Source organism: Umezakia ovalisporum Ak1311 (assembly GCF_029891685.1).
Lineage (GTDB): Bacteria > Cyanobacteriota > Cyanobacteriia > Cyanobacteriales > Nostocaceae > Umezakia > Umezakia ovalisporum.
Genome location: NZ_JANQDJ010000068.1, coordinates 1 through 57,671 on the forward strand (window position 1 = coordinate 1; position 57,671 = coordinate 57,671).

Consider the following 57,671-nt stretch of genomic DNA (forward strand, 5'->3'; position numbering starts at 1 on the left):
GTTGACTGTTGACTGTTAACTGTCCAAGTTGTGCGTCGGTGATACAAAATTTGAGCAATTAATGACTCTATTCTTAATAGACAATGAACTTTATCTGGGTAAAACGCAAAAATTGTAAATTTTTATTGCAGGATTCAACACTTCTGTTGAGAGGTTATCTGACCACTAATGCTTGTGTGCTGTGAGCTTTTGTTGTTATGTCTCTTCCCTTAGAGGAAGTGGAATTAATAGAAACAAGGTGCTGCAATTTTGGAACTTGTAGATTTTACAATTGGTTTACCAACTGTCTCTTTAGCAAAACAGTCCCATTTTTGTACAATCAATTAAATTTGGTTTGCAAGCTTTTCCCACAACTGCTTAACTTGCAAACTTTGAAAATTTTCCATAGGTGGTCACAGTTGACAGTTCACTGTTGACAATTAAAATTCATCAGTCACCAGTTGGGGATTCCCCCATACTCAACATTAAGTTGTTCCTTGCAGGGAACAACTTAATATATTCCTTTAGATCAATTACTAAATATTTGCTTGCTGGCGTTGATATAATGACCAGTACAAACCCTTTTGCTGCAATAAATCCAAATGAGTACCCCGTTCAGCAATCATCCCCTTTTCTAAAACTAAAATCAAATCAGCACCCTTGAGAGGAGCGAATCGGTGAGCAATTAAGAACACAGTGCGGTTAGCAGAAACTTTTTGTAAATTTTGTAAAACTTGCTGCTCAGTTTCACTATCTAAAGCACTGGTAGCTTCATCTAAAATTAAAATTGGGGCTTGAGACAGAAATAATCTTGCTAAAGCTATCCGTTGTCTTTGTCCACCAGATAAAGCTGTTCCTCTTTCTCCCACATTAGTTTCGTAACCGTAGGGTAATTGACTAATAAAATCATGTGCCACAGCTAACCTAGCAGCTTCTACCACCTCCTCAGCACTAATATCGGAATTCCCAAAGCTGATATTCTCTAAAATCGAACCGTTAAACAAAAAATCCTCTTGCAAAACCACACTAATTTGTTGGCGCAGTGAAGCTAAATCCGCACTTTTAATATCAAAACCATCAATCAAAATACGCCCTGATTCAATTTGATAAAGGCGTTGTAACAGCTTAGAAAGAGTACTTTTACCAGAACCACTGCGGCCGACAATACCGACAAATTGCCCTGGTTCTACCTTAAAAGAAATACCTTTTAGAACCGGCTCAATATGTGGTTGATACCGGAAGAAAATTTGCTCAAAACTAATTTGACCCTTCAAAGGTGGTAAAACCAAACCCGTACCAACTTCCGCCTCTGGAGCAACGTTGAGAATATCACCAATTCGGTCCACAGAAAGTAAAACTTGTTGCAGATTTTGCCATAGTTGCACCAAACGTAACAGGGGGCCCGTAACTCTTCCTGATAGCATTTGAAAAGCCACAAGTTGACCAATGGTTAAGTTTTGCTCAATAACTAATTTGGCTCCAAACCAAAGAATGAGCAACGAAGAAAAACTAGTCAGAAAATTACCAATATTACTGCTAATATTAGAAGTGGTGGAAGCCTTAAAACCCGTACGCACAAAACGAGCAAATAAGCCTTCCCAACGCTCCCGGGCCACTGGTTCTGCTCCATGAGCCTTAACCGAGTGGATTCCCGTGACGGTCTCAACTAAAAATGATTGACTATCAGCACTGCGATTAAAAGTTTCGTTCAGCCAGTTACGGAGAATTGGCGTAGAAATCATCGTCAAAGCTGCAAATAAAGGCAGCACCGCCAAAGCCACAAAAGTCAGTTGGATGTTATAATAAAACATCAATACTAAGTACACCACAGCAAAAATACTGTCTAAAATTACAGTTAATGCTGTACCCGTAAGAAACTGGCGAATTTGTTCTAGTTCTTGAACTCTGGCTATTGTATCTCCCACCCTTCGAGACTCGAAATAAGCTAAAGGCAAACGCATCAAATGGCGAAATAATTGTGCCGATAAGCTCAAATCTAAACGGCGGGCAGTATGAGTAAAAATAAATAGCCGCAGAACCCCCAACATAGCTTCAAATAAAGCTATTAACAACAAAGCCATCGCCATAACATCAAGGGTGGGCAAACTCTGCTGCACCATCACCTTGTCAATAATCACTTGGGTAACCAGTGGTGTCCCCAACCCTAAAAGCTGCAAGGTAAAAGACCCCAGTAACACTTCTCCTAGTAGTTTCCGGTACTTCCAAACAGCCGGAGTAAACCAACCCAAATTAAATTTTTCTTGATGGGATATCAGTTCAACCTGCCACACCCTCCCATCCCAGGCAGACTCAACCACCGACCGAGGTAAATTATCACAAGCATAATCATCATTTAAAGGATTCGCAACAATCAAGTGCGATTTCTTCATCCCATAGGCTACTACCCAACAAGGAGGCACTGATGAATCAGGCTGCCATCGCAGTATAACTGGAAACGACAACTGCCGCAAGTCATCCCAACCAACTCGCAATTTTCGCAATACTAACCCTAACTTTTCACCTGCTTCCACTAGATTTTTAGGGCTTTGTCCCCTCAGTTGGCGTTGCACCCATTCCAGGTTGACAGGATGTTCTAAATATTGCGCCACCATGGTTAAGCAAGCAGCACCCGTATTCAAATCAGAAATAAACGGATAACTTGATGTGACAACCTTCGCACATGGAATGAATTTCTCTGATTCTCCCCTCTCCTGAATCTTTTCTGTTTTCTTCGTTTCTTTGTCTGATTTTGCCCTTAGCCAAAGCTCCGCCATTTCAGAAGCGGAAACTTCCGCCCACAGTGACGTATCCCAACATAGTAATATTACTTCTTTGCTAGCAGCTACAGCTTTGTAATCTATAGCCAGCTCACATAAATCCCCAAACCAATCTCCGGTTTGTAGAGTTTCTAAAACCTGACCTTGTTTTTCTTCCCGCAAACGCACCTTACCAGTAAAAATAAAAAACTGATAACTCCCCGCTCCTGTTGACCAAATTTTTTCTCCTAGACCATAGAAACACACCTGCGCCTGATTTTGTAATTGAGATTTTTGTTCAGAAGTCAGAGAAGACAACGGCGGTTGATTCCAAGGTATGGAAGCTAAAGCATTTACTTGCAAAGATTGATTATCCAGAAATTTTAGCTCATTTGTACTTTGACTGTCAGCTTTTGAATTTTTTCCACTAGCCATTTCTCAAATAATTCATTTTCTAGTGCTTGTTTAATTTGTATATCCTCTAAAGACGCCGGTAAAAATTGTTCAACTCGAAATAAACCATAGCGTCCTTCCATTTCTATCGGCCCAACAACTTGTCCAGGATTTGCCATATCAATAACTGCTCTTAATTGATGTGGCATTGTTCCTCGGCTTACTAGCCCCATCATTCCGTTGAGAATTCTATCTTCTGTCAGTGAATATTCTCTTGCTAATTGCTCAAAACTACCTCCTTCTTCAATTTGAGTTTGTAGTTCTTCAGCTATTTCTCGATTTTCAACAACAATCCGGGAAACTATCAACCTATCTAAAAATATTTTACGTTCAATAAAGTATTCTGTAATTTTTGTTTCTGTAATTAAAACTTTCAGCTTTTCTAATTTAAATCCAAAAGCAATTGATTCATAAAAACTTGTGTAATCCGTACCATTTTTTTGTAACCATTCCTGAAAAATTTGGTGGTCATTTAGATGATTATTGATGCGGAAATCAATAATAGTTTGTTCCGTCAAACCAGGGCTGATTTCTATGTCGTCTCGCCTTTGTATTTCTTGTTCAATAACATACTGGCGGAGAATATCGCCAATGAAATGAGCTAATTTTCCAGAGGCTTGCAGATATTTTACCGCTTGATTTATAAAAATTGGCTGGTCATTTACTAGCAAAAATGATGAAGATTCCATGAACTAAACCCATAAACAACAGCTAAAGTTTTATATATTACAAAATAAATATTACTAATGTCACAATTGAACACCGTGTAAAATAAAAAAACAAAAAAAATCAACCACCGTCAACTCAAGATAAACCGAGTTACGTTAACACCAGAAATGTTGACTGTTGACTGTTGAGTTTCCAATTTGTGCATCGGTGATACAAAATTTGAGCAATTAATGACTCTATTCTTAATAGACAATGAACTTTATCTGGGTAAAACGCAAAAATTGTAAATTTTTATTGCAGGATTCCACACTTCTGCGTTAACACAAATAAAAATATTGGTTTTTTGACTAGTTTTTTTGTTAGTTTTTTGATTTGTTTGATTTTCATCTTATTTACTTTTAACTAAACTGTGTCGCAAAACCCGGACAATTAGCAATTTTAACTGTTGTATAGGTACAAGAAACCCACAGCACTAAACTCCCATGGAAAAGTACTTACAGCACCTTCTGGGAATGTCAGGTACAGATAATCATAAAACTTTTGTAGAAATAGTCACGGTCCAAATTAAGGCAAATACCATTGCGGCCACCGCCCCTATTAACGTGTTGAGAATATTTACTACTTCATTAGTGAGCCAGTCATATTTAGACTGCAATGTTGCGCCAATCACACTTTCTAAATTAGTAGCGATAAATGCTGCCAATACACACCAAAGTACTCCCAATAAATCCATCAAACCAACAGCCCAACCTACCCAAGCCATGGCCATCGCAGCCACCACACCAGCTAAAGTTCCTTCTAAACTTACTGCTCCCTCTGTACCCCGTGGTACTGGTTTTAGTGTGGTAATCAAAAAAGTCCGCTTACCGTAAGCTTTACCAACTTCGCTAGCAGTGGTATCAGCAAGTTTAGTGCTAAAACTAGCCACATAACCTAGCAACAGTAGCAACTTCAAACTGGAAACCAGGGATTGGTTGGTAGTTATCGTAGTTATTAATAATCCCCCATTGAGAATCCCCACTCCCAATGCACACAAAGCCCCAGTCAGGGCTGAACCCCAAACATTCTCCGGGCCTCTTGCTCCAGAACGCTTTTCAGCTATTCCTAGTGCTTCTTTTTTTGCCATCCCAATACGTGTTACACCAGAACCAACTAAAAAATAGAATCCTACCACCACATATCCTTGCCAACCGAGGGTTACCCAAATTAGTACTCCCAGTAACCAAGCGTGAAATATGCCGGCGGGAGTAAGTAGTTGTTTCGGTGCAATCCATACCAAACCCAATAAGACAGTATTTAGTCCTATTGCTACCAACCAGACCTTTGCAAAGTCAATAAAAAATAACATCAATTTAAAGTCTAAAATCTAAAATTATTTAAACATAACCAGCTCTTACAATTATCATGAGCCAAACTTTATTTCACCTAGCTTTTCCTGTTACTGACATTGCTAAAACTAAAGCATACTATGTTGATGCTCTAGGGTGCATTCCTGGCCGTGAAAATCCCCAAGCCTTGATTCTTAATCTCTACGGTCATCAATTAGTAGCCCACGTTACAAAAGAAACCCCATCACCCCAAAAAAGTATATATCCCAGACACTTTGGACTAATTTTTATTCACGAACACCACTGGGAGGAACTACTACAAAAAGCCTGTAACCAACAACTCATTTTTCGAGAATTACCCAAAAGTCGCTTTGTTGGTTCCACCTTAGAGCATAGTACTTTCTTTCTAGAAGATCCTTTTTACAACTTGATAGAATTTAAATATTACCGCCACCCAGAGGGGATTTTTGGTGGTCATCAGTATAACGAAATTGGTGATGGGGCTTAACTGAGTCCGCTAGAGCAGATGCTACAGCTGCACAAATCCTCCCATCGGTTAACATCCAAGGATGCAGTGCAACCGGCAATACCACTTCCTTTCCCATTGGCATTTGTGAACTATTTGCCGGAACAATCATCAAATCATAGGGTGTCCATATTGAAGTAAAATTGATTTGCCCTAACATTACAGCATCAGCATTTAAATCTTGGATAAATGGACTGTTAGGGCGCATTTGTAAGCAGCCGTAACGTTGAGAACCATAGGCAATCATGGTTCCATGATGAGGTGAAGAAATAGTGATAAATCTTTGTACTCGGTTAATTCCTCCTAGGCGTTGAACATAGTAACGGCCGACAATTCCCCCCATGCTGAAGCCGACTAAATCCATTGGTTCTTCCGCCCCAAAGGTATTGACGACATAATCGGCTACCTGCTGTGCCAAAATATCAAGACCGACACTTCCATTATTAGGGACTAGATCCAGGGTATACACACACCAACCCGATTGTCTGAGATAACTTCCCATTTTATTAAACACTGCTCCGGTGTCTTCAATGCCATGTATCAACAACACAGAGTTACGCCGTTGGTTTTTGCTGTTCATCTTTCAAGTTGGTCTGCATCAACAATTCTGGAGAAAATTTAACTGTGTAGCTTTCTTACGGTACTTTAGTTTAGAATCCCCTTGCCTTTAAGCAGGGTAGAGGTTAGGTACAGGTGAGGTGTATAATTATAAAGCTTGCAATCCCAATGACATAGCTGGCGCAAGCAAATGTAACCTTGTGTTTTGGTTTTTTTTGAACACCACGGTCAAGTATACAGATACATCAAGAGAGGGGAAATTCTCATGTTCGGTTTTATCAAAAAGTTAATCACCGGTATTCTGAGTTTCATCACTGGGTTGTTACCTGGGATTAAAGGTAATGGCTACTACTTAGAGTTAGACGAATCCACTGATGACAAAGTAACAAATAGTACATCTAATAGTACAAAAACTACAGCATCAGTAGCAGTAGATTCGCCGACAACTGCACCTATTCCTACACCAGTGACAAAGGTAGAATCATCACAAAAAAGTCAAGCAAATCAAGCTAAACCCGCCACAGCCCCAGCAGCAATCTCCAATGGTACAAAAACACCACCTGGGGAAACCACATTTGCACCTAAATATCTTGTTCCTTCAGCCTCTAGCTCTAATTTTCGTCGTCGTCCAGGTGCGAATATGAATTCTTACCTAGATATGGCTCGTAAAATGAAAACCTCCAACTAACTTCCTAGCAGAATCCACGGGTGGGAGACCTATTGACAGTCCCCACAGCTAAAAGCCGAGGGATTCTTGCTTCAAAAAAATTCCAATGAATTTACCCCCGCTAACGCGCCGCTCCGCTAACAGCAAGTATCTTCACCCTTTGCCCGAGGGCTGCAACATCGCGGTGGGTCTTGTATCCCCAACCTCTGTAACCATGAACACCCTCTCGACAACTGTTTTTTAACCCTTTCTATTGAAACAACACTACTCCAGAATGTGAAACAATTGTCCCTATTCAGCATCTAGACAATGCTTTTCAAGTAATCCTCTGGACAAACCAACTAAATTCAAATCCCCTACAAAGATAGTTTGAGCAGTATCACGCAGTATCACAAAGTTGATGTGCTACTTTCCAATGAAAGTCCTTTGTGGTACTAGAAATATGAATCATAATACCTTTGTGACCTGGGCATCTTGTCGCCTTGTATATACTCAGATGAAATGTGCTGTAAATGCTACAGCGAATATACTTCAGAGTTTGCGGAAATTAAGGTTAATGCCACTATTGGTGCTGTAACTGCTCGCAAGATACGACGACCAAGGGAAACCGGTTGAAATCCATTAGCTATGGCTTGCTCCATTTCCTTTTCCGTCCATCCCCCCTCTGGTCCCGTGGCAATGACGACTTCTGATGTATTTGATTTAACTACATTGTTTAAATGCTGATAATTGCCACGGGCTTCACAAATATAACGGTGTGTTGCTTTAGTGGCCGTAATCGCAGCGCTAAAAGCTACAGGTTCTAAAATTGTTGGTACAAATGAACGTTCTGATTGTTCAGCCGCTTCTGTGGCTATACGTCGCCAACGTTCCAGCTTTTGAGAACTGGGATTTAGTAAAGTGCGATCGCTTAATAAGGGAGCAATACAACTTACTCCTAATTCCGTACAATACCGGACTATTTCATCAAATCCGCTACCTTTGGGCAAGGATACCATCAGGGTAATTGCCAGGGGTAGTTCTGTTTCTACCGTTAGAGTTTCTAAAACCTGGGCTTGTTCTCCTTGTAACTGAGCTAACCACCATTTCCCTCCACCGTCCATGGCAATAAACCGATGGCCTTCACGTAATCTTAACACTCGTGCTAGATAATGCTGTTGCTCTTTACCCAAAATAATCATACTGCCTTGAATTTGAGAAGGTGCGATCGCAATTCTTTGTAGTTGCGCCATGCTAAATTTAATTACCTGAAGTCAAAGGTATAAAATAAAACCCACTCTCCATTAACCCTTATCGAGAGTAGGTAAACATCGAAGTACAAAGTTATGATTTATATGATTTACGCCAGATTCCTAAAATAAGCTTCTAAAGCTTCGTTCACCAATTCAGTCATTGGCCTGTTTTGGCCATTAGCTAGTTGTTTTAGCTGACCATATACCTCATCCCGAATACTAACTCGATGTCGTGATTTACTTACACTATTAGTTGGAGGTTCGTAAGTAGCCGCAAATTCCCGCAGTGCATCAAAACCCAGGCGATGGCAAAAATCACCAAAGCTTTCCTCATACTCCCGAAAATTCTTAAAGTAAACAAATATCGGCTCTAAAAAACCTTCTAGGTCATTATGATGTAGCTTATTTATGTAAGGTTGCGCCAATCTTGTTTGATCTGGGGAACCTCCTAGCCAAACCTGGTAACATTCCGGAGCGCTCCCCACAAAACCTAATTCTGCTATGTAGGGACGAGCGCAGCCATTGGGACAACCCGTCATCCTTATCACAAAATGTTCATTTTGTAAACCAAGCTTATTCAAAAGCGCGCGAATTCGTTCCAAAATACCAGGTATTGCCCGTTCTGATTCCGTGATAGCCAAGCCGCAAGTAGGCAAAGCTGGACAAGCCATTGCATAACGCACCAAAGGCTCAATAATATTGGGGTCATCAGCAACACCACAACCGTGCAAAATTTCCTGAATGGCTAATTTATTTTCCGGCTCAATATCGTAAAAGATAATATTTTGGTGAGGTGTCAAGCACATAGGTAAATTAAATTGCTCGACAATTTTCCGCAAGGCAGTTTTCAGTTCAAATGAACCTTCATCTTTAACACGACCATTTTCAATAGAAATCCCCACAAATAACTTACCATCACCCTGTTCATTCCAACCGAGGAAATCGTAATATTTAAACTCTGGCAGTGGTTTAAAGGGTGCCACAGGTTTACCAAAATAATCCTCCACTTGCGCGCGGAAGGTATCTACACCCCACTCATGAATTAAATATTTTAATCTCGCATGACGACGGTCAGTGCGATCGCCATAATCTCTTTGGGTAGCAACAATCGCTTTAATCAAATCATAAACATCATCTTTGTCTACATAGCAAATTTCATCTGCTACCCTAGCAAAAGTTTCTTCTTTATTATGTGTTCTGCCAAAACCGCCACCGGCGAAAACATTAAATCCTTCCAATTCTCCCTGTTCATTAGTAATCACCACTAAACTCAGGTCTTGGGAATATAAATCAACTGAATTATCACCAGGTACGGTCACGCAAATCTTGAACTTGCGGGGCATATAGTAAGTGCCATAAATCGGTTCTGGACTGTTGTGAATAATAGTACCAGTACCATTACGCTGTCGTGCCGCTTTCACCTCCGGGCTTTCTTCGCCACTAATTATCTTTTCGCCATCCAACCAAATTTCGTAGTATGCACCAGTTTGGGGTGTCAGCAAATCAGCGATATTATTGGCATATTCCCAAGCATACTTATAATCCGAGCGATGCTTGAAAGGCGCCGGTGGAGCCATCACGTTACGGTTCAAGTCACCGCAAGCACCCAAAGTTGAACCCATATTTTTTACTATACTGGCGATGGCCGCCTTGAGATTCTTTTTTAAAATCCCATGCAACTGAAAGCCTTGACGTGTAGTAACCCTTAACGTGTGGTTCCCGTACTCATCAGACAAATTATCTAAAGCCAGATATAACTGGGGTGGTATAAACCCAGCTGGATTTCTAGTGCGCAGCATAAACTGATAATCTTTCTCCTGTCCCTTGACGCGATTATCGCGGTTATCCTGCTGATAGGAACCATGAAACTTCAGAATTTGTACTGCTTCTTCACTAAAATGAGTTGTATCTTCAAGGATTTGGGTAGCTACAGGTTCGCGTAAAAAATTACTTCTTTCCTTGAGGCCTTCTACCTTAGAAGGCTGATCACGATTAGCAATGGGGGCAGGAGCAGATTTAACCATCAGAATTGTTCTAGTATTCTCAATAAGGCATCGGTAAAAGCCGAAGCATTTTTCCGGCTGGGTAATTCCCGGTAATTTGGTCGGCAATAAAAGTAATAATCTTATTTTAACACGGCAAAAAGCCGACTTTATCAGTGATTCAGCACTTCACAAAACAAAACCGACCTTTTGAACAAGTTTTACTTAACCCAAACCAAGGATTTTTGCAGCAAACTCATGAAACTTAAACATAAAACACCTATAGGTGTGTCTATAAGTGTAGAAGTTTATCTATTTATCTATCAATTAGGAATTACCTAAAGCGATAACCTAAACCGCCATTGATACTAACAGCAGCAGCCGAGCTATTTTCATAAGCCCTGATTCCGAGTTTGGCATTAGTATAAACCAGGAAATTATTAGCAACTTCCCTTTCCACACCCGCACCCACTACTACACCATCCTTATTACCCAAAGGAGTAGACAAGCCATTTTTTTCTACAAAAGAATAACCGCCAGTGATAAAGGCGTTAGTACCATTGGCAATTGCCAAATCTAAGGAAACTTCTGGAATAACAGCAGTGGTCTCATCATTCCAAAGAACATTCCCCCGGGCGGACAACGGTGTATTTCCCAATTTCACACGGCCTGTCAGATTACCACCAAAATTGGCAGCATCACTGTTTTGCCCACCATTAGTAACACCAGCTGCAACCCCAGCACCAACATAACTGGCATCCGTACCCCTTTTTACTTGAGCAGAAGCTTCACCTCCATTAATAATAAAAGGAGCAACTATTAAAGAAGACAATGCAGATATTGCCACAAAAGACTTGAGTATATTCTTCATAATCTGGAAAAACTTTGTATGTTTCACTTATATATTCAAAGTCGAAAATACTTTGAAAATGTTCCGGTTAATTTTGAATCTTTTTTGGCATTCTTCTCGGCATTGATGCACAGATTTTACAACCTGATAAAATTTTGCATAAATATGGCAAATAAAATAGTTAATTAATACCTGCTATCTGACTTTTTACATAGAATAGAATCGGAGGCTGTAGCAGATATGGCAACAACATTAAGAAGTAATCTATAAAGTTAAATTTTGGTAATGCTCATGGAGAGTAAATAATGCTAACCGCTACAAAAACATTGTCTGGTTTGATGGGTTTATGTGTCGGTGATGCCTTGGGTGTGCCAGTTGAGTTTACTAGCCGCGCTGAAAGAATGAAATCTCCAGTGACAACAATGCTAGGTTATGGCACATGGAATCAACCCCCAGGAACTTGGTCAGATGACAGTTCCTTGACATTTTGCTTGGCAGAAAGCCTCTGTAGAGGATATTCATTAGATGCCATAGCCAATTCCTTCTGGCGTTGGTACAAGGAAGCTTATTGGACTCCCCGTGGCAGCCTGTTTGATATTGGTCAAACCACCCATGAAGCAATTATGCGCCTTAAACAGGGAATATTACCTCAACACGCAGGAGGTAAAGTAGAAAATAGCAATGGCAATGGGTCTTTAATGAGAATTTTACCTATGGCTTATTGTTATCAAAACCTAACCCTACCAGAATTGATAGTGCGGGTGCATGATGTTTCTGCCATTACCCACGCTCATATGCGATCGCAAATGGCCTGCGGCATTTACATTACCATTGCCCTAGCCCTACTCAAAGGGGCGAACCTAGAGACAGCCTATTTAGAAGCATTAGAAAAAATCCAATCACTTTATTGTCAGCGGGAACATATTTTAGAAAAGCCCCATTTTCGCCGAATATTCAGCGGTGAAATAGCCAATATCCCCATAGAGGAAATTAACTCTGGCGGATATGTGATTGATACCTTGGAATCATCACTGTGGTGTTTGTTAAACACTTCATCTTACCCCGAGGCAGTACTAAAAGCCGTCAACTTGGGAGGAGATACAGATACCACTGCTGCCGTAACTGGGGGGTTAGCAGGAATTTACTATGGAGTAGAAAATATTCCCCCACAATGGATCAAAAAAATTCCTCGCAAAAGAGACATTATTAACTTGGCAGAGCGTTTTGCAAAAGCCATTGACGCTCAGATTGTTTAAATCGCCCCACCCCCTCCCGGCCAAGGGAGGAGGGAAAAAGGCGTTCTCAGACAACTGCTAAGGTTTAACCTGCCCAGAAATCCATTGCAAGTAGGCTTGGGAACCGGCAACAATAGGTAAGGCGATAATTTCTGAAACCTCGTAGGAATGGAGTTCACGAATTTTAGCTTCCAGAGACGAAAATATCGCCAAATCAGTCTTGATTAGTAACTGCCACTCATACTCTTTGTATATTTCTCCTTGCCAAGCGTAAATTGAATGGATAGGCAACAAACTCACACAAGCAGCTAACTTAGCTTCCACAAGGGCATTTGCAATTTTCTCTGCCTCCTGCCTGTTGGCAGTTGTCACCAGTACTACACCATAATCAGCAGGTATCTCCATAACTTTTAAACCATAGACAGAGAATAAACCTGACCATCAATCAACAGTCGCGTAATACCCTTGGCTTGCAGATGAGTACTAGCTTTTTGCAAAACTTTACTGTCAGGAACTTTAATCACGCGATCCCGCTTAGTAGAAAAGCGCTTTGCAACCCGATGGTTATCAAACACTGGCAAAGTTTTTTGCAGGGTTTCTAAATTAGGGATTTGACCCAAATCACCAAAATCCTTAAGTGGTCGGGTAATTAACTCAGAAGACCTATCGATAACTAAATAACAACTTTTCGGCAACTGTGCTGCGGAAAATGGCAAGACTTGAACTGGCGCTTCACTTAACCTTCGTCTTGCAACTAAAGGCATTACCTCCTCTGAGTCTTCCTCTTCGTCCTCGTAATCTTCGTCGTAATCTTCCTCCAACTCATCTTCCAAATCAGACAACTCTTCTGATTCGTCTAGCAACTCCTCTCCCAGCATTTGAGCAATAACACTTGCTTCCGTATGTTCCACCTTAAAACTAGGACGAGCAACACTGGTCATCTCCCGTTGCTTAGGCTCCAATATTTCCAATCGCTTTACCGGACGCAGCTTTGGTTTTTCTTCCGCCGAAGAGCGTCGTCGAATTCTTCTGATTGAAGAAGTGAATTCCTCCTCCTTCTCCTCCTCAGGTAGCTGTTCTTCAACCACTTGCTTCGGCGGCAAAATATCTGGTAACCTCAACCGAGGAGCCACTGTTTCCTGCACCGGCACTTCTTTCTCCGGCTCTTTTTCTGCTTGCCTTAACAAAGGCAATTGTTCATAACTTACCTGAGCCCTACCTTCAGGAGTTCTGGCAGCACGTTTAAGAGAAACGAGATATTCGTATTCATCTTCTGGTAACGTACTTTTGAGTAAACGACTAATTGTCGAGTTACTCACACCATAGCGTTCTGCCAAAGTTGACGTTGTTTCGGCAGTTTCTCGATATAACTTCAGGATTTCTTGTTTGTCAGGATCTGTTAGTTTTCTCACGGTAGACACCAAATTTCCTAAGCTCGTTTACCCCCGCACTCTCGTCGAATTCGGCTCAATAATGCTTCATCTCCGAGAACAGCGCCCATACCAAATAAAACTCCACTAAATACCCAAAACACTTCTAGTATCTCCCCACTTTAATAGTTTTGCCCTTGAGCATATTTAAACTCCATATCTGCAATGTAGAGCTAAAACGCCTCCGGTGCAATCATTCTTTATGACTGGGAAACTCCACCCCCCAAAAAGCCAGTGGCAAAGTTATAGCAATAATTAACACAAACACATCGTTAACTACGTAAAACCAACTCAACATAGCAACCAGGGCCCCTGAGGGTGTTGTTTGTTCTCTGCAAATCCACCATGCCAACACACTAGCAAATAATGCAATTGCCGAACCTATCAGCAATTGCCATTTTTCTAAATTAAGTCCTCTGGAACCTACATATGAAATCATGCCTATACCAAAAGAAATATAAGTCAGTACAAAAAAGATATCGCCAATAGATACATCTGGTTCTTCATTTAAGATTATTTCTATGCAACCGAAAAATGTCCCTCCCAACAAATAAGAAGACATACCAACAGCAATTGCGAGCCAAACATTTCGGCTACTAACAATTTCCAGGCCACGCCAATTCTTCAAGCATAAAACATCGGCACCCAACTAAGCCAAACCTTTAAAAATATTTGTACCAATCACGTACCAATCAGCACGTTTTTCCATAGCATCTACTTCTGGAACCTTGGCACTAAATAATAACAAGTATAGCAGTACCAGCAACACCCACCCCATGGACATCCAGATGATATTGCCACTAAAAAAGCAGGAGATTGAGAAAGATGTGCCCTTTTCTAAGAGCTACTCATAACAATGGACTAAGTAAATGCACTCAGGACTATTTTGCCGTTGTAGACCAGGCATCTTGCCCGCCTAAATCCAATGTAAATGTGAACATAAAAATCAAACCTTCTGGAATTTTTATTTGCATCTTGGCACAATATCAGGATATAATTCGGAAAGTAACTCCTCCAAGAGTTGCCAATTTCGATTGGGCGCGTAGCTCAGTGGATAGAGCCACGGATTTCTAATCCGTTGGTCGCAGGTTCGAACCCTGCCGCGCTCGTCTTTACCCAATGCAAACCTGTCAAAGGTAGTTTACACCACAAAATTACGTTCAAAGTTCCCCCCTTCCAGGGATATAGATGTACCCAAGGAGGGATCACTGGGCAAAACACCCGAAACCGTTAACTACCTAATCTTGACAGCACAGTGCAAAAAGCCCGTGACGAGGATTGAACTCGTGACCTCACCCTTACCAAGGGTGTGCTCTACCACTGAGCCACACGGGCAAAACCAAACCTGACATTTTTGAGTAACGAGCTACAAAGGCGCGAAAAAACCAATCACTTAGCCGTTATAGCTCACTACCTTAAAAGTGGTGGGCCGGGCTGGATTTGAACCAGCGTAGGCGCTAGCCAACGGATTTACAGTCCGTCTCCATTAACCACTCGGACACCGACCCATTTCTCTCACGATTACTAATCTTATCACCATATTTTAGAAAATGCAAGTGTTTTGCAAAAAAAAATTTTTGCCCCCGTGGAACAAATCTGTACAATACCCAAAAACATAGACCTTAATTAACTGGGTAATGGGTAGTTGATAGTACAGGGCGTGAAAATTCCAACCGATAGCGATAAAGAGCCACTGGACGAGAACCTGCGGTAAAGTAATCTGGATCTTGGGGTGAAAGATAAACAGCAGTTATTTGATCTGCCACAACTGCCGGCTCAGAAGTGGAAAGTTTCTGGTATGCCGTAGTCGATTCCACCACATTGAAGTAGGGAAAAGAACCACCTTTAAATAGTTGTTGAAATACTTCCGAACTGATAAACTTATCCTCCGAGGGTTTTTCAGTAGCCCTGGCTGTAATAATAGAAACTAATTGACGGTCACCACCTAAAAATGTAATTTGCCTATTGGGGGAGTCGGGGTCTACCTTCACTGATAACACACCTTCCTCACCTAAATAAGCTCTTGCCAAATTTAAGCTATTAAATGTTCTATCTGCCACTAAATTAGCTGATGGACTCAGTATTTTCGGCAGCAATGGCAACAATTTTAACCCAGGAATCCAAGGCTTGACTTTGATAAAACGAACCAGAAAACTTACAGGCTGATTGAGTTGTTGGCGATTAGATTCAAATCCAGGAGTGACAACATCCGGAGCTAAAGGTGCAACCAAATCTACCAATGTACTTGTAACTTGCCACGAACCTGCCATCCAATCAGGATAAACCAAATCCCCCTCAGCAGGTCGCACCGAAGTGAGTTGTTCCCATTCAGGAAAATTTGCTAATCGTTGAGATAATTCTCCCGCCATTGCTGTCCCAGCCCATCCTACTAGACAGCAAACAACTAAGCCAAAACTCCAAATTGCCCTCATCGTTAGTATAAATTTTACTTGCATTAACCAAAAGTATAAAATTAATTATAGTGATGCGAGGTTGAAAGCAGATAAACCAATCACACCTAATTGTCTATAAGTTAGGGTTTTGCTCTTAAATCACTGCATCTAATGATTGAGCCAGTAATTTTTCTACTTTGGCATTTTGCTTAAGGTCACTCCACACTTGACATTGCTTAAAGCGCCGAAAGATATCATCTACACGGCTTTTTAATAATGCAGTTGTTACTGACTGAGATTCCTGGTGAATTTAAGGAAAGATTATAGGCGACTGAGCATCCCTATGAGGCCAAAGTCTCACCCAGGGTTTTAAAAACGAGTCGGTTGAGTGACTGACCAGCTTAGTTTAATCTTTCGTAAGCAGCAACAATACGCTGAACCAATGGATGGCGTACAACATCCTGCTGAGTAAATTCGCAAAAACTAATACCTTCAACATTCTTGAGAATTTGTAAAGCTACTGCTAGTCCTGATTTTTGGTTCACGGGTAAATCTGTTTGTGTTGTGTCACCCGTAATCACCATCCGAGAACGGAAACCCAAACGAGTTAATACCATTTTCATCTGAGCAGGTGTAGTATTTTGGGCTTCATCTACAATGACAAAAGCATGATTGAGAGTGCGTCCTCGCATATAGGCAAGTGGGGCAACTTCAATTACACCACGTTCCATTAAACTGGGGACTTTTTCTTGATCAATGAATTCATAAATAGCATCGTAAAGTGGACGGAGATAGGGATTAATTTTCTGCTGTAAATCTCCGGGAAGAAAGCCTAGTTTTTCCCCCGCTTCCACCGCAGGACGAGTTAAAATCAGCTTTTCCACTTGGTTACTCAGAAGTGCTTGCACAGCAACCACAACCGCGAGATAAGTTTTACCTGTTCCCGCCGGGCCAATGCAAAATGTCAAGTCGTGCTTACGTATATCATTAATGTATTGTTTCTGCCGAAAGGTTTTGGCACGGATTTCTTCACCGCGACGAGTTTTAGCCAAAACATCTCGCTGCAATTCCTGAAGTTCATCTTGTCGATGGCTATCCAGAGCTTGACGCGCTGTTAAAATGTCCGCACTAGAAATACCATTGCCCTTCATCCAGATTGCTTCAAGCGATCGCACTAATTGAGCAGCGAGACGCTTTTGTGCTTCCGTACCACCAATGTGTAGTTCTTGCCCACGCAAAACCAAGCTAGCTCCTGTTTGTCGGGATAAGAATTTGAGATTTTCTTCTCTATCACCAGCCAAAGCAATGGCACTCGGAATATTAGGCAGCTGAATAATCAAGGCATCTGCCATAAGTATTTATTCTTGAATTTCTTTCACTAGAGTTTTTGACAACAACGGCTATGGGATTTTTAATTGAGAATTTTCCACTAAACTTTTGAGAACCAACCAAAATATCTGAGCGGAATTGACCACAGCCGCTCAGATATTCTCTTGGTTAACTAACGAGTTCGGGGTTTGACAACTGGTTTAGGTATGTTTACAGTTTTGTCTGGCGTTTTGGGTTCTGGCGATCGCTCTTGGTGATCGTCCTCAGAAGACATTCCCTCTCGTCCCAAATTACTGCCGTACATATCCACGTACACTGATTGTCCAGCAAGTCCTGCTGCCGCCGCAATGACCGTTCTGATAGCCTGAATATTGCGTCCCCCTCGACCAAACACTTTCCCCTTATCTTTACTGTCGAAGGCAATGCGAATCCAAACCCGTTTAAGCGTGTGAGAAACTTCACAATCAACACTTAAACTTTCTGGAGATTCTAAAAACGGCTGCATCAAAAACTTAACCAGCCCCACATAGTCAGGACTAGTTTTTGGGGATCTCATACCAGCATTAAGATGCAGTTTGGTTTGTGGCACTGACCTGTTCAAAAACATTGGCTTTTACTAAAATGCTACGGACGGTATCAGTGGGTTGAGCACCTTGTTGTAATCGCTTGACGATACCGGGAACATCTAGTCGCACTTCATCAGTTCTGGGATTGTAGAATCCCAGCTCTTCTAGGGGACGGCCATCGCGGCGAGCAAGGCTGTTAATAGCGATAATGCGGTAACTTGGTTCCCGCTTTTTGCCGTATCGCTTCAGGCGCAATTTAATCATGGTTGAGAACTAATTCTCCTATTAGTTGATACTGAAATGCTAATTCTAGCACTTGCCCAGCATTTCCCGCTATGAATAATTGACCTGCCCCATCAACCCTATACAAGTCCAGAGGGACTATTATCCCGCAACTAAATTTTGTAGCTTCCTAATCTAATTGGCATTTAAACTCATGAAAACCACAATCAGCAATAACTCAAGCTAATTTGTGATTTGATAGCATCCCAAAAACCCTTAAACTTTCTACTAAAGGTAGTTTTTTATACACATCATCTTTCTGGAGATTCTTCATTTTCTAAAGATTGCCAAAGCCCTTTCTCTTTTTATCTTTGCTCTTTTTCTTTTTGGCACCAGCGCCATTGTTATAACCCCGCCATCCAGGGGCAGCCGGACGATTAGCAGCACCAGCAAAAGCATCACCCATACCGCCGAACATTCCCGGCATTCCAGGCATTTGACCTTGGCCCATTTGCTGCATAAGATTCCGCATTTTTTGGAAATCAGCCACCAGCTTACTCACATCTGGCTCTTTGTAACCAGATCCCTTAGCAATTCGCCGCCGCCGACCGGGAGAACTTGCCAATAAATCAGGGTCTTGGCGTTCTTGGCGAGTCATAGAATTAATCATTGACTCGCACCGCTTCAGCTGAGTTTCTCCCTGCTTCAATTGCTCATCTGAAATTTTGTTCATTCCGGGAATCAACTTCATAATTCCTCCCAGTGAACCCATATTTTTCAACAAACGTAACTGTTTGAGAAAGTCATTAAAATCAAACTTGGCTGACAGGATTTTATCCTGCATTTTCTCAGCATCTGCCAAATCAAATTCTTCCTGGGCTTTTTCCACCAGGGTCAGAACATCACCCATCCCCAAAATCCGCGAAGCCATGCGGTCAGGATAAAAAGGTTGCAGAGCTTCAACCTTCTCCCCTACCCCCACAAACTTAATGGGCGCTCCCGAAATCTTTCGTACTGACAGCGCAGCACCACCACGGCTATCACCATCTAATTTAGTCAGAATCGCCCCAGTAATACCGATTTGTTCATGGAAAGTACGGGTGAGATTTGCCGCCTCTTGACCAGTCATGGAATCCACCACCAGCAAAGTTTCATCAGGTTGCACAGTAACTTTAATGCGGGCTAGTTCCGCCATCATGTCTTCATCAATTTGCAGACGACCCGCCGTATCAATAATGACTGTATTAATACCTTCTGCCCTAGCACGTTCCACACCCTGACGGGCAATTTCCACAGGGTCGGCATCGCCACCCAACTCAAAAACCGGAACCTCAATTTGTTTACCTAAGGTTATCAGCTGGTCAATAGCAGCTGGGCGATATACATCCGTAGCTACCAACAAACAGCTACGCTCTAATTTGCGTAAATGTAAAGCTAATTTAGCGGTGGCCGTAGTTTTACCAGTCCCTTGCAACCCAGCCATTAACACAATTGTGGGTTTTTCTTCAGCTTCCGCCAAAGGAACATTTTCTGCCCCCATTACCTGCACCAACTCATCGTAAACAATTTTGATGAACTGTTGGTCAGGTCGCACACCAGTAAGGACATCAGCACCTTGTGCTCTGGTTTCGACTTCGCTAATAAAATCCTTAACTACCTGGAGATTCACATCGGCTTCCAACAAGGCGCGACGCACTTCCCGCAAAGCGTCTTGAATATTGGATGTCGAAATTTTGTCTTGTCCCCGCAGTTTCTTCCAAGCACTTTCTAAACGTTGAGATAAAGCATCAAACATAATGTAATTACAGGTAATTCGCCAATGATTCACCCTGAACCGCCCAGCCTAAAACCTTCTGGGTCGATCCAGAAACTTCGCTAAAGTTTTAACGTGCTATTTACAGCTTAGTAGTTTTCATCCCCCTTGAGCAAACACATACCCTTCGTTATCGAGGCGGTAAACCGTCCTTTCTTGTTGGCGGGGAAATTGCGGAAATTGCCGCTTCCCCACCACAGAATTCACCCAAAATTAATTAGGCTAGCTGGTTTTTATCTGCGGTGGTATACCGATTCAGTGAGAAAATTGGAAATGTCTAGCATGGTTAAACCCAGAGAGTCCCCGAGGTAAACCCAAAGATACGCCGAGTCATTAGTTTATTTTACGTTGAGGTCGAAGTAATGGGACAGGTTATTACTCAGGTTGATGCTTTTACTAATATGTGTTTTGCAGGTAATCCCGCAGCAGTCTGCGTTTTATCTGAATCTCAGGATGATACCTGGATGCAGAGTGTAGCCCAGGAAATGAATTTATCTGAGACCGCTTTTTTGATCAAACAGGATGATGGTTTTAGTCTGCGTTGGTTTACACCGACAGTAGAAGTACCTCTTTGTGGTCACGCAACCTTGGCTAGCGCCCATGTACTTTGGTCTCAGGGGTATTTGTTACTGGATGAAGTTGCTCGTTTTTATACTAAAAGCGGTGTTTTAATTGCTCAACGTCAGGGCGAGTGGATTTTGTTAGATTTTCCAGTGAATTTCTCTGAAGTTACAGTCCCCCCTGGTGAGTTAAGCACAGCTTTAGGTGTACCCTGTAAATCTGTACTCCAGAATTCCTTAGGGTATTTAGTAGAACTGGAGTCTGAACAATTAGTACGACAAATGCAGCCTAATTTTCAACACTTGAAAAAATTACCTCTAGCTAACGTGCTTGTTACTAGTCAAACTGATCCTCATTCTGAATATGATTTTGTTTCTCGCTTTTTTGCCCCACAATTAGGTATAGATGAAGACCCAGTAACTGGCGCAGCCCATTGTTGTCTAGCTCCTTTCTGGCGCCATCGCCTCGGTAAAGATCAGTTTGTGGCCTTTCAAGCATCCCGTCGCGGTGGAGTTGTCAAGGTGTACTATCCAGGAGGCCATCGCGTATTTCTCTCTGGACAAGCAGTAACCGTTATGCGTGGCGAATTATTTACTTAAAAAACTCAGCTTCCCTCAAGGTTTATCTGAATTTAATAAAAACGTTAAGATTAAATTCAAGCCAAGCCATCATCAACCGTTGCAATGCCTGCTAAATATCCCAGTAAAAAAAACTCTCATATAAGACCTTGTAACTGGCCAATTGAGCAATTACCAGGATTAAATCATGAAGAACAAGCCCGACTGCAAAATTCTGGGATTGCAACTACAAAAGAACTGATCCAACAAGGTAAAACACCGGAAACTAGGGTAAATTTAGCAAACAAATTACAGGTTAATCTTCAATACGTGAATAAATGGATTGCCTTGGCCGATTTGGCGCGTATTCCTGCCATAGGACCGGAATATTGCGGTTTATTGCTGCATTCAGGTATCGCTTCTGTAGCACAACTAGCTCAAACCCCCACCCACAGATTACACCAACAAATTATGCGCCTACAAGTATCAACAATGCAACGACGAGACTTGTGTCCAGCCATGGACGTAATTCAACAATGGATTCAACAGGCAACAATATTACAAAGTTTTGACTCCTAATCAGTCTTAATATATTAATCTTTAACCAACACACCATTGAGAAAAATATCAGCTAATCCTTCTGCCATTTGCTGCATTTCTTGGGGGGAAGCATCTGGCGACATCACAGTACTGTCAGAAAAACCTGCGATCGCAAACATTCCTAAAAAAACCTTAGCCACCAATTTAGCATCAGTTTGACGATAAATGCCCTTATCCATTGCCGTTTGAAAAAAAGCTTCAGCCACATCAGTCATTTTATTAATCACCTCTACTTGAATCCGATCGCGTAAATCTGGATGAAACTGCACCTCCATAAAACAAACCCGCATCAAATCTACATTTTTGTGTAAATTCCACATCCTGCGGCGCATTACTTGGGCAACAGCCTTATAACTACCCATTTCGCTCAGTTCAGTCAGCAAATCTGTGAGAACATCCACCCAGCCACTCGTAGCTACTTCCACTAAAATCGATTTTTTGTTGGCGAAATGACGAAACAAAGTACCTTCAGCAACACCTGCGGCTTGGGCTAAGTCCCTGGTGGTGGTACCATCAAATCCCCTAGAGGCAAACAACTTCTGTGCCGCCTGTAAAATCCGCGTACGTGTTTGTGCTTCTGAAGGGTATGGTGAATTAAAAACTCGCATAGCAATAACTGTGTAATCTTCCGAACCCGATTTGTGTCATTATTGTCTAACGTCAAAGACCAAAAGCATACAAAGCTTAATACAAGATTAACCCTCTGTTCGTTACTTAGCATATTTCTTAGGTTGTGTAACTTGAATTTTGTGCTCCCTTATGAATCAGCCTAGTCGTTCAATTTTAAATTGGTCACATCAATTCACCATCACATTCCGTCGGCTCTTCATCATCTTTATGGTAGTCGTAGTTTTCTGGTGGGGATCACTTCCAGACACAGCTTTAGCCCAAACTCAAACTGCAAATCCTCCCCAAACCACACCAGAGCCAAATTCCATTCAACCCTACTTAGATCGGGTAATTCAGCAATTGACCGAATTTCGCCTGGACAATGGTTTAAAGTTCATAGTTTTAGAACGCCATCAAGCACCTGTAGTGTCCTTTGTTACTTATGCTGATGTAGGTGGAGTAGATGAACCAGATGGTCAAACAGGTGTAGCACACTTTTTAGAACACTTTGCATTTAAAGGCACAACGCGCATCGGTACAAAAGACTACGAAGCAGAAAAAATTTTACTAGCTCGCTTAGAACAACTAGATACCCAAATCAAAACAGCCAAAGCTAACAGCAAACAAGATGATCTAGCTCAATTGCAAAAAGAATTTGAGCAAGTAGAATCTCAAGCAAACAATCTCATTCAACAAAACCAACTGGGGCAAATTGTCACCCAAGCAGGTGGTGTAAACTTGAATGCTACCACATCATCCGAAGCAACTAAGTACTTTTACAGCTTTCCCGCTAATAAATTGGAACTGTGGATGTCACTGGAGTCAGAACGATTTTTAGAACCTATCATTCGCCGTGAATTTTACAAAGAAAAGGAAGTAATTTTAGAAGAGCGTCGGATGCGGGTAGATAATTCGCCTATCGGTATGATGGTAGAGCAATTTGTGGATAATGCTTTCACAGTCCATCCCTACAAACGGCCAGTAATCGGTTACGAAGAAGATATCCGTAATCTCACCCCAGAAAATGTGCAAAAATTTTTTGAAAATTACTATGTACCCAGTAATTTAACCATTGCTATTGTCGGAGATGTCAATGCCGATGAAGTCAAAAAACTGGCAAAAATTTATTTTGGGCGCTATCAAGCCAAACCCAAAGCAATAACAAACATTCCCGTTGAACCACCCCAAACACAAACAAAAGAATTTACTTTAGAACTACCTTCTCAACCTTGGTATTTACAAGGCTATCACCGCCCATCAGTTAGCCATCCCGATGATGCAGTTTATGACATTATTAGCAGTTTATTAAGTAATGGACGCACATCACGTTTGTATAAATATTTAGTAGAACAGCAGCACTTGGCATTAGATGCTCAGGGTTTTAGTGGTTTTCCTGGCAATAAGTACCCAAATTTAATCTTGTTTTATGCTCTAACCGCCCCCGGTCACACAGTAGACCAAGTAGCAATAGCCCTAGAAGCAGAAATTGACAAATTGAAAACCGAACCTGTAACAGCAGCTGAGTTACAACGAGTCAAAACCCAAGCACGAAGGAGTTTATTACGTAGCCTTAATTCAAACATGGGTATGGCACAGCAGTTATTAGAAGCAGAAGTAAAAACAGGTTCCTGGCGAAATTTGTTCAAGCAATTAGATCAAATCGCGTCGGTAACAACTGCTGATATTCAACGAGTGGCTAAGGCGACCTTTGTACCAGAAAACCGCACAATTGGCAAGTTGTTGTCAAAACAAGGATAAAAAGTTCAACACCAGAAACCCTGACGATACGGAGACTAAAAAGCCCATGCCATTAAAAATTTTCAATCTTCAATTCCGGTTTGCCAAGGGTCAGGCAATATTTTATGGTTTGATTTTTGTTGTTGCTTGTTTATTGGTCAGTTTTAACTTTTCCTTGGCAGCAACAGCAGCAGCCAAGCATTACACTGATTTAGAACTGCCACCCCTACCTGAAATTAAGTTACCCAAATACGAGCGATTTGTGCTAGAAAACGGCTTAGTTGTCTATTTGATGGAAGATCACCACCTCCCGTTGGTAAGTGGTATCGCTTTAGTCCGGACAGGCCATCGCTTTGAACCCAATGAGCAAATCGGCTTGGCCAGTTTGACTGGAGAGGTAATGCGGACAGGGGGAACTCAAAAACATTCTGCTCATCAGCTCAATGACATATTAGAACAACGGGCTGCTATTGTCGAAACCAGTATTGGCACAACTTCAGGTAATGCTAGCTTTGAATCACTCAGCGAAGATTTAGAAACCGTGTTTGATTTGTTCGCTGAAGTGCTAAGAGAGCCTGTATTTGACCAAAAACAATTAGATTTAGCGAAAACTCAAGGAAAGGGTACTGTTGCCAGACGTAATGATGATCCAGATAATATTGCCAATCGGGAATTTCAAAAGCTAATTTATGGCCAAGACAGCCCCTATGCCCGCACAATGGAGTATGCAACGTTAGATAACATTTCTCGTCAAGATTTAGTACAGTTCTACCAACAATATTTCCATCCTAACAATATGATTTTGGGGATAGTAGGCGATTTTAAACCCCAGAAAATGCGATCGCTCATCCAAGCTAAATTTGGCAATTGGCAATCCCATACCCAAATTACTCACCCCCAGCTATCAGAAATAAAACCAGCTCATACAGGGGGTGTATTTTTTGTCCATCAACCACAACTAACCCAGAGTAGCATACTCATGGGCCACCTCGGCGGTAAATTTGACAGTCCTGACTATGCAGCCTTAGATGTATTGAACGGAGTATTAAATGGCTTTGGTGGACGCTTATTAAATGAAGTGCGATCGCGCCAAGGTTTAGCTTACTCTGTCTATGCCTACTGGAGTGCCCGCTTCGACTATCCAGGAATGTTCATTGCTGGTGGACAAACGCGATCAGATGCTACTGTGCAGTTTGTCCAAGCCTTACAAGCTCAAATCAAACGCATCCAAACTCAACCCATCACACCACAAGAACTAGCTTTTGCCAAAGAATCTACCCTTAACTCCTTTGTATTCAAATTTCAAGACCCCAGCCAAACTCTATCACGATTAGTGCGATACGAATATTACGGCTATCCAGCTGATTTCTTATTTCGCTATCAAAAAGCCGTAGCAGCCACAACAGAAACCGATGTGCAACGAGTAGCACGACAATACCTCAACCCAGACAAACTAATAACTTTGGTAGTGGGGAATCAAAACGCTATCAAACCCCCACTGACACAGCTAGCTGCATCAGTAACCCCAATAGATGTGACAATTCCCAGCCCCCAAGCACAAGCCCAAAATTAAAACTCACCCAGGGACGCGATGTATTACGTCTCTATGCGTCTCTAAAAACTCAACATTAGCAACTCCTACTATTATAAAAACCTTGCTTTTTAAGACATAAGTACTATATTTTTGTCTAGAAATTTATTAAAATTTATTGACTTTTTTAATACAATTGCCAAATATTAGAAATAGATTATAATTCGCAACGCTATCGTTTCCAAAGTCATAGTGAATTTCACTATAACTATTTAAGGAGTAAATTACATGGCAACGACAAAAATTTATGACTTGTACCCAACTAATACCCAACAACTTTTTCATGAAATAACAGAAAGAGAAATGCGGCAAGTCAAAGCACGCGAAAGAAGTATAATAACTCCAATTGTCACCGATGTAAACGAACAATCTTTAGCAAATGTCTTAGATCAAAATTTAAATAATCTTCTTTTTAACTTGAGGGGACAAATGAATGCAGCACTTTCTAATGCCAGAATGACAGTAAACGAAGAATTCAACTTTCTGTAATTTTTTTATATTAATCATCATCGTGCTTTTGAGTATAATTCACTTAAATTTGCACGATTTTTTCTGTAAATTAATATTTATAAGAAAATTAAACTTCCCTTGCTATAAGTCAACATAATTAAAAATAAAATCACCAAGATATAGCTCCCAGAGTTATTTGATAACTCTGGGAGCCCCTTGTTACTTTTTTTTCAGTTGAACTACTTATCAAGTCTGGCAAATTACCCCTTTTTTGCCTCTCCTACTCATCATCCCCCAAAAGTCACAAAACAGCGTTACTCATAATACACCATTGCCAACAATTACAAAAGTTATTTCATATCTTGCACATTCAGCAAGAAAGCAAGGGCAATGGAAAAATAACCAATTAAAACTAATGAAGACCTATAAATATACAAAATGGCATTTGATATCCCCATAAAAATATTTGAACTCTCAAATAAACTTCCCATATCTGCATTTGGTATGTTGCAATTATTTAAACAACTATTATTGTCAACTAAAAAGCAGATTAATCAAATAAAACTGATTTTTTTAAAAAGACACAACTCTTGAATATATGTCTTTTTCACCATAGTTTTAGCCTTGACTTTCTGATTTTCAATCAATAAAAATAGCAGTAACAGTTAAGCAGACACAGCTTCATTGATTACCAATTTAAAGTTTGTGTGCAACTGCTTAATTGCCACAAGACTGTTAGGAGTAAATCATGGCAAATATTACACTGTCTGAACTACACGCTGTTGGTTCTGAGTTGTTCCAAGATTCCGAAAGTTTTATTAATGAATTCAGCGCTGTAGATTCCATCTCCGGTGGACAAGCCACTGGCGCAGGTGTTAGCAACCCTATCACATTAACTAAACTGGCTGAAGCCTATGTTTATACATATGGCATTGGTCACGTGACAGTGTTAGCCAAATCATTCAGTGTAACTGGAATTTAATCCTTCCGAGTCACTACTGAGCTTGATGGTTTGCCAGGGATTAAAGGTAAAAAGTTAAGTCATTTATAAAATGAACATCAACTTTTGCCATCACCAATAATCCCTGAGGTCTAGCTAATCGAAGCAATCTTCAGTTTCATAAGAACAAGTCTTTTAGGAGTACATCATGGCAAATATTACACTGTCTGAATTACACGCTAATGGTTCTGAACTATTCCAAGATGCGGAAAGTTTTCTCAATGAACTCAGCAATGTAGACTCCATCTCTGGTGGACAAATGGGCTTTCTTGGTGGCGCCACTGCCGCTCAAGCTGCTGTCAGTGATCCTAAGACACTGACTAAATTAGCTGAGGCTTTTGTTTTTACCTACGGCATTGACCACGTTACCGCGTTAGCCAAGTCATTCAGTTTCCCTGCTATTTAATGACTCCGGATAGCTACTGAGATTGATGGCTCTTGAGGGATTAAAAGTAATAAATTCCCTAATTACCAATAATCCCTAAGAGCCAGCTAGAAACCATCTTGATCTTCACTGAAACTAACAAGTCTTCACAAGTTCACAAGTCTTTTAGGAGTACATCATGGCAAATATCACACTTTCTCAACTACACCCTGCTGGTTCTGAACTCTTCCACGATGCGGAAAGTTTTCTCAACGAACTCAGCAATATAGACTCCATCTCTGGAGGTCAAATTGTAGGTACCGCCGCTACAGGTACCATCGCCACCCAAGCTGCTGTTAGCAATCCCTTTACATTAACCAAGCTGGCTGAAGCTTATGTCTATACATATGGCATTGGTCATGTTACCTACTTAGCCAAGTCATTCAGTCTAGTCTTGTAATTTCCTTGGGTAACTGCTGACATAAATGGCTCTCCAGGGATTAAAAGTAAAAAATCATCTTTGCAAATCACATCAGATGTTTTGATTACCAATAATTCCTGGGAGCCAGCCAGATTTAACTCTTTTGATTTTTAGTCAAACAAGTTTTCACAAGTTTTTAGAACTGTATCATGGCTAATATCATACTTTCTCAACTACACCATGCTGGTTCTGAACTCTTCCACGATTCCGAAGGTTTTCTCCATCAACTCAGCGATGTAGATCCCATCTCTGGTGGTCAAGCTACTGTAGCCACAGCTACCACAAACGCCCTCAGCAATCTCGCCATACTCTTTCAAATACTTGATGCATATACACTAGTAGATGCCATGGATCAGGTTACGCTGTTGGCTAAATCTTTTAGTATAAATATCTACTAAAGTACCGTAATTTATTCATGGAACAGCTCTCAAGGATTAAAGCCATAAACTAATTTATTTCATCGATACTAAATTTGTTGATTACCAAAAATCCCTAAGAGCGGAATAAATTCAATATTCATACCGTCTAATTACCATAATTCTTTTAGGAGTAATTTATGGCAAATATCACACTCTCCCAATTATACAGTATTGGCTCTGAACTCTTCCACGATTCCGAAACCTTTTTCCATGAACTCAGCCATACAGATTCTATATTTAGGGATGAATACGCTGTTGTAGGTGGTATTATATTTACCGCATTAACTGGAGCGTTTGTCAGTATATACGGCATTGGTCATGCTACTTATGTAGCTAAATCATACAGTGGGACTTATCCATATCCTCTGTAATAGTTAATGACTCTTCTTAATATAAAAGTAAGAAGTAATAGCAATTTTCTTAGAATTAGGAAAATTACTTTTTTAAACTTAGATGAGCAGTAATGAAACAGGGACTTGAGTAGCCAAGAGGGGTTATTCATCTTAGTTAAGGCCAAAGAGCGAGAAGTAGTTTTACAAATTTTTAATGTCAATGATTTAATTCATCTGACATTCACTAACTCCTCAATAATTTCTGTACAGAGCAAATGGCAAAAATTATCATTTCTCAACTGCACCCCATTGACTTAGAAAGTTTTCTGCTCGAAATAACTGATATGTATTCTCTCTCTGTATACGGTAGTGAAGACTATGCCTACCACTATGGGTATTATCAACTTCTTAACTTTACTTATCACCTCGTTGATTTTGTTTTATCGACATTTGCAATTTATAGCATTGTCTCACTAGCAAAGTCATTCGTTGCTACCGAGTGTGGCTATTCATCTCATCTGTTTGTCCCTGTCTCATTGTTTACTCAGCAATTGACATGATCACTAAGAAAATGTTGTGTGCAATCAATGCTTGGATAGGAATCCTGTGGTTCTACAGTTTCTTAATTAACCAGCAACAAATTTTTACATTACTGAGGAGTATTTAACGCCATGCCATTTTTATTAAGCTATCAAAATGTTTTTGACTACCTAATTCCCCTGGGACTATGTACTGAAGAACAACGTTTATCAACTCATATTGAACTCAAACCTGCCAAAAATTTTAACTTATTACTCACCCTGCCAGAAAACAAAAAACTTCTAGTTAAGCAAGAGCGCCACAACCGAGAAGGAAAAACCGCCGGCGAGTTTGTGCAAGAATGGCGAATTCATGAGTTCTTAGGGGAAAACCCAGAACTTAGCTACATATACCCCCTGCTTTCAGAAGCAATACATTTTGATCGTGAAAATTCCATCATTATCTTCAATTATCTCAGTAACTATCGTGATTTAGCCGATTTCTACGCCAAAGAGAATATTTTTCCCACCCAAGTTGCTACAAGAGTTGGAACCGTTCTCGCATTAATTCATCGCATCAGTACCCAACGTTCAGAATATCGGGAATTCTTTGAAAATTCCCAAAAAGCAGTTAATCAAGAAACACCAAAACTAAATCATAGAATTGATAGAATTACACCAGAAATCTTTGGCAGTGTCCCGGCTGACGGATTGAAATTCTTTGCCCTTTATCAACGTTACGATAGTTTGGGTCAAGCGATCGCAGAGTTGGGTAGTTGTTTCACCCCCTACTGTCTAACTCATAACGACATAAAGCTGAACAACATTCTCATTTCCTTAAATTGGCAAGATGTCAATTTAAACAAATCCGCCCCAGACCAAAGCATGATTCGATTAATTGACTGGGAGCGCTGCTCTTGGGGAGATCCAGCCAACGACTTAGGCTGCATAATTGCTAGTTACCTGCAATTATGGCTATACAGCGTAGTCGTCGGTAAAGGGATGGAAATTGAAGAGTCTTTACGTTTAGCCACCACACCTTTACAATCACTCCGTCCTTCACTATCTGCACTAGTTAAAGCTTATTTAGCTGAATTCCCCAAAGTACTAGAGCATCGTGCTGATTTCTTACAGCGAGTAGTGCAATTTTGCGGTTTAGCTTTGATTCAATCTATTCAAGCGACACTCCAACACGAAAAAACCTTTGGTAATTCAGGCATCAGTATGCTCCAAGTTGCCAAGAGTTTATTATGTCGTCCAGAAGCATCCATACCAACTATTTTTGGTATGGATGCCTCAGACCTCACCCCCGCAAAATATTCATCAGCATCTTAAAGCCTGTCAAGTAGAAAACTTACCTCAAATACCAGCCAATCTTGCCTTATCGACGTTATTTAATTCCCCTTCACCCCTTTCTCATCACACCCTCTTATTCACAGGCAATCCCTTATGCAACTATTAGATTCGCTACAAACTCAACTAGCAACCATTCCAGAGCCATTGCAGACATCAATACAAGACATTATTCATAAAATTGAAATTGTTTCCTACCATTGTATCAAGCACCCAAACTATAAAACAGTAGAACTAACTGAGCAAGCAATTTCCCGCTTTCAAAAATTACCCTCAGACCTCCAGAAAAAGTATTTAGGTGTGCAACTGCGTAGTTTTCTTTATGGTGTCTACTATAACCATTCATTAAAAGAAAATCTCTCATCAGATCAAGAGTCAACAAATGTAGCATTGAACCCAAATTTAGAAAATAATAGCTTTTTGGGCGTAGATATAGGTTTTTATGATCGCCTGCATCAGAACAACCGAGGAGAAGGCTACTGGAGCAACGACTGGCTAGTAGTGAAGGAAGAAACGGATGGCGCTTTGGCAGTGCATAAGGGTGGTTTAACCGTCCACATTGACCGTCATATTCACTTACCACCACAAGATAACGCTGTAAATGTTGGTAATGTAGTTGCCATCAAATTACCCAAAAATGTAGTGCAAAACGGATTTTACATGGCAGTTGGTAACGCAGCTGCTCATGGTGATCAACAAATAGTGCGAATTTACTTTAATTTATCTCCAGACGGTGCAGTTGCCGTAATGGATGGTTTAACCACCCAACTCAATGCTGTACCAATTGCCTTCACATTTAAAGCACTATATAATCCCTCAGATTATGGACGTTGTGACTCAGCAGTCCTTTACTTTGACAAACATAACTATGAAGCTGTTCGTCCAGTAATAGAAAGAGTATATACAGAAAACAAATCTCATTTTGGCCAATCAGTGCCTTTGTTTACTAAATTACTAGCCCCAGGGTTAGCTCTTGCTGAAGAACCAAACAGCAAATTTACAGAGCGTGAAAGTTTTGGCATGAATCGCTGCCAAATTATTGCTAATGCATTGCTTGACGCTTGGCAACAACATAATGATACCCCAGCAGGTAGGTTAGAATCTATTTTGAAACATTTCTCTATGCTGGAAATTGAATTGCAACGTCCTTACCTAAATCCCCAGTCTGAAGATATCTTCACTCCTTTGCACCTGGCAAATTTGGACTAGTTGATCACTATTCTCCTATAGCCATTTAAATCATTCTTCAAACCAGATAAACCCGATTTCTAGCCTATATCACATCACTTAAAAGGCATATGTCAAGAAATCGGGTTTTATCATCAATTTACTCACCTCTTGACTACCAGGCAATTTAAATGACTTCATCCTATTACTTTTTGTTAATTCATAATTGTTCAGAATATAATTTAGCCGATTAAACAAGAAGAATATTAAGACAGCAGCATCTAAGAGGTTGTGTAATGACTGAAGAAGATTTTGATATTAATCAACCAGCCGAAACCATAATTGATATTGATGCCCCAAACTACCGACAGATCATCACAGCCATTTTCGCGGGTAATTATTCTTGGGCTTGTATTTTATTCCTGCATTTACTAGACTGTATCCCCACAAAATATATACCTCCTCAAATTTATTTAAAACTACTGGAAGATAATTTTATCCCGCATATATCAAAACAAAATCAAGCCGATAAATTCAATAAATAGACTCATAAAAACTCTCCCTTTTCTTAGTAAGAAGAGGGAGTTTCAGCTAAATTAATTGTTTTGAGAATGTGTCTCCATAAAAAGGCTTTCATTACATATCCCTTTTTATGGGAAATATCTAAAGATATCTATTGTCTACACTTCAACTTGTTTAAGCAAATTGTTTGATGTTTGAGAGTGAGTATTTTCTTCAAGATTAGCCACAATTTCTACAGCAGCTATTTGTTGCTGTAACCAATTGTTAAAAAATTCTCCCATAATTTGCAAACGTAAATTCTCATCTAATTCTGGTTTAATTATTTCCTCAACTGCAATTATGTGTACTCCTTTAGGTGTAATAATTGGTTTGATAATTTGTGGGGGATTAGCAGCAAAAACTGCCGCCGCAATCTCTGGACGGAAATCAATCCGGCGGCGAATTCCTTGATACCCTCCAGCGCGACGAACTTCGGGATTTTGGATGTATTGACGAGCGATTTCTTGAAAGCTAATTTCACCTTCTTGTAGGGAATAAAAGAGTTCTAAAGCTAAATCTTCATCATCTAAGATGACTTCATAAGTTACCGCTCCAAAATATTTTAGTTGGTGGGCATAAAAAAATGGTTCAATTTGGTCTGCAAATAAATGATTAGCTAATTTGGAAGACGTGAGGTTAATTTTGGCTATTTCTTCTAAATCATCTAGGGAAAGATGATGTTTTTCTAACCAATTCCAAGTGTCTTCTGCTTTAAATAGTCGGTTAGCTAAACGAAGATTATCTGCTGCTGTTTGCAGTTCTTCTATTGACACCTTTATCCCTGCTTTTTCAGCAGCTTGAGCAATAATCCTGTGAGTAGTAATCGCTTCTAATATACTAGGGATTTGAAAAACCATCTTTAGATAGTAAATAATGTCTTCACGCGAAATTTTTAAACTGTTTGACATCACTGAAATCCTCAGATTATTAACTACTTAAAACTTACTTTTTAAGGTAAGTAACTAACTCATTAACTTATTCATCATCTTTGCGTGACAGATTATTTATTGTCTCTATCTGATGATAGTTTTAATATTTTAATTAACAGTCATTAAACCTACCATTTTCTGAAATTTTCATAAAATAAAAACAACAAAAATTTCCCCTATTTAATCTATTTAACACCTAGAAAAATAGGGGTAACATCATGTCTGTTTCCACAGTTTTCATGGCGGAGCAAGTAAAGCAGAATCCCAGATTCATTTTCATTGCTGCGTTCTGCTTCATTTCATTCGCAATGAGATATTTTCAGTAATTTAACAGACTTGATATAATTGTTAACAACACACATCTTGCACTTAGCAATGACAATTAAAAATTACTTGGTACAACATGTGAACTAACAACCAAAACAATGCATAATCATTTAATTTTGAAACAAGCAAAATGCCTCTTTTTATGGGTCTAAAGAGCTTACCTTACAATACCCATACAACACATTGGTCTGAGTCAAGTACACCACAGCAGACCACATTTATCCTCTTAATATGTGTACTTTATTTACCAGCAAAGTATTGTATTTTTCAGTATTTTAATTGAGTAAGTGACTACAAAACTAAAGCTCTAAACCACCTTCTTGCAACTTTTTAAACGGATCCAAGATAAAATCAATCACTCGACGCTGACGAATAATTACCTCTGCCGTGGCTGTTTGACCAGGGGTTAAAGCAACCCGTTGGTTACCAGCTTGCACATAAGCTTGTTCTAAGGTGATATCCAAATCATAAGTTTCTATATTGCCTTGGTTGTGAGGCTGAACCCTGGAATTAGGTGAAATCCAACTCACACGCCCTTCCATCACACCATAATCTTGGTACGGATAGGCATCAAACTTGATTTTCACCGGCATTCCCACTTCCAAGAAACCACTGTTTTGACTGGGTAGCTGCGCTTTGAGAATTAATTTACTATTCTTAGGCGCAATTTCGGCAACGATTTGTCCCGGTTCCACCACAGGCCCTGGTTGACGGATGGGCATCTCAAAAATTATGCCATCAATAGGCGATCGCACCACTCGTTGTTTGAGCTGAATCTGCAAAGACTCTATTTGGCTCTTAATTTGACCCATTTCTGACTCCAGGGTTTTAATTTGCGTTTCCATATCCTTGAGTTGTTCTTGGCTTCTCAGCACCGCTAATTTACCTGCTTGGACAACGCTTTGATAACTACTTTGTTGTTCTTGCAACCGCAGTTTTCCTTGCTTAATATCTGCCACAACTTGATTCATAGTTCCTTGATAGCGGCTGATTTCTTCTTTTAAATGCAATTGAGCTTGGGTTACATCAGATTGTGCTTGTGAATACAAACGTTGGCTATCCTCTGCTGTTTTTTCTACTTCTACAAGTTGGATTTGAGGAATCGCACCCTGCTCAAATAGTTGGCGATAGCGTGCAACTTCGGCAACATCTCTGTTAAAACGACTCTTGACTAACTTCTCGGTAGTCTGGGCAGAATTAATATTCTGACGAGCCTGTTCAACTAAAGCCTGTCTTTCTAACTTTTGTAAGTTATACGCACTCTCTCTCGTATCCAGGTTTTGTAGCGCCTGATTTACTTGAGACATTTTTTCTAACTCTTGGGCTTTATTTTGCTGCTCTTGGATATTGATCGCCAGTATCAATTGGTTTTTGAGCAGCTTGAGTTGCCCTTGGCGATGGCGCAATCCTTGTAACTGCGTTTGTCTTTGTTGCAATTCTTTTTCTAGCACATCAGAATCCAACTCCAACAAAACCTGTCCAGCTTTGACCACAGCCCCTTCCTGAACATTGACAGCTTTCACAGTACCAGGAACTGGAATTCCTAATTGATGAGTTGCATCTTTGGGTTCTAAACGTCCTCTGGCGCTGCCTGTTTCATCAATTTTAGTCACCATCGACCAAGGTAAAATGATCACGGTAAATGCCACCAAGAAGTACAGCATTGAACGTGTCCAGAGTTTTGGTAAAGCATCTAGTAGTTCTTCTGTACCGTAAAACCAATCATTGGCTTCCCTTTCTACCTGTGTCTGATTATCAACAACACTAGAGTTTTCAACCTCGTGATTTTGATCTAGCCTTGGTTGTGCAAGTACAGATGATAAATGTTGATATGGATTTGGCATAAGTAATTCAACAGTCCACTTTTTATAGGGATTGGGTATTGGGAATCAGGGTAACTGGTTCTTACTCCCCATTCCCCATTACTTCCCAGGTTTTCAAGCTATTTGAGTTGTTTGAGCTAGTTGTTGCTCATTGAGATAAAAGTAATGACCTCTTCTGGCAATTAATTCATCGTGAGTCCCACTTTCCACCAGTAAGCCGCGATCTAAAACTAAAATCAGATCCGCATGACGCACCGTGGACAGGCGATGAGCAATAATCAGACTTGTACGCCCTTTGAGAATGGTTTTCAGGTTATTCTGGATAATTCGCTCAGATTCCGCATCAAGGTGGCTGGTTGCTTCGTCCAAAAGTAATAACCGAGGATTTCCAAGCAAAGCACGAGCGATGGCTACACGTTGGCGTTGTCCACCAGATAACATCCCCCCACCTTCACCAATTTGAGTTTCGTAGCCAGTAGGCATGAGCTTGATAAATTCATCTGCTCCTGCTAAAGTCGCTGCTTCAATAATTTCCTCTAAAGTGGCTTCTGGGTGAGCAATACTGATATTTTCCCGGATAGTACCGCCAAACAAGAACGTATCTTGATCGACAACACCAATTTGAGAGCGCAGCGATCGCAACGAAATACTAGTCACATCTTGGGCATCAATTAATACTTTGCCATCCGTCGGCAGGTATAGTCCCAATATCAACTTTGCGAGGGTTGTTTTTCCTGAACCACTACGTCCAACCACGGCTACAGTCTGCTCAGGGAGAATTTCAAAACTGAGATTTTCTAAGACATTAATATCACTTTCTGGGTGATAGCGAAAAGTCACATTTTCAAACTTAATATGACCTTGTAACCTAGGTAAAAATTGCCGGGGTTGATGCTGTAAATCTTCTTCTGGTTCAGCCTCTAAAACATCATTAATGCGTTCACTAGAAATCACGACTTCCTGGAATTGATTCCACAAAACAACTAACCTTTGAAACGGACGAATAATATTGCCCAACAACATATTAAAAGCAACTAACTGTCCAATTGTCAGTTCATTTTGAATCACCAACCATGCCCCAAACCATAGCAGTCCAGTACTGACCAGGGTTTCAATCCCGGAGCTAAAAATCTGCATTTTGTTACTAATTATCTGCCCGGCAAAGGTTTTTTTAATCACATTATTTAATAGCTCTTCCCAATGCCAGCGCACTGTTTGTTCAATTGCCATAGAGCGAATTGAGCTAATACCGGTCAGCGACTGAATCAGATAACTATTTTCGTTAGCAGTGGCATTAAAAGCCTCGCGATTAATCCGACGGAAAAAAGGTGTAGCCACCACTGCCAAAATAAAAAATGGTGGGATAATACTTAAACTCAGCAATGCCATTGGTGCGCTATACCAAAACATCAATCCCACATAGATAAACACCGTCAGCAAATCCAAAGTGATTGACAATGCTTCCCCAGTCAAAAAACGCTGAATTTTATAGTTTTCTTGGACGCGGGAAATAATATCACCAACATAGCGCGACTCAAAAAAAGCTAAAGGTAGGCGGAAAGTGTGTTTAATAAAACCCACCAACAAAGCTACGCTAATGCGGTTGGCTGTGTGATCAAGCAAATATTGACGCAATCCATTGATCAAAACACTGAACAAGCCAAAAATCAGCAACCCGAAACCCACGGCGTTTAACGTCAAAGTGCTACGCTGCACAAGTACTCGGTCTAATAACAACTGAGTCAATAAAGGCGTAACCAGTCCAAATACCTGAATGAACACCGAAGCCACAAAAACTTCCAGCAGTACTTTTCCATGAGGTTTAACTAAATCAAACAACTGCCAAAATTGTGTACTCGTTTCCTCCGTTTCTTCGAGGAAGGATGTGGGTTGTAATAACAATGCGTAACCAGTCCAACCAGCTTTAAATTCCTCATGGGTGAGAGTGCGTTGACTCAAGGCGGGATCACCCACAATCACCTGCTTTTTGCGGATTTCATACACAACAATATAGTGTTTGCCTTCCCAATGGGCGATGGCAGGCAAAGTTTGTTGTGCTAATTTATCCAAACTAGCTTTTACCGGACGGGTAGTAAAACCAATACTTTCAGCCGCAGTTGTTAAACCCCGCAGCGATGCACCAGTACGATTGATATTGGCTAAATCTCGTACTCGATTCACACTCAAGCGCTTACCCCAATAGCGACTAATCATCACCAAGCAAGCAGCCCCACAGTCAGCAGCACTTTGTTGTTCAAAAAACGGATAGCGCTTAGTTAACCGTCCCCACCAATGTCCAGCCTTAACTCTCGGACTCGGAAAATAAGCTCGTTTTTGCCTTTTTTTCAATTTTGGGTCTGGTTGTGGTAATTGTCTGACTTTTCTAGGGGTAATTACCTCTACATCTGTGTTTTCTGTAACATCTTGCCCTTCTTGTAACTTGGCTAATTCCGCCAATTCTGGCCAGGATTGTAATGCTAGTCGCCAATTAGCATTTTTCAGACTGTAAACCTTTGTGGATTCAGTCCCCTGCCAATTTTCCTGTTGGGGATATACATAAATGTTTCCCGGTGTTAACCTCCGCCCATCTCTGTGTACTAATTCTCCTTGATGCAATAACCACAGCTTAGTATCTTGGAATAAGCTCACTGGAAGTGAATCACCCTCTAAAACGTGGCACTCAAACAAAGACAATGCTTTGAATACACCTTCTACAGATCCATTGTCAGGCACTAAAGAACTTTGGCAACATAACAACAGTAAATCCCACAATTCTGCACGTTGTTTGAGGCGATCGCGAATACTCGGATGTTTGCGGATTACCTCTTGTAAAGATGCTTGTGGGAAATAAGCAACTTTTAAATTCACAGAAGCTCTAGCAACATAAGCATTAAATTCTTCTTCTGTAAATAAAGTCAGTTCGCCAAATGATGCTCCTGTCGTCAGAGTAGTAATTAAGTTATTGGAGCCATCTAAAAGTCTCACTTTACCCCCAAGGACAATATATATCCCATTAGGCGCTGTTGTGGCTTGCCAGAACTGCTTTGCTATTGGTGGTTCAACAATTTCTACCCCAATCAAGCATCTTTCAATTTCTTCATCTGACAGTGATTCACCCAACCTTTGGATAAGTTGTTGAGCTAAATATTCACGGGAAAACGCTGACGCCATTTCCTGACCTCCAAAACATAATTATTTACTGGTCTGAATTAGATTTAATGACCAATGAAAATTAGGCTCAGATCGAGATTGCAAATCGCAAATCGTAATCCCAGCATCTTTGTTTTGGCCAGTTTCAGGTGGGCTGGAACTTTTACGTTTAGTTGATAGTCCCATTTGCTTAAGCAGGCGATTAACGTGGCGATCGCTAATTTGAATATTAAATTCGTTAGCTAGATGCTTACTTAACCATTGCGCCGTCCAATAGGTAAACGCATAACCGTAATCACGAGGACTATGGCTTACCAGTTCCTTCAAGCGTTCCAAATACTGATCATTAACAATTTTCGGTCTACCAATTGGCCGCTCACTCCATTTGTGTGCTAAACCTGCTTCTGCTAAACCAATCCAGTAACGTGCCATTTCCTGAGAGCAACCCAATTTTTCACAGATTTGGCTTTGAGACTTACCCACATCTGCTAACAACATAATTTCAATCCGTCGCCGATATTCTGGCTGTAAATCAGTTTGTAAGCTTTTGGACAAAGCTTTTCTTTGAAAAGGTGTTAAGAACTTACCTTCTTGGATATCGTAGTTTTCAAAATTTTCGCTTTGACTAAGAGAGTGTGACATATTGATTACCAGTTGTCATTTACTGAAAACGTGGGCAATTTTATCCGTTGCAGCTATGTAAAACCTCTATAAATCCGGCTTTGCAACTGCAAGAGTAATTAGCCTTTTCCAGCTAATTAAGTATTGAATTAATCTGGGTATAATGCTTGGTATTTTGCCTCTAGTATTGCAACGGACTAGAGGACATATACCCGTGTTATCTTGGCTTTTTATTCCCAATATTTCACCATGCTAGGCTTTCCACCGAGTTAGAGGTGTTATCAAAAAGCTACCGATACATCACGGAATTTTTCTATTTTTCCCAGTCAACACATTCTTAGTTAAAAGCTGCGCTCTTGTGGTGTGAGCAATAGTTTGCGTCGCGTAACCATATATACTTAGCAAGTAGAAGTAAGCAAACCTGACAAAATGTGAAGCAATCATAGCTGTTGTCTAATCCAATAAACAGCAATTTCTGGTAAGACACCTAAAACCAGTAAACTACTCACTGGCTAACCCTAATAACTAGACAAACTTCCCTCAGAACCTAGTCTTATATTATTGCTGGTGATTTCAACCAGTTATCTTGGTTGCTCATCACAGGGAAGTGATTTTGAGTCTTTTGGTGACTCCTATTTTGAGGATGTTACTGATAGCTTGCGTGGTGAATCCATACTGTGTAATACAGGTCTATAAGTCAACCTCAAAATATTCAAACTGGTTGTCTTTCCATTACCAAAAATGTGGTTGAAACCTGTTCCATTTTTAAATGGAACTTAGAGGCAGCTAAGGTCAGGTATGAATACAAATCTACTTCCTAGACTAGCCTAAGAGTAGCTAATATCTCATGGGCAGATTTCAATAAATCTGGAAAGCAAGTTTAACCAAAAAGCGAGAGTTATTCACTGTGTTCTCTTAACCTACTGTTATCCTTTTAGAAATTTTTCTACATCTAGTCAAGGGGTTTGATAAAAAAGAAGAAATCTTCACTCAATATTAATTATATATTTACCCGAAATTAATAATTAATTTTGTCTCGATAAAATTGATATATTTCTTTTTTTTACGCAAAATTAAAGCATTAAAATTTACTAATTTCAGCATAGTATGTATTTCATGATGACAATATTACCCAAGTTAAATTACATCCAGAAAATAATACTAAATAACAGATAAAATTTGGACATCTATCTTCAGTCATATACAATACACTCAATAAAATCTCTTATTTGAGATTACAAATATCCATCTCTAGGGTGAAATTGATGAAGTTGCTATTATGTCCAAAAATTATAATATCAAATACTTATTCAGGCAAAAGTTCAAAAAATGATCATATACTGTGTTACAGGGCAAAAACTACTCTAACAATAGATATTTCCGAAAATAATTCAGTTCGAGTCAAAAATTTAATGTATTTTCTTGCCAGAATAACCCGGCAATCCCAAAGGTATAAATAATTTTAGATATCATTTTACATTCTGTAAGATTACAGAATGCATTTTCATAAAAAAACTGGAAGTTACTCACTTTAAGCTTCCAGCAATTGTTATATAAATTGGTCAAATTATCAAGCATAAATAATCCTATTTGGGAGAAAAAGGATTATTTTTTTTGAAAAAAGCGTAAGTGCTATAAAATCTATCAGTCATAACCGCAATTGAAACGCTACTTTTTCTTTTTCCCCACACCTAAAAACTCAATAACAGGCATAAAAATCTAAATTTGCGGGGAGAAACCCATTCTAAATTTATTTTGCTCACGTTTATAGGGAAAAAGAACCACCAATAGCAACGCCCTGGAATCCTCAGTCTTAATTTAGCAGTTATTTACTCTCTCAAATACTGACCGCTTCAGCAACAACAATCAGTCAGATACTTTCTTAATCAGGTATTCATTGACTTAATGTTTGTAAATGAATTTTTTTTGCTCACCTCTTCTTTAGTAGTTATATCTAATTTATAGGATTTTATCTATCAATATTTGCCATTTTGGCAGATTTTAGAGATTAATTTTTCTTGTTCAGCCAAAGTTCATCACCTGCATAAAAACCCCACCCACAATAGGCGGAGTTCGTATTAAGTAATTCACTACTTGTTTTTTACTTCACTCACCCAAGAAGCACTCAGTAATATCAACTAATTATCTAAACTGCCACTCTTAATTTCCCGTGTTTGCTTTCCCACCACCTCAAGATAAGCAAAGTCTTTTATTTTACTTAAACAACTAGTTGAACTATTAATATTAGATTTTTTGTTCATTGATGGTTTAACAGCTTTGATATTTTGTTTATGCTCTTGCTGCGCTGTGCTAACTTGGGTATTTTCTTTCAGCAATCGATTATAAGTGCGATAGGGAATGTAATGTAAAGGATTGTAACCAACAATACGTAGCATTAAAACACACGCCCAGGAATACTTACCTGCAAGAATGGCTTCTACTATTTGATCGAATTGTTGAGGGTTGACTGCTTGATTGAAGTTGCTACTAATTCCAGGAATATTGTGATTCATAGTGTGAGATATCTTGGATGAGACTAGTCTAGATTCGTAGGTTATACCTGTTCAACTTTACTTGCAGATACTTATTAGCAGTACAGCAGATTATTGAATGAAAAAGAACTTTATGAACAGATAAATGTAGAAGTTTTTGAAGTTATAACTACTTGTCCTATTCCCATGTGTATACCTTTCAGGTATTGTTTCTTTAAACAAATCAAAAATTGCCCTAAGAAGCAAACCAAAATATTTATTTCTGATAAATTACTTGTGATTTGGCTGAAAAAAATTATATTACTTAACATTATTTCAGCAGGTGAATAATAGTGAAAATAAAAATTATACAGTTTCATCTCTGCTAAACTTCTCCCTTGACTTAAGGTTTAAACTGCATTTAACCCGATGGTTATTTCCATAAGCTGACCTTCAATTGAAAGTCTGTTTATTTCTTTATATAGCTTTTAGTAGATGCAGTTTTGGCCTCTTGAAAATGTCAAAAGTCCCTAATTTAATAAGTTTACCCTGATAATTTTATTGTATATTTTGAGAGAATATTAAAAACTACTTTACTAAGTATACTACTATTTACTGTTAATGTCATCTCCATTTTTATGACTATACCATTGAATTTACTGATTCTTTTTCAATTCCAATTATAGATTATGTCAGCTTTTTCATGCAAATTATTTACTAGGGATTGAGGGGTTAAACCCCTCATTTACTATTGGTTTTAGACTTGTTTATTTATCAGCTTATTATAAAATATACCACTAAACAGATGAATCAACAACTGATAGTTAGAGCAAATTAAATAACATCAAAAAAACTAAAAAATATAGTTCACTCTAAACTATTAAAAATTTTTCCTATTTAAAATTAAAACTTAGTCTATAGTGAGTAAAACATTTTATTCTTTGGCAATAACTATAAGCTTAATGTATTTATTTAATTAGTAAAAATTGTCATCTATTTTAGTAAAAATTTAGCAAGTAACCAGAAAGAATAATTAGAACTTATTCATGCTTCATGGTGTCATTAGCTCCGAAAATAGCTAAAATAAAACATCCTCAAAAGGATGTATCACAAGTATGATATGGCGGGTTTTGTCTAAACACCATTGATAAAGTTCAAAAAATACCAAGTATTATGATTAAACTTGTAATTGCAGTTGAGCGAAGTCGTGATAAACACCAGCTTTTGCCATTAATTCCTCATGAGTACCTTGTTCAACAAGCACACCTCTATCTAAGACAAGTATGCAGTCGGCGTGACGCACACTAGACAAACGGTGAGAAATGATAAAAGTGGTACTATATCCTCCCATCCTGGCTAAGTTCTGGTGCAAGCGTTGTTCGGATTCAGCATCCAATGAGCTAGTCGCTTCATCCAAAATTAAAATAGCTGGTTTCCTAATCAATGCCCGAGCAATGGCAACTTTTTGTTTTTGTCCACAAGAAAGCCTCACACCTGTTTCTCCCACTAACGTCTTGTATCCCAAAGGCAATGCCTCAATAAAGTTGTGTGCTTCCGGCACCTGGGCAGCCGCCATCGCCTGTTCCATACTAAACTCTGAACTGTATAGGGTAATATTTTCTAAAATAGTTCCAGAAAACAAAAAACACTCCTGTCCTACAAAACCCAACTGACTCCGCAACCATTGGGGTGAAACCAAGGAAATATCTTGCCCATCAATTAGAATTTTCCCTTTGTCGGGACGATATAAACCAGCCAGCAAATTTACTAAACTACTTTTACCTGAACCACTTCGACCAACAATGCCAATAGTCTGGTGTGGTTTGACCTGAAAAGAAATATTTTGTAAAACGTAGCCATCTTCATCAGGATTATAACCAAAAAAAACATCATCGAATTGTACTTCACCTTGAATCGAAGGCATTACTAAAAGTGGTGTTAGGGAATTTTCTTCTACTGCGGAGGAAAAGACATCTTCTAACTCTTCCACAGAAATCCGTACCTCCCCATACTCATCCCACAACTCTACCAATGCCAAAACCGCCATCGCAATATTACTCATCAGCAGATTAAAAGCAACAAACTTACCCAGCGATATCTGTTGACTAATCACCAGATTTACCCCGAACCACAGAATAACCATGCTACCTAATTGATTCATCAAACCCTTGACCAGTTCTAAGCTACTCGCCAACTTCCCTCCGCGCAAACGCACCTTCAACATATTCTGAAAGCGCTCTTGCCAATGCATCTGCACAAAAGATTCAACTGCCAAAGTTTTCACTGTAAAAATCCCAGCAATCATTTCTCTCAGGGAAGATTTGTGCCCTACTGATTCCCGCAAGATTTGCCGCGACGCTTCTTTGAGAAATGGACGGGAAACTACACTCACAATCACCATTAATAACATCCAAACCAACACCAAGAAAGTGAGTTGCCAGTTGTAACTAGCCATTAACCCTAAATAAATCACCACCATCAGGGCATCTATAGTGCCACTAACAGCTTTACGAGTGAGAAACAATTGAATCTTGCCATTTTCCTCCACAAGGTTGACAATGTCCTCCACTGAACGCAATGCAAAAAACTGCAACGGCAATTGCAACGTATAGTTGATAAAACGACCAATCAATTTCATATCAATTCGATTGGCAACATACTCCCACAGGTATTGACGCTGTGCTACTAAGACAATGCGCCAAACACCCAAGCAAAAGAAGCTAATCGCAAAAATATTTAAAGTATCAAAATCTTTTAGAGGCATTACTTGGTCAATGACCACCTGGCTAAACATAGGAGTCGCCAAGCCAATTACTTGCATCAACATTGAGGCGAGAATAATTTGACCCAGTAATTTTCGGTAATGCCCTAATGTATCCCAATAACGACTCAGAGATACTTGTTTGCCCTTAAAGGTATGAAAACGTTGAGTAGGGTTTAAAAGTACAGCGTATCCTGTCCAATTAGCTGCAAACTCCGTCAGTGATAGCCACCGTTTCCCTACAGCAGGATCAGAAATCAACAACGAAGGTCTTTGAACTTGCCAAACAACAACATAGTGATTTTCTTGACACTGAGCTATCCAAGGATTTGTATCACCGTCTAACTCCTGCAAACTGGTTCGCACTGTTAACACATCGTATCCCAAGTTATCGGCAGCTGCGGCTAAACCGTGAACAGACACACCCATAGAATCTACCCGTGCTAAATTTCGCAAAGTTGACACTCCCCACTCCTTACCCCAATACTGGCTAATCATTGCCAAACAAGCAACACCAGAATCTGATGAACTTTGTTGTTGAATAAAGGGATAGCTCGGCCAAGAGTTACTTTTTGATTTTGGCTGCTTTTCCTCTACCGATGCAGCTAGTAAAGATCCTGCATCAAAATCTTGATTTGGCTGTTCGCTACCCTGGGGAACAGGAAGAGGGATTTGGATGATTTGTGGGTTATGAATCTGTTGATTTTCTACTTCAGCCTGTTGAGGAAATAATTGTGGTAAAATCTCCTTAACACATTCCCAGTATTCTACCGATAGATAGTAAACTAACAAATCTGTTTGGGCAATCCCATCAGTAAATGCATCATCAGGAAACTTCCAGCTGTCTCCTATCTGTTGTGAGTTATCAATTTTTCCCCCCGCCAACCAAAAACGTCCTTGTGCTCCTCCAGTTGCTTGTACCAATGACGAACCAGCTGTAATCTTTAGAGCTACAAGGTAGGGTAGGAACTCTTGGAGAGTGGAACTGCTCAGTAATGCCAACTCCGTATGAGTTTTAAAGAAAATCAGTGCTTGCTGCTGGTAAATTAATTGCTGTAAATCACTTTCTAAATTAGGTATAAGATATGACAATCTTTGCAGATCAGAAATAGTTATTTGTGCTGCACAGCCTGCACTAACAGCGATCGCTCGATATGGTAAAATTTGATGACAAAAGAAATTATACCCCCCAAAAGTTTGCCCTGCCACCAGCAATTGTGTAGAAACTTCCCGCCCCAAACTTGGATGAAAACCCCACAAGCGCACTTGTCCCTCACAGATTAAATACACAAAATTGCTGCCATCTTCAGTATCTCCGTTGAGATCTTCCCCTGGTTGAAACTCTCGAATCCCCCAAGATGGATACAAGTCTGGGGTCAGACTTGTATCCCCAGTAACTATCTCTAAAAGTTGGAGGATGGACGCTACTCGAGCAGGAGATTGTTGATTGCTGGTATTTTTTTTCATATCTCCCTCAACTTTGAATGACAAAGAGAAACGGTAAAGCACACAAACAAAAGAAGAAATTCGGCACCATTGTTCATCAACAACTGATATGAGCGCAGAAAGTCATCAATTCTGGTAATTATTCCGTTTTTTGGTAAAAACACAACCAATGGTCTCACTAATTGTTAATTTCTCCAGTTTCATTTTTGACATACCTCTTTGACACAAGAACTTTAAAAGCAAGACTTTACTCACAATATCTAGATGCAATGAACACAATGACATTCTCATGTCAAGCTATATTTGATGCATAGTTTACTAATTCTTTATGTGACTGAAATTAGTAACCTTCTTGTTTTGGCAAAACCCAGTTTTAATTTTTAAGTATTTAAAATCTTTTTTTAACCCTAGTTATATGTTCTTTTGGCTCATCAAACACCCGGAAAATAAAACCAAAAATCGAAGATGCTGATTTTTACACCCGCAAACACTATGCGGCTTTGAGCGGCACAGTAAAATATACGTGTCAAGTTTTATGTATTTGTCCGTACAAATTGTATTTGCCACTACACAGACAAAGCCCGCAAAACCAAGTTTTACCCTGTACAAGAATGCACTAGATGCTTTTAAGAATTGTTCTCACTCAAAACTAAATAAATTGCCCAAATAGCCATAGCCCGCAGATAAGTACTAGCCCGGAAAGTACCAGATGCAGTAATTGCTTCTGGTGTGCGGAATTGCAAACCATTGCAGTAAATTTGCTGTACCACAGATGCCGTTAACTTCAAAGCTTCATCTTTCATTGCCATTTGCACCAGAAACGCCGCCAGTCCAAAGTTAATTCCTGTCCAGACTTCCAAAGGATGAGTAGCATTAGGGTTTTCTGGTGAACCATCCGGACGAACACCGTTAGCCGCACCAAACTCACCATTACAGAACTTGAGAAAACAAGCATCATAAACAGTTCGTAAAGCAGACAAAGCGCCATCCCATGGTACAATGTCCGGCAATCCTAATAAGCGGGCATAGAATTGTCCACACAACTGATCCGCCATCACCACATCGGAACCACTCTCACTATCCAGGCGGAAATATTTACCATTCCAGAGTTTTTCTTGATAAACAGGACGTGACTGTGTTAACCATGTTTCGTAAGTGGATTTTTGCTTCCTCAATTCCTGGACATCCCCAACATGATTGTTGGATAAAATTTCGCTGATAGCCATCGCCGCTTCTAAAGCCGCCAACCACAACCCGCCACAATAAGCACTCACACCCTGTAATCGCCAATCATCAAAAGTCTGGTCAGGGGCCCCTGAATTTTCAGGAATCCCATCACCATCTAAATCAAAAGTTTTCAGATAATTGAGAGTTTGCACGATTCCATCCCAACAATCTGCCAAAAATTGCACATCATCAGCACCAGTTAGCAGAAAATCTCGGTACACCTGCAACACAAAATCACTACCTAAATCTTTCCACAAATTGCAGTCTTGATAGCAGGTGTAATTCGTTTTTTCCCAAACGTGCTCATTAGGTGCCCCCAAATCATGAGGCGTTGCACCTGCGACTTTCCGAGCTGCGGTAGTCCTATCAGCCCCAATGGTATAGTAATAGCCGATTACACGCTGATCATCATCACTATGGGGAATTGCCCTCGCAAATGCCCGCATCACCGATTTTTCTAGTTCAGGAAACAGCATTAACAGCCCAAAGGAACCATACAACCGTACATCTAAACTTTCATACCAACGATAATCTAAGCACTCCAGCACCGCAAATTGACCAATACAATCAAGTTCTGATGCTGCACTCCAAAGAGTTCCGCCGCTAGTCAGGTCATATAGCTCATTAAACAAAGCCATCTTAAACCAATCGGGTAAATCTTGTCGGTCAATAATTGGCTGTTGCCAAGCCAGTATTTCTTGATACCAGTTTTTGTATTCTCTCAGGGCAGTAGTAGCCATCGCCCAAGCTTCATTACCACTAGAACCAAAAAAGTCAGTATATCTGCGGTAATAAGTAATTCCTGCTGCAAATTCTGTTACTGGAAAATCCCAAGACACCACAACAGGAATTGACAAAGTTTCCCCTGGTTGGAGAGTGAAACGTAAAGCGATCGCTGCCCCTACCTGTGTATTTTCTGAAGCAGGAGTAGCATCTTGAGCATTCGGCAAAGAACCATCGACACTAAAGCTTTGCCATATATCTTCCCCCGTATCACCTGGAAGCCAACGAGTATGATAAAACACCTCAATCCATGGAGACTTGACAGTAGCAATACACCAACTGCCATCCCCCTCGGCCACTGAGTCACCACTACCAACACCTCCTAAAAAGCAACTAAAGTATTCAGTGTTTTCTAGGATTAAATTGTAATTACCGTAACTTTCACCCAAACGCGGTTGATATGTATAAACCGGACTACCATCATCCCGTATCAGCACTTCTGGAGATTTTAATGCATTAGTAAACCAGCCCACCATATTTTGCCAAGTGAGCATAATGCTCAAAGTAATAGGTGCATCTGTGGGATTATGAGCATTCCAGTTAAAAATCGCCACAGGATAGCTAGATTCTCGATAATTTCCTGCCCAAATAGGTGAAAACTGCTCACAACTTAACTTTGCTTCAAATACATTTTCGTAGACAAACCAGCTACGCGGGTATAGAGCATGATAAGTTCCTGTATGTTGTGTTGTTGTAGATGCTGGATACCATTGCCAAGCAGCCAGACTACCATCCTGAGGTGGTTCTGTAGCCAAAGCATAAGCTTGAGAAAATGTACCATGAGATTCAAATACACTAAATTGACAAGCGGGGATATTTTGAAACGTATGTTCCCCGCCGTCAATATGCCACAGATTAAAGTCTCCTCGTGAAGAACGACCAATACAACCTGCACCAAAGCCACCTAAAGGCATACCATGCCAAGGGCCATCATCAAGATTACTAGGGTAGCGAACAGTGTAGGGCTTGTCCCAGCCTAAACCGATGGGACGACTCCAAGTGCAAGAGGGAATTACCGACGAGAGTGCTTTTGTCATCGCCTAATTTTACAGCATGGGGTTACTTGACACTCCCCAACCTCAAAGCGTGGGGATTCTTCATTCTTAGACTCAACTTACTGTGGCAAGATTCCCAAGCCAAATTAGTCGTTGAATCTCCTGAAGCCTTCGGATCTAAGATCCAAGTTCCCGTATGCCCTACGGTACTTACAGCTAGGTTGAGAATGTTGATAGCGGCATTCCAATCTCTATCTAAGCAGAACAGTGATTCTGTTAAACTCCACTCCAAAACCATTTTTTTCAGTCAGAAAAAGAGCAAGCCGCAAAACTTGTACAAAGCCAATTCGCTACAACATCCACAAACTCTGATACTAGACAAATGTAGGGGATGAGCTATTTTTACCCATTCCCCAGACCTATTTAAAGTTCACGTACTAAAGGCTGACCGTCTTTAACTTCCCCCACTAAAACTACATCTACACAATTGACAAAAATCCCATTTTCCAACACACCAGGAATATTATTGAGTGTTTTCTCCAAGGTAACTGGGTCGTCAATAGAGTCAAATCTCACATCCAATACCATATTGCCTTGATCGGTGATCACTGGCCCGGCTTTTTTCAACCCCATGCGAAGTTCAGGTTTACCACCAAGTTTTTTAATGGCATTAGTAACAGGGGTAATTGCCATTGGAATCACCTCCACAGGTACAGCAAAAGAAGAACCCAACCGGTCTACCAACTTACCACCATCTACCACGACAATGAATTGCCTTGCCAAGTAATCCACAACCTTTTCGCGGGTATGTGCAGCACCGCCTCCTTTAATCAAATTCTTTTGGGGGTCAACTTCATCAGCCCCATCAATAGCAATATCAATGTGGTCAACAGCATCTAAAGTAGTCAAAGGTATACCGTACTCTTTCGCCAGCACTTCTGATTGAAAAGAGGTAGGAATACCCACGATATCCTTAAGTTCACCAGACTTAATGCGATCGCCTAAAAACTGAATTGTATAGGCCGTAGTTGATCCCGTACCCAACCCCACAATCGAGCCTGACTTTACCAGATCTGCCGCGGCTTTGCCAACTTCTTGCTTCATCAACTTTACTGGATCTCCTGTTCCACTCATCCCAAAACTCCTAAAATATTGACTCAATGGTTCATCACGGCCGACTATACTACATCCTAGGCAATTCCAAATTCATTCAGGCAAAATTCGCCATCATTTCCCCCAATTCGATCATTTATCGGCAACACAACATCATCATATTAGTTACGTTATAATGTTTATCTAGTTTTTAGTTCAAATTTAATACTAAGTAAAATCATTTTTACTCTCGTTATAATCATTACTTGATTGTGATTTGCCATGTTCAGTACTAAGTTCTCCTACTCCATTGTTAGGGTTGACTATCATGACTACAAAACTTAAATTGACATTTTAAATAAAGTAAAATTGAAACTTTATATGTAGCAGTAAAGTTAGTTAATAATAATATTCCAACACTTCTTAAAACTGATATTATGAGAGAATATCGTGGCAATTTATTCTTCCCTAATCAAAGGTTAACAAGAGCAGAAAGTTTAGCGATTTTTGCCCAAGTTTATGGAGTGTTTCAGTTTAGTAATGACACTGTAAAAGACATACCTAATTCCTATCCCGATGCAGGATTAATTCCAGATTGGGCTAGAAAAGCCATTGCTAGGGTAGTTGCAGAAGGATTTATTAACACAGATGCCCAAAAGAATATTTCCCCATTGCAGCCAATGACCGGTGGAGATATAGCTTATGTCTTGAGTCAATATTTACAAAGACAACAACCACAACCAGAAATGCCAGTAGTTCCTGGTATTACCCCTAGTCCTGAGTCAATGTGAATTAGGAATTGGAGACCGAGAGAAAAGTTTTTTTCTCATCACTCATGACCAATCACCAATGACTAAATAATTTGAGAGACATCCCCACCGTGGGAAAATTAAAAAATGCTAGAAGTAGAGTTTAGAGAGGAACACCCGATAATATGCATCTGAGTGAAATTACCCACCCTAACCAGTTGCATGGTTTGTCCATTCGGCAATTGCAACAAATTGCCCGTCAAATTCGCGACAAGCACTTACAAACCGTATCAACAAGTGGGGGGCATCTCGGCCCTGGTTTGGGAGTTGTAGAGTTAACACTGGGGCTTTACCAGACACTCGATTTAGATCGGGATAAAGTCATTTGGGATGTAGGACATCAAGCTTATCCCCACAAACTCCTGACAGGACGCTATAACAACTTTTATACCCTCAGACAACAATCCGGAATTGCTGGTTATCTGAAGCGCAGTGAAAGCAAGTTTGATCACTTTGGTGCCGGACACGCTTCTACCAGTATCTCCGCAGCATTAGGCATGGCTTTAGCAGGAGAATTAAAAGGGGAAAAATTTAAATCAGTAGCCGTAATTGGTGATGGTGCCTTAACTGGAGGTATGGCTTTGGAAGCCATCAACCATGCCGGACATTTACCTAAAACTAAACTACTGGTTGTTCTCAACGACAACGAGATGTCTATCTCCCCCAACGTAGGGGCAATCCCCCGTTACCTCAACAAAATGCGCCTCAGTCCACCAGTACAATTTATCAAAGATAATTTTGAAGAACAGTTTAAGCAAATTCCCTTTGTTGGTGAATCCTTGTCCCCTGAACTCGGACGCATCAAAGAAGGAATGAAGCGTTTAGCAGTTCCCAAGGTAGGAGCAGTCTTTGAAGAACTGGGTTTTACTTATATTGGTCCAGTAGACGGGCATAACCTAGAGGAACTAATTTCTACCTTCCAACAAGCACATGAGATCACAGGGCCAGTTTTGGTACATGTGATCACGATAAAAGGGAAAGGCTATGAAATCGCCGAACAAGACAAAGTAGGCTATCATGCCCAAAGCCCGTTTAACTTGACAACAGGCAAAGCAATTCCCTCAAGTAAACCAAAACCTCCCTCTTACGCCAAAGTCTTTTCCCATACTTTAGTCAAACTTGCCGAGCAAAACCCCAAAATTATCGGCATTACCGCAGCAATGGCCACAGGAACAGGTTTAGATAAACTCCAAGCTAAACTACCCAATCAATATATTGATGTCGGTATTGCTGAACAACACGCTGTAACCCTAGCTGCGGGTATGGCCTCAGAAGGAATGCGCCCTGTAGCAGCTATTTACTCTACCTTCTTGCAACGGGCTTACGACCAGATCATTCACGATGTTTGTATTCAAAACCTGCCTGTCTTCTTCTGTTTAGACAGGGCAGGAATTGTCGGTGCTGATGGCCCAACCCACCAAGGTATGTATGATATCGCCTATCTGCGCTGTATTCCCAACATGGTGTTGATGGCACCAAAAGACGAAGCCGAGCTGCAACGCATGGTAGTCACTGGCATTAATTATACAAGTGGCCCAATCGCCATGCGCTACCCCCGTGGTAACGGCTACGGTGTTCCTCTCATGGAAGAAGGCTCGGAACCTTTAGACATTGGTAAAGGAGAAATTCTCCGCAACGGAGATGATGTGCTGATCATCGGCTACGGCACTATGGTATATCCAAGCATGCAAGCAGCGGAAATTCTCAGCGAACATGGCATTGAAGCAACTGTAATCAATGCTCGTTTTGTCAAGCCTTTGGATACCGAATTAATCTTGCCATTGGCCAAGGAAATCCGCCGTGTCGTCACTGTGGAAGAAGGCTGTGTTATGGGTGGTTTTGGTTCCGCCGTGGCAGAAGCACTACTAGATGCCGATGTTGTTGTTCCTGTCAAGCGTATTGGTGTACCAGATATTTTAGTAGAACATGCCACACCAGATGAATCGAAAGCGGAATTAGGTTTAACTAGTCGTCAAATAGCAGAAAGAGTTATGGCTGCTTTCTTTAAAAAGCAAGCATCAACTCTCGTTTAGTTAACATTGGACATTTTCAAAACAACAGGGACAATTCATAAATTGTCCCTATCACTTTTTTCAAACACACATATTTCAATTAGCTCAATGTTTAGTTAATCAAAAAAAATTCCCTTTTACCCCATTACTAAGGGTGACAATTAACGGATACATTACCCTTCATCCAAGATAAAATATGTACTCCATATTCACATGAATCTTTATTCATAAAATTATCTTATCTCATATATAAATCTTGTGCCATCTGGCAAGTTTTAAACTGTTGTTAGCATGTTTCATAATTGTCTGAGTTAGCAGGAAAACACAAAAACTAGTATTTAATAATCCCCCAATATCATTCAAAAATGCCAAGGTTTGAGAGGAAAATATTATAAATAAATATAGCTAGGATTAGTGTATTTATTCTACTAATTTTTATCTCGCCACCTGAGAGTTAATTAAGTACAAAAATTATTTTTAAAAGTTTTATAAAAACTTAATATTTAATATTAACTAAATTTATATTAGTATTAAATTTAATGCACTACTAGGGATTAAACAACCAATCACTGGGTAAAAAATACAACTTCAAAACCTATCACTACCATTAAAGCTTGTATAAAATACTAATATTTTAGTCAGTGGAACTGATTAGACTGAGTGAATAATAGCTATGAAATTAGATGCGATCGCAATCCTAAACCAGGATATGAATAATTTATTAATGACTACCCTCATATCAACACCCATTAAAGATCCAGTACCAGTATTTTTGATGATTTTAGGGATTATGCTCATTGCCCCCTTGTTATTTGAAAAAATTCGGCTACCTGGAATTGTGGGATTAATTTTGGCTGGGGTCATAGTTGGGCCAAATGGGTTGGGATTATTGGCAAGAGATAACACAATTGTTCTACTCGGTACAGTCGGTTTATTATTTCTCATGTTCATGGCAGGATTGGAAACTAGCCTTGATGACTTGAAATATAACGCTGATAAGGCGGTAATTTTTGGACTGGCTACTTTTCTTGTACCTATGGTCTTAGGTATTGGAGCCATGATCGCCATTGGCTACGGTTTTCTCCCGGCTATTCTGGTGGCATCCTGTTTCGCATCTCACACTCTACTAGCATTGCCTGTAGCCAGCAAACTGGGAATTATGCGTTCTCAGGTAATGACCACCACCCTGGGAGGGACACTAGTTACTAATACTTTGGCACTTTTAGTTTTAGCGGTGGTAGTAAGAGCCCATGAAGGCAATTTAACTTTACAATTTTGGCTATTCCTGATTCCTTCACTGATAATCTACACCTTCCTGACGCTGTGGGGAGTACCTCGTGTAGGACGGTGGTTTTTTCAACGCTTTGGACACGATGAAGGAGCAGAATTTACTTTTGTTTTAGCTACTTTGTTTGTCGTTTCCTATGGCGCAGAATTAGTCCAAATTGAACCAATTATTGGGGCTTTTTTAGCAGGAGTTGCCATTACTCAGCTCATCCCATACCTTAGCCCCTTAATGAATCGCATTCAATTTATCGGTAATACACTGTTTGTCCCATTTTTCCTGATTTCTGTAGGGATGTTGGTGAATCCCAAGATTCTCATTCAAGAACCCCAATCCCTACTGGTATCAGCAGTCATGGTGACGGTTGCTATTGTTGCTAAGTTCATTCCCGCTTGGGGTGCAGGTAAGTTATTTGGATTAAATTTTGACAATATTATGGTGATGTTTGGGCTATCCGTCGCTCAGGCAGCTTCCACCCTAGCCGCCATCACTGTTGCTTACAATATTGATTTGGTTGACGAATTAACAGTTAATGGTACCATTGCTATGATTTTAGTTACCTGTGTTGCTTCTCCTTGGGTAACAGCCCAATGGGGACAAAAAGTCAACCCAGGAGAATCAGGAACTACAATCACCAAAACAGCAAACATAGGCGATCGCGTTCTAGTACCTGTAGCTAACCCCACCACCGAAGATAATCTCCTACAATTAGCTATTTTTTTAGCAAAATCTGCCCAAGGTACTCTGTTACCCCTTCACATTTTACTAGACCAAAATTCCTCCATTTCCCTCGCGGATAAAACTCGACAAAACCAATTATTATCTACTGCGGAAATGATTGCCCATGCTGCTGTCACCAAAGTTACCCCCATTGGTCGTATTGATGAATCAATTGATAAGGGCATTGCCCGGGTAGCAGAAGAAAAACAAGCTAGTGTGATTATCTGCGGTTGGAAAGGTTACTCAACTTATCAAGAAAATTTGTTTGGCAGTGTCATCGACAAGATTGTGAATCGCAGTTCAGTACCAGTTTTAGTCAGTCGATTTCCATTACCAATTGAGCATACAGCACGAGTCTTTCTGGCTTTTACTACTCAACAAACTCACGCTAGTTCTTTTCAACAAAGTATCCAATTAGCCAAAAGCCTGGCAACAGAACTGAAAGCATCTTTACAACTGTTACACGTAGTATCAGTAAGAGGAGCAAGTATAGAAATTAGTCATATTGGATTACTAGCAGACACACCAGTGCAAAAAGTGCGAGGTAATTTTGTCCGCCAAGTTTCTCGTTTACTTAACACTAACGATTTGTTGCTGTTAAATGGAAGTGTTGAGCAGAAAAGTCAACTTTTTTCATTACTGGGCCATGCACCAGAAGCCATCGCTCGCAGTCACCCGGAAGTAGGGATAATTATTGCTTACTTTCCACATTAAGGGATGGGACAATGAGTTATACAATTTTTTATCTTGACAATCTTCTTCATTTTTCTGATGCTTTACCCCGTTATTTGGCAAAACGACTCTGTTTCCCTAATTGACCAAACTCGCTTACCCAACGAGTATAGTGTCGTGCAAATTCACCGCAGTGAAGACATGGCACAGGCCATTAAAACTATGATTGTCCGAGGTGCGCCAGCTATTGGTGTCGCTGCGGCCTATGGTATGTATCTTGGTGCGAGAGAAATTGAGACGAATAATCACCATGAGTTCTTAGAACGCTTAGAAAAAGTTGCCGAGTTATTGCGTTCCACTCGTCCGACAGCGGTGAATTTATTTTGGGCAATTAGCCGGATGATGAAAACTGCCTACGAAACTCTGGGAACTGTGGAAAATATCAAACAAAACCTTTGGCAAACAGCCCAAGCCATTAATGTTGAAGATTTACAAACCTGTTATGCTATTGGCAATCATGGTTTGGCAGCATTACCCACCACCCCCGAAAAGCTGAAAATTCTCACTCACTGCAATGCTGGAGCTTTAGCTACGGCTGGCTACGGTACAGCCCTGGGTGTTGTCCGTTCTGCTTGGGGAGAAGGACGTTTAGAACGTTTATTCGCCGACGAAACTCGCCCCCGCTTGCAAGGGGCAAAACTCACCGCTTGGGAATGTGTTCAAGAAGGTATTCCCGTAACGGTAATTACTGATAGTATGGCAGCCCATTGTATGAAACAGGGTTTAATTGATGCTGTGGTTGTCGGTGCTGACCGCATTACCGCCAATGGTGATACTGCTAACAAAATTGGTACTTACAGTGTAGCCATCGCGGCTAAAGCCCATCATATCCCTTTCTTTGTTGCGGCTCCTTTTTCTACTGTGGATTTTGCCCTGGCTGATGGTAGTCAAATTCCTATTGAAGAACGCAACCCAGCAGAAATATACCAATTAGGCGAAACTATACTGACACCTTCAGGTGTTGATTTTTACAATCCCGCTTTTGATGTTACCCCCGCTGAGTTAATTACAGCTATAATTACCGAAAATGGGGCATTTCTTCCTAGTGAGTTGGCAAAATTTCAGTTTCAGCCAATTATATAAAAACTATAAAAATCTGGTTTGATATGCTGAAAAACTAATTACTCATAAGCTTTATAAGAAAATAGGCTGAAAATTCTTGAGGTTAAGTTTTGAGGCCGGGGGAATTTTTTAGCTGTTCTTCAGCCAAGGGATAAAAGCTAGTGGAGGCATTTACGGTTCAGTTATTTTGCCTATTCCTTTTGTTGAGCAACCTAGGGTTTAACTGTTTCTGTACAAATATTATTAGCTGTGGTAACAAAATAACTAGGAGTCCACAAAGTAGGAAGTTTTAGCACCTCAGGAAATTCTGTTCTGGGGAAATGACATACTCTCCCTTTGACTCTGTTCATGATTTGACATGGATTATGGGTGGGTTTGGCGTTAATAACCTTAATAAGATGTATATCGTCTGGCATAACTTCCATGGCCATAATTCCCTGTGTATTCTTGTTGCAAATATCACAGATGATTTGCTTTAGTCCTTCAGCTATTGCTTTGGTAAGAACTTTTTTCCCGCATTTAGGTATAAAAACCAAGGGATGGTTAAGTAATAAAACTGCGTTGCCTTCATGTACTCACCTGGAGAAAATTTAGCTGTTTTGGAAATTACCCTTGCTTAGGGTACATGGATAGTAGATATTAAATAATATCTACTACAATCTGAAAAAGTATAAAATATATGAACAAGTTAATTGCCGCAATTGCATTAATTATTTCCTCAATCTTGATCACAAGTTGTGGTAATTCCCCCAATAGGCCTGTCAATGAAACTAAAAATAATAGTAAAAATGATCCTGTTGAAACAACTCTAGGGGAATCTTCACCAGAGATTTCCATAGCAACCGATGAAACTAAGGGTGTAGCAAACACAACTGCGAGCAATAATCAAGCTAACACCAATAAAACTCAACCAAAAATTGGCACAGTTAAAGAATTAGTCATCGGGGATATTATTTGCTACGCCACAATAGTAGATGAACAGAGAAAAGAACACCCCTTAGGTGCTTCCTTTGAAATTTGTGCAGAAGCAGAAAAATATTTAAATCGGAAAGTACGCGTCTCTTATGAAATTGCATCATTAAATGATTGCCAGAGTATTGAACCTTGTGGCAAAACTCGCCGAGAATCTATAATTTCC

At 40.2% G+C, this 57,671-nt stretch carries 43 protein-coding genes, 3 tRNA genes and 3 pseudogenes (1 of these 49 running past the window's edge); 22 read left to right on the forward strand and 27 right to left on the reverse strand.

Annotated elements, in window-relative coordinates; all coding sequences use genetic code 11:
• Positions 1–515: 515 nt before the first annotated feature.
• From NWP25_RS12770 to NWP25_RS12780, 3 genes are all read right to left on the reverse strand, one after another.
• Entirely contained in the window at positions 516–3,170 is a 2,655-nt protein-coding gene (locus tag NWP25_RS12770; RefSeq protein WP_280657711.1) for a type I secretion system permease/ATPase, read from the reverse strand.
• The gene (locus tag NWP25_RS12775) at positions 3,119–3,877 is read right to left on the reverse strand and encodes a peptidylprolyl isomerase (protein ID WP_280651586.1); all 759 of its coding nucleotides are present in this window, start codon (positions 3,875–3,877) and stop codon (positions 3,119–3,121) included. Before NWP25_RS12775 ends, NWP25_RS12770 begins: the two co-directional genes overlap by 52 nt.
• 509 nt (positions 3,878–4,386) lie before the next feature.
• Positions 4,387–5,205, reverse strand: a complete 819-nt coding sequence (locus tag NWP25_RS12780; protein WP_280699551.1) for a TIGR00297 family protein — start codon at positions 5,203–5,205, stop codon at positions 4,387–4,389.
• A gap of 56 nt (positions 5,206–5,261) precedes the next feature.
• Here NWP25_RS12780 and NWP25_RS12785 point away from each other — a divergent pair, with 56 nt between their 5' ends.
• Positions 5,262–5,693 (forward strand): VOC family protein, encoded by a 432-nt coding sequence (locus NWP25_RS12785; protein WP_280651588.1) that lies wholly within the window; start codon positions 5,262–5,264, stop codon positions 5,691–5,693.
• On the opposite strand, the gene NWP25_RS12790 is transcribed toward NWP25_RS12785, so the two are convergent.
• Positions 5,623–6,291: a lipase family alpha/beta hydrolase gene (locus NWP25_RS12790; protein ID WP_280651589.1), complete on the reverse strand. Its 669-nt coding sequence runs from the start codon at positions 6,289–6,291 to the stop codon at positions 5,623–5,625. The two genes, NWP25_RS12785 and NWP25_RS12790, sit on opposite strands and share 71 nt — an antisense overlap.
• A 243-nt stretch (positions 6,292–6,534) precedes the next feature.
• On the opposite strand from NWP25_RS12790, the gene NWP25_RS12795 reads away from it, so the two are divergent.
• Positions 6,535–6,957, forward strand: coding sequence for a hypothetical protein (locus tag NWP25_RS12795; RefSeq protein WP_280651590.1), 423 nt, complete (start codon positions 6,535–6,537; stop codon positions 6,955–6,957).
• A gap of 494 nt (positions 6,958–7,451) precedes the next feature.
• On the opposite strand, the gene NWP25_RS12800 is transcribed toward NWP25_RS12795, so the two are convergent.
• The 3 genes from NWP25_RS12800 to NWP25_RS12810 form a co-directional block, all read right to left on the reverse strand.
• Entirely contained in the window at positions 7,452–8,168 is a 717-nt protein-coding gene (locus NWP25_RS12800; RefSeq protein ID WP_280651591.1) for a 16S rRNA (uracil(1498)-N(3))-methyltransferase, read from the reverse strand.
• A 107-nt stretch (positions 8,169–8,275) separates the two neighbouring features.
• Entirely contained in the window at positions 8,276–10,192 is a 1,917-nt protein-coding gene (sir, locus tag NWP25_RS12805; protein ID WP_280651592.1) for a sulfite reductase, ferredoxin dependent, read from the reverse strand.
• A 292-nt stretch (positions 10,193–10,484) separates the two neighbouring features.
• Positions 10,485–11,021, reverse strand: a complete 537-nt coding sequence (locus NWP25_RS12810) for a hypothetical protein (protein ID WP_280651593.1) — start codon at positions 11,019–11,021, stop codon at positions 10,485–10,487.
• Between the two features lie 284 nt (positions 11,022–11,305).
• Here NWP25_RS12810 and NWP25_RS12815 point away from each other — a divergent pair, with 284 nt between their 5' ends.
• Positions 11,306–12,256, forward strand: a complete 951-nt coding sequence (locus NWP25_RS12815) for an ADP-ribosylglycohydrolase family protein (RefSeq protein WP_280651594.1) — start codon at positions 11,306–11,308, stop codon at positions 12,254–12,256.
• A gap of 57 nt (positions 12,257–12,313) precedes the next feature.
• Here the strand turns inward: NWP25_RS12815 and cutA are convergent, their stop codons facing one another.
• From cutA to NWP25_RS12830, 3 genes and pseudogenes are all read right to left on the reverse strand, one after another.
• On the reverse strand, positions 12,314–12,640 hold the full coding sequence (cutA, locus tag NWP25_RS12820; RefSeq protein WP_280651595.1) for a divalent-cation tolerance protein CutA: 327 nt from the start codon (positions 12,638–12,640) through the stop codon (positions 12,314–12,316).
• 5 nt (positions 12,641–12,645) lie between these two features.
• A complete protein-coding gene (locus NWP25_RS12825; RefSeq protein WP_280651610.1) occupies positions 12,646–13,647 on the reverse strand; it encodes a transposase in 1,002 nt (333 codons plus the stop codon).
• Between the two features lie 17 nt (positions 13,648–13,664).
• Positions 13,665–14,449: pseudogene (locus NWP25_RS12830) on the reverse strand (hypothetical protein).
• A 252-nt stretch (positions 14,450–14,701) separates the two neighbouring features.
• Here NWP25_RS12830 and NWP25_RS12835 point away from each other — a divergent pair.
• Positions 14,702–14,774 (forward strand) — tRNA-Arg (locus NWP25_RS12835).
• Between the two features lie 154 nt (positions 14,775–14,928).
• Here NWP25_RS12835 and NWP25_RS12840 read toward each other — a convergent pair.
• The 7 genes from NWP25_RS12840 to ffh form a co-directional block, all read right to left on the reverse strand.
• Positions 14,929–15,000 (reverse strand) — tRNA-Thr (locus NWP25_RS12840).
• Positions 15,001–15,087: 87 nt separating this feature from the next.
• Positions 15,088–15,173: transfer RNA gene (locus tag NWP25_RS12845), tRNA-Tyr, on the reverse strand.
• A 114-nt stretch (positions 15,174–15,287) separates the two neighbouring features.
• Entirely contained in the window at positions 15,288–16,106 is an 819-nt protein-coding gene (locus NWP25_RS12850) for a DUF6816 family protein (protein WP_280651611.1), read from the reverse strand.
• 353 nt (positions 16,107–16,459) lie between these two features.
• On the reverse strand, positions 16,460–17,410 hold the full coding sequence (locus NWP25_RS12855) for a PhoH family protein (RefSeq protein ID WP_280651596.1): 951 nt from the start codon (positions 17,408–17,410) through the stop codon (positions 16,460–16,462).
• A 149-nt stretch (positions 17,411–17,559) separates the two neighbouring features.
• On the reverse strand, positions 17,560–17,943 hold the full coding sequence (locus NWP25_RS12860; RefSeq protein WP_280651597.1) for a KH domain-containing protein: 384 nt from the start codon (positions 17,941–17,943) through the stop codon (positions 17,560–17,562).
• A gap of 7 nt (positions 17,944–17,950) precedes the next feature.
• On the reverse strand, positions 17,951–18,217 hold the full coding sequence (rpsP, locus tag NWP25_RS12865; RefSeq protein WP_280651598.1) for a 30S ribosomal protein S16: 267 nt from the start codon (positions 18,215–18,217) through the stop codon (positions 17,951–17,953).
• 295 nt (positions 18,218–18,512) lie between these two features.
• Positions 18,513–19,970 (reverse strand): signal recognition particle protein, encoded by a 1,458-nt coding sequence (gene ffh / locus NWP25_RS12870; RefSeq protein WP_280699572.1) that lies wholly within the window; start codon positions 19,968–19,970, stop codon positions 18,513–18,515.
• Between the two features lie 380 nt (positions 19,971–20,350).
• Between ffh and NWP25_RS12875 the strand changes: the two genes are divergently transcribed.
• Positions 20,351–21,148: a PhzF family phenazine biosynthesis protein gene (locus NWP25_RS12875; protein ID WP_280657701.1), complete on the forward strand. Its 798-nt coding sequence runs from the start codon at positions 20,351–20,353 to the stop codon at positions 21,146–21,148.
• 84 nt (positions 21,149–21,232) lie between these two features.
• Positions 21,233–21,685 (forward strand): DUF4332 domain-containing protein, encoded by a 453-nt coding sequence (locus NWP25_RS12880; protein WP_280651600.1) that lies wholly within the window; start codon positions 21,233–21,235, stop codon positions 21,683–21,685.
• A gap of 14 nt (positions 21,686–21,699) precedes the next feature.
• On the opposite strand, the gene NWP25_RS12885 is transcribed toward NWP25_RS12880, so the two are convergent.
• Positions 21,700–22,314: a TetR/AcrR family transcriptional regulator gene (locus NWP25_RS12885; protein ID WP_280657700.1), complete on the reverse strand. Its 615-nt coding sequence runs from the start codon at positions 22,312–22,314 to the stop codon at positions 21,700–21,702.
• A gap of 151 nt (positions 22,315–22,465) precedes the next feature.
• Between NWP25_RS12885 and NWP25_RS12890 the strand changes: the two genes are divergently transcribed.
• From NWP25_RS12890 to NWP25_RS12940, 11 genes are all read left to right on the forward strand, one after another.
• The gene (locus tag NWP25_RS12890) at positions 22,466–24,073 is read left to right on the forward strand and encodes a M16 family metallopeptidase (RefSeq protein WP_280699553.1); all 1,608 of its coding nucleotides are present in this window, start codon (positions 22,466–22,468) and stop codon (positions 24,071–24,073) included.
• Between the two features lie 46 nt (positions 24,074–24,119).
• Positions 24,120–25,625 carry a M16 family metallopeptidase gene (locus tag NWP25_RS12895; RefSeq protein ID WP_280699554.1) on the forward strand — a complete coding sequence of 502 codons (1,506 nt, stop codon included), beginning with the start codon at positions 24,120–24,122 and terminating at the stop codon, positions 25,623–25,625.
• A gap of 246 nt (positions 25,626–25,871) precedes the next feature.
• Positions 25,872–26,132, forward strand: coding sequence for a hypothetical protein (locus tag NWP25_RS12900; protein ID WP_280651604.1), 261 nt, complete (start codon positions 25,872–25,874; stop codon positions 26,130–26,132).
• Between the two features lie 709 nt (positions 26,133–26,841).
• Positions 26,842–27,075 carry a hypothetical protein gene (locus tag NWP25_RS12905; protein ID WP_280651605.1) on the forward strand — a complete coding sequence of 78 codons (234 nt, stop codon included), beginning with the start codon at positions 26,842–26,844 and terminating at the stop codon, positions 27,073–27,075.
• Between the two features lie 166 nt (positions 27,076–27,241).
• Positions 27,242–27,499 carry a hypothetical protein gene (locus NWP25_RS12910; protein ID WP_280651606.1) on the forward strand — a complete coding sequence of 86 codons (258 nt, stop codon included), beginning with the start codon at positions 27,242–27,244 and terminating at the stop codon, positions 27,497–27,499.
• 157 nt (positions 27,500–27,656) lie between these two features.
• Positions 27,657–27,917 (forward strand): hypothetical protein, encoded by a 261-nt coding sequence (locus NWP25_RS12915; RefSeq protein WP_280699555.1) that lies wholly within the window; start codon positions 27,657–27,659, stop codon positions 27,915–27,917.
• Between the two features lie 170 nt (positions 27,918–28,087).
• On the forward strand, positions 28,088–28,336 hold the full coding sequence (locus NWP25_RS12920) for a hypothetical protein (protein WP_280650490.1): 249 nt from the start codon (positions 28,088–28,090) through the stop codon (positions 28,334–28,336).
• 158 nt (positions 28,337–28,494) lie between these two features.
• A complete protein-coding gene (locus NWP25_RS12925; RefSeq protein ID WP_280650491.1) occupies positions 28,495–28,728 on the forward strand; it encodes a hypothetical protein in 234 nt (77 codons plus the stop codon).
• A gap of 632 nt (positions 28,729–29,360) precedes the next feature.
• Positions 29,361–30,542 carry a phosphotransferase gene (locus tag NWP25_RS12930; RefSeq protein ID WP_280656417.1) on the forward strand — a complete coding sequence of 394 codons (1,182 nt, stop codon included), beginning with the start codon at positions 29,361–29,363 and terminating at the stop codon, positions 30,540–30,542.
• A 114-nt stretch (positions 30,543–30,656) separates the two neighbouring features.
• Positions 30,657–31,769: a T3SS effector HopA1 family protein gene (locus tag NWP25_RS12935; protein WP_280650493.1), complete on the forward strand. Its 1,113-nt coding sequence runs from the start codon at positions 30,657–30,659 to the stop codon at positions 31,767–31,769.
• Positions 31,770–32,023: 254 nt separating this feature from the next.
• A complete protein-coding gene (locus NWP25_RS12940; RefSeq protein WP_280656415.1) occupies positions 32,024–32,272 on the forward strand; it encodes a HetP family heterocyst commitment protein in 249 nt (82 codons plus the stop codon).
• A gap of 135 nt (positions 32,273–32,407) precedes the next feature.
• Here NWP25_RS12940 and NWP25_RS12945 read toward each other — a convergent pair whose 3' ends face one another.
• The 8 genes from NWP25_RS12945 to rpiA form a co-directional block, all read right to left on the reverse strand.
• Positions 32,408–33,196 (reverse strand): peptidylprolyl isomerase, encoded by a 789-nt coding sequence (locus NWP25_RS12945; RefSeq protein WP_280651033.1) that lies wholly within the window; start codon positions 33,194–33,196, stop codon positions 32,408–32,410.
• Between the two features lie 647 nt (positions 33,197–33,843).
• On the reverse strand, positions 33,844–35,388 hold the full coding sequence (locus tag NWP25_RS12950; RefSeq protein WP_280651034.1) for an HlyD family efflux transporter periplasmic adaptor subunit: 1,545 nt from the start codon (positions 35,386–35,388) through the stop codon (positions 33,844–33,846).
• Between the two features lie 93 nt (positions 35,389–35,481).
• Positions 35,482–38,538, reverse strand: coding sequence for a peptidase domain-containing ABC transporter (locus tag NWP25_RS12955; protein ID WP_280651035.1), 3,057 nt, complete (start codon positions 38,536–38,538; stop codon positions 35,482–35,484).
• Between the two features lie 21 nt (positions 38,539–38,559).
• The gene (locus NWP25_RS12960; protein ID WP_280651036.1) at positions 38,560–39,159 is read right to left on the reverse strand and encodes a helix-turn-helix domain-containing protein; all 600 of its coding nucleotides are present in this window, start codon (positions 39,157–39,159) and stop codon (positions 38,560–38,562) included.
• Positions 39,160–41,276: 2,117 nt separating this feature from the next.
• Complete coding sequence (locus tag NWP25_RS12965) at positions 41,277–41,651, reverse strand: HetP family heterocyst commitment protein (protein ID WP_390904313.1); 375 nt, start codon at positions 41,649–41,651, stop codon at positions 41,277–41,279.
• Between the two features lie 1,135 nt (positions 41,652–42,786).
• The gene (locus NWP25_RS12970) at positions 42,787–45,837 is read right to left on the reverse strand and encodes an ABC transporter transmembrane domain-containing protein (protein WP_280651037.1); all 3,051 of its coding nucleotides are present in this window, start codon (positions 45,835–45,837) and stop codon (positions 42,787–42,789) included.
• A gap of 605 nt (positions 45,838–46,442) precedes the next feature.
• The gene (locus NWP25_RS12975; RefSeq protein ID WP_280651038.1) at positions 46,443–48,863 is read right to left on the reverse strand and encodes a GH116 family glycosyl hydrolase; all 2,421 of its coding nucleotides are present in this window, start codon (positions 48,861–48,863) and stop codon (positions 46,443–46,445) included.
• Positions 48,864–49,244: 381 nt separating this feature from the next.
• Complete coding sequence (rpiA, locus tag NWP25_RS12980) at positions 49,245–49,955, reverse strand: ribose-5-phosphate isomerase RpiA (RefSeq protein ID WP_280651039.1); 711 nt, start codon at positions 49,953–49,955, stop codon at positions 49,245–49,247.
• Between the two features lie 365 nt (positions 49,956–50,320).
• Here rpiA and NWP25_RS12985 point away from each other — a divergent pair.
• The 4 genes and pseudogenes from NWP25_RS12985 to mtnA form a co-directional block, all read left to right on the forward strand.
• A pseudogene (locus NWP25_RS12985) lies at positions 50,321–50,704 on the forward strand (S-layer homology domain-containing protein); the annotation flags it as partial.
• 143 nt (positions 50,705–50,847) lie between these two features.
• Positions 50,848–52,755, forward strand: a complete 1,908-nt coding sequence (gene dxs, locus NWP25_RS12990) for a 1-deoxy-D-xylulose-5-phosphate synthase (protein ID WP_280651040.1) — start codon at positions 50,848–50,850, stop codon at positions 52,753–52,755.
• Between the two features lie 688 nt (positions 52,756–53,443).
• Entirely contained in the window at positions 53,444–55,453 is a 2,010-nt protein-coding gene (locus tag NWP25_RS12995; RefSeq protein WP_374912798.1) for a cation:proton antiporter domain-containing protein, read from the forward strand.
• Positions 55,454–55,510: 57 nt separating this feature from the next.
• Positions 55,511–56,554: an S-methyl-5-thioribose-1-phosphate isomerase gene (gene mtnA / locus NWP25_RS13000; RefSeq protein ID WP_280651042.1), complete on the forward strand. Its 1,044-nt coding sequence runs from the start codon at positions 55,511–55,513 to the stop codon at positions 56,552–56,554.
• A gap of 191 nt (positions 56,555–56,745) precedes the next feature.
• Here mtnA and tnpA read toward each other — a convergent pair.
• Positions 56,746–57,105 (reverse strand): annotated as a pseudogene (tnpA, locus tag NWP25_RS13005) (IS200/IS605 family transposase); the annotation flags it as partial.
• A 107-nt stretch (positions 57,106–57,212) separates the two neighbouring features.
• Between tnpA and NWP25_RS13010 the strand changes: the two are divergent.
• On the forward strand, positions 57,213–57,671 hold the 5' portion of the coding sequence (locus NWP25_RS13010; RefSeq protein WP_280699556.1) for a hypothetical protein. It continues 357 nt past the right edge of the window; only the first 459 of its 816 coding nucleotides appear in the window; the start codon lies at positions 57,213–57,215; its stop codon lies off the right edge, out of view.

What these genes read in the sequence shown, in the direction of transcription:
- NWP25_RS12770 (WP_280657711.1), bottom strand. Translation starts at nt 3,170, where the DNA reads ATGGCTAGTGGAAAAAATTCAAAAGCTGACAGTCAAAGTACAAATGAG.
- NWP25_RS12775 (WP_280651586.1), bottom strand. Translation starts at nt 3,877, where the DNA reads ATGGAATCTTCATCATTTTTGCTAGTAAATGACCAGCCAATTTTTATA.
- NWP25_RS12780 (WP_280699551.1), bottom strand. Translation starts at nt 5,205, where the DNA reads ATGTTATTTTTTATTGACTTTGCAAAGGTCTGGTTGGTAGCAATAGGA.
- NWP25_RS12785 (WP_280651588.1), top strand. Translation starts at nt 5,262, where the DNA reads ATGAGCCAAACTTTATTTCACCTAGCTTTTCCTGTTACTGACATTGCT.
- NWP25_RS12790 (WP_280651589.1), bottom strand. Translation starts at nt 6,291, where the DNA reads ATGAACAGCAAAAACCAACGGCGTAACTCTGTGTTGTTGATACATGGC.
- NWP25_RS12795 (WP_280651590.1), top strand. Translation starts at nt 6,535, where the DNA reads ATGTTCGGTTTTATCAAAAAGTTAATCACCGGTATTCTGAGTTTCATC.
- NWP25_RS12800 (WP_280651591.1), bottom strand. Translation starts at nt 8,168, where the DNA reads ATGGCGCAACTACAAAGAATTGCGATCGCACCTTCTCAAATTCAAGGC.
- sir (WP_280651592.1), bottom strand. Translation starts at nt 10,192, where the DNA reads ATGGTTAAATCTGCTCCTGCCCCCATTGCTAATCGTGATCAGCCTTCT.
- NWP25_RS12810 (WP_280651593.1), bottom strand. Translation starts at nt 11,021, where the DNA reads ATGAAGAATATACTCAAGTCTTTTGTGGCAATATCTGCATTGTCTTCT.
- NWP25_RS12815 (WP_280651594.1), top strand. Translation starts at nt 11,306, where the DNA reads ATGCTAACCGCTACAAAAACATTGTCTGGTTTGATGGGTTTATGTGTC.
- cutA (WP_280651595.1), bottom strand. Translation starts at nt 12,640, where the DNA reads ATGGAGATACCTGCTGATTATGGTGTAGTACTGGTGACAACTGCCAAC.
- NWP25_RS12855 (WP_280651596.1), bottom strand. Translation starts at nt 17,410, where the DNA reads ATGGCAGATGCCTTGATTATTCAGCTGCCTAATATTCCGAGTGCCATT.
- NWP25_RS12860 (WP_280651597.1), bottom strand. Translation starts at nt 17,943, where the DNA reads ATGAGATCCCCAAAAACTAGTCCTGACTATGTGGGGCTGGTTAAGTTT.
- rpsP (WP_280651598.1), bottom strand. Translation starts at nt 18,217, where the DNA reads ATGATTAAATTGCGCCTGAAGCGATACGGCAAAAAGCGGGAACCAAGT.
- ffh (WP_280699572.1), bottom strand. Translation starts at nt 19,970, where the DNA reads ATGTTTGATGCTTTATCTCAACGTTTAGAAAGTGCTTGGAAGAAACTG.
- NWP25_RS12875 (WP_280657701.1), top strand. Translation starts at nt 20,351, where the DNA reads ATGGGACAGGTTATTACTCAGGTTGATGCTTTTACTAATATGTGTTTT.
- NWP25_RS12880 (WP_280651600.1), top strand. Translation starts at nt 21,233, where the DNA reads ATGCCTGCTAAATATCCCAGTAAAAAAAACTCTCATATAAGACCTTGT.
- NWP25_RS12885 (WP_280657700.1), bottom strand. Translation starts at nt 22,314, where the DNA reads ATGCGAGTTTTTAATTCACCATACCCTTCAGAAGCACAAACACGTACG.
- NWP25_RS12890 (WP_280699553.1), top strand. Translation starts at nt 22,466, where the DNA reads ATGAATCAGCCTAGTCGTTCAATTTTAAATTGGTCACATCAATTCACC.
- NWP25_RS12895 (WP_280699554.1), top strand. Translation starts at nt 24,120, where the DNA reads ATGCCATTAAAAATTTTCAATCTTCAATTCCGGTTTGCCAAGGGTCAG.
- NWP25_RS12900 (WP_280651604.1), top strand. Translation starts at nt 25,872, where the DNA reads ATGGCAACGACAAAAATTTATGACTTGTACCCAACTAATACCCAACAA.
- NWP25_RS12905 (WP_280651605.1), top strand. Translation starts at nt 26,842, where the DNA reads ATGGCAAATATTACACTGTCTGAACTACACGCTGTTGGTTCTGAGTTG.
- NWP25_RS12910 (WP_280651606.1), top strand. Translation starts at nt 27,242, where the DNA reads ATGGCAAATATTACACTGTCTGAATTACACGCTAATGGTTCTGAACTA.
- NWP25_RS12915 (WP_280699555.1), top strand. Translation starts at nt 27,657, where the DNA reads ATGGCAAATATCACACTTTCTCAACTACACCCTGCTGGTTCTGAACTC.
- NWP25_RS12920 (WP_280650490.1), top strand. Translation starts at nt 28,088, where the DNA reads ATGGCTAATATCATACTTTCTCAACTACACCATGCTGGTTCTGAACTC.
- NWP25_RS12925 (WP_280650491.1), top strand. Translation starts at nt 28,495, where the DNA reads ATGGCAAATATCACACTCTCCCAATTATACAGTATTGGCTCTGAACTC.
- NWP25_RS12930 (WP_280656417.1), top strand. Translation starts at nt 29,361, where the DNA reads ATGCCATTTTTATTAAGCTATCAAAATGTTTTTGACTACCTAATTCCC.
- NWP25_RS12935 (WP_280650493.1), top strand. Translation starts at nt 30,657, where the DNA reads ATGCAACTATTAGATTCGCTACAAACTCAACTAGCAACCATTCCAGAG.
- NWP25_RS12940 (WP_280656415.1), top strand. Translation starts at nt 32,024, where the DNA reads ATGACTGAAGAAGATTTTGATATTAATCAACCAGCCGAAACCATAATT.
- NWP25_RS12945 (WP_280651033.1), bottom strand. Translation starts at nt 33,196, where the DNA reads ATGTCAAACAGTTTAAAAATTTCGCGTGAAGACATTATTTACTATCTA.
- NWP25_RS12950 (WP_280651034.1), bottom strand. Translation starts at nt 35,388, where the DNA reads ATGCCAAATCCATATCAACATTTATCATCTGTACTTGCACAACCAAGG.
- NWP25_RS12955 (WP_280651035.1), bottom strand. Translation starts at nt 38,538, where the DNA reads ATGGCGTCAGCGTTTTCCCGTGAATATTTAGCTCAACAACTTATCCAA.
- NWP25_RS12960 (WP_280651036.1), bottom strand. Translation starts at nt 39,159, where the DNA reads ATGTCACACTCTCTTAGTCAAAGCGAAAATTTTGAAAACTACGATATC.
- NWP25_RS12965 (WP_390904313.1), bottom strand. Translation starts at nt 41,651, where the DNA reads ATGAATCACAATATTCCTGGAATTAGTAGCAACTTCAATCAAGCAGTC.
- NWP25_RS12970 (WP_280651037.1), bottom strand. Translation starts at nt 45,837, where the DNA reads ATGAAAAAAAATACCAGCAATCAACAATCTCCTGCTCGAGTAGCGTCC.
- NWP25_RS12975 (WP_280651038.1), bottom strand. Translation starts at nt 48,863, where the DNA reads ATGACAAAAGCACTCTCGTCGGTAATTCCCTCTTGCACTTGGAGTCGT.
- rpiA (WP_280651039.1), bottom strand. Translation starts at nt 49,955, where the DNA reads ATGAGTGGAACAGGAGATCCAGTAAAGTTGATGAAGCAAGAAGTTGGC.
- dxs (WP_280651040.1), top strand. Translation starts at nt 50,848, where the DNA reads ATGCATCTGAGTGAAATTACCCACCCTAACCAGTTGCATGGTTTGTCC.
- NWP25_RS12995 (WP_374912798.1), top strand. Translation starts at nt 53,444, where the DNA reads ATGAATAATTTATTAATGACTACCCTCATATCAACACCCATTAAAGAT.
- mtnA (WP_280651042.1), top strand. Translation starts at nt 55,511, where the DNA reads ATGCTTTACCCCGTTATTTGGCAAAACGACTCTGTTTCCCTAATTGAC.